Consider the following 56510-nt stretch of genomic DNA (forward strand, 5'->3'; position numbering starts at 1 on the left):
TCCGTTTAGGCGGAGAGGCGATGAGCTTGCTGCGCCTAAAGCCGCATACCGGGCGAACGCACCAACTGCGCGTTCACATGGCCGATATGAAATTTCCCTTGGTTGGCGATGCGGTTTACGGCGGCAAGGCTTTTCAAAACAAGAACAAAGAGGTCGCAGCCTGCCATGGCCTAGTGCGCCAGGCGCTCCATGCCGAGCGACTAGCTATCGCTCATCCGCGCTCGGCGCAGCGGATGGTTTTTAGCGCGCCCATGGCCGAGGACATGAGAGGTGCACTGGCAGCAGTTGGGGCTTGAGCCCTGGCTTGTTGGGCCGCAAACATGAATCTGGGGTTGACAACTAAAACGGGTTTCCCTAATATTAGGGCAACTAGGAAAAAGATCCATATCAAAAATCTCTTTTAGATTATCCCCACATAAATAACAAAACCGTTCATCGAAGTCCGGTCTAAAATTTGAATTCGTTTTGGTTAAAAGGACTCTGTTCCCTCTGTGCGGCCTTGTCGGATTGACATGTCTCGTTCGCATAACGCGCCCGTGCAAGTTTGTTCGGCGCTGCCGGCAGCAGCCCAAGGAATATTGAGGCCGCTGGTGTTCTCGGCACGTGGGTCGATGTTTTGACTACCTGCCAGTGTTTTCGGATATTTTTCGGGTTTGGCTTGAAAGGAGAGGTATAGTTTATGGTGCGTGGCAGAATGCGGGCCGCCGAGCTTGAAGCGGCGACGACCGACGACAACGGGTTGAATCTCAAAGCGCTAAAGGAAAAGAAAATTGGCGATTTAGCGCTGATCGGTAAGAACTTCAATATTGAAGGCGCTGCCAATATGCGCAAGCAGGAGCTGATCTTTGCGATCTTGCAAGCGCAGACCGAACAGAACGGCCACATCTATGGCGAAGGGGTTTTGGAAACTTTGCCCGACGGCTTCGGCTTCTTGCGAGCGCCGGACTATAACTACCTTCCAGGTCCCGACGATATCTATGTTTCACCGAGCCAGATTCGCCGCTTCAACCTGCGCACCGGCGATATTATCTCCGGCCACATTCGCCCGCCGAAGGAAGGGGAGCGTTACTTCGCACTGCTCAAAGTTGAATCGATCAATTTCGAGGACCCGGAGCGGGCGCGCGAAAAGATCCTGTTCGACAACCTAACGCCGCTTTATCCCAACGAACGGCTCAAGCTGGAAAGCCATCCGGAAGATTACACAACCCGCATTGTCGACCTGTTGACGCCCATCGGCAAAGGACAGCGCGGTTTGATTGTTGCTGCTCCGCGCACCGGCAAAACGATGATGCTGCAGCATGTCGCCAAAGCGATCGCGCAAAATCATAAAGAAGTGGTTTTGATTGTTTTGTTGATCGATGAGCGGCCCGAAGAAGTCACCGATATGCAGCGGTCGGTCGATGGCGAAGTGATCAGCTCGACTTTCGACGAGCCGGCAACCCGCCACGTCCAGGTCGCCGAGATGGTGATCGAGAAGGCCAAGCGGCTGGTCGAGCACGGCAAAGACGTGGTGATTTTGCTCGATAGCATCACGCGCTTGGCGCGCGCCTACAACACGGTGGTGCCGCCCAGTGGCAAGATTCTCTCCGGCGGCGTCGATTCCAACGCCCTGCACAAGCCGAAAAAGTTTTTTGGCGCAGCCCGCAATATTGAAGACGGCGGCAGCTTGACGATTATCGCCACCGCGCTCATCGACACGGGCAGCCGCATGGACGAGGTTATTTTCGAAGAGTTCAAAGGCACCGGCAACATGGAAGTGCATCTAGACCGCCGGCTGATGGACAAACGGGTCTTCCCGGCCATCGACATCAACAAGTCGGGCACCCGCAAAGAAGAACTCTTGATCGCCCGCGAAGATTTGAACCGCATCTGGATCTTGCGCAAAGTTTTGTCGCAATTGAGCGTGGTCGAAGCGATGGAATTTCTGCTCGACAAGATGCACGGCACGAAAACCAACAAGGAGTTCCTCGAATCGATGAATCAGTAAGTGCTGCGCGGTCTTATCGCCGTATCTTGCCTTGCGTGATCGGCCGATCTTTGTTAGAAAATATCGGCTAGTCTTAGTTTACACTACAATCGTTGGCTGCCGGTGGTTGCGAAGTCATAGAGCCGTCCGGCCGCTTTTTGTTGCGAAAATTCACACCCTATCCGATTCGCTCGAAGTGCCCGGGCCGGGTCCGAAGCGGAGTAGACGATGGGGGAGGGACAAAACTAAAGGAGAAAGATCGAATGGCTGAAGTGACGATGAAACAACTCTTGGAGGCCGGTGTCCATTTTGGCCATCAGACGAGCCGCTGGAATCCAAAAATGAAGCAATACATTTTTGGCGCACGCAACGGCATCCACATTATCGATCTCCAGCAAACCGTGTCCATGTTCAAGGATTTGGAAACCATCGTGCGCAATATCGCCGCTGGCGGCGGTCATATTCTTTTTGTCGGCACCAAAAAACAGGCGCAGGGCGCGATCCGCGAGGAGGCCGAACGCTGCGGCATGTATCACGTGCAGAACCGTTGGCTGGGCGGCACGCTGACGAATTTTACGACGATTCGCCAGAGTATCGACCGGCTGCGCAAGCTTGAAGAGATGGAAAACGATCCAAAGATCGTCGATGCGCTGACTAAAAAAGAGATGCTCGGTCTGCGCCGCGAAAAAGAAAAGCTCGAACAATCGCTCGGCGGTATCAAAGCGATGCGCAAGCTGCCGGATGCCATGTTTGTCATCGATCCTAAACAGGAAGAGATTGCCGTCAAAGAGGCGCGCAAGTTGGGCATCCCGGTCATTGCCGTGATTGACACCAACTGCGATCCCGATTTGATCGATTACAAGGTGCCGGGTAACGATGACGCGATTCGCGCGATCCGGCTGTTCTGCTCGGCCATTGCCGAGGCGGTGAACGAAGGCAAGCTGATCTACGAACAGGCCTTGGTCAAGGGCAAAGAAGCGGATGGCGCCGCTGGCGAACCGGTGGCAGAAGCGCCGGCTGAAGGCGCGCTGGCGAGAGGAGTTTAGCTTTCATGGAAGTAAGCGCTAGTGTCGTAAAAGAGCTCCGGGAGAAAACCGGCGCTGGCATGATGGACTGCAAGAAAGCCCTGGCTGAAACCGGCGGTGATCTTGAGAAAGCAGTCGATTTCCTGCGCCAAAAAGGGCTGGCGGCGGCGGCCAAAAAGGCCGACCGAGTGGCGGCCGACGGTGCCGTTGGTGCCTACGTCCATCCGGGCGGCAAGATCGGCGTGCTATTGGAAATCAATTGCGAGACCGATTTCGTCGCGCGCACTCCCGAGTTTCAAGCGCTCCTCAAAGACGTCGCCATGCAGGTGGCGGCGGCCAGTCCCCGCTACGTGCGCCGCGAAGAGGTGAGCGCTGAAGAGTTTGAAAAAGAAAAGGTGATCTATCGCCAGCAGGCGTTGGAGTCGGGCAAACCGGAAAAAGTCGTCGACAAGATCGTCGAAGGCAAGATGGAGAAATTCTATTCCGACGTCTGTTTGATGGAACAGTCCTTCATCAAAGATCCGGATAAGAAAGTCACCGACGTGATCAACGAGGCGATCGGGCGTTTGGGTGAAAAGATTCAAGTGCGGCGCTTCTCGCGCTACCATCTGGGTGAAGGAGTCTCGAAAGAGTAACGGCGATTCGGATTCATGAACAACGGCGGCCCCAAGTACAAAAGGATCATCCTTAAAGTCACCGGTGAAGTCTTTGCCGGTACCGGCAATTTCGGCATCGACGGCAAGACCATCAAGTCCTTTGCGCAGGAGATCAAGGAAGTCAAAGAGCTCGGTTGCGAGCTCGCGTTGGTGGTCGGCGGCGGTAATATTTTTCGCGGCGCCGTGGCCAGTGAAATCGGCATGGAGCGCGCCAGCGCCGACAACATGGGGATGCTGGCCACGGTGATCAATAGCTTGGCGCTACAGGACGCGCTGGAGAAGATCGGCGTGTCAACCCGAGTGTTGTCCGCCATTGAGATGCGCCAGGTGGCTGAGCCATACATCCGTCGCCGTGCGACGCGCCATTTGGAAAAGGGCCGGGTGGTAATTTTCGCCGGCGGCACCGGCAACCCCTATTTTACCACCGACACGACTGCCAGCCTGCGCGCCATGGAGATCGGCGCTGAAGTGGTGCTCAAGGCGACCAAGGTCGACGGTGTCTATGACGCCGACCCCTTCAAGCATGCCGGGGCTACTAAGTTCGCTGAGCTTACCTACAGCGAGGTTTTGGCGAGGCAGCTCCAGGTCATGGACTTGACTGCGATCTCGTTATGCATGGAAAAATCACTGCCGATCGTCGTCTTCAATATTATGGAGAAAGGAAATATTAAAAGGGTCATTTCAGGAGAGCCCATCGGCACTCTAGTCAGCGGAGGAAAGCCATGAACGATGCGATCTTCACTCAGCTGCAAAAAGAGATGGATCAATCGGTCGGATCGTTGCGCAAGGAGCTGGCGAAATTGCGCACCGGGCGCGCGACGACGACACTGCTCGATCATGTCGTCGTCGCATATTACGGTGCCCATACGCCGCTGAACCAACTGGCGACCTTAAGCGCGCCGGAGCCGCGCTTGCTGGTGATTCAGCCCTTCGATCGCAGCGCCATGGGCGAGATCGAAAAAGCGATACTGAAATCGGATCTCGGTATGACGCCCAACAACGACGGCAAGATCATCCGCGTGCCGGTGCCCCAGTTGACCGAAGAACGCCGCAAAGACTTGGTCAAACATGTCAAGAAAATCGGCGAGGAGTTCAGAGTCTCTCTGCGCAATCACCGGCGGGTGGCGATCGAGCACTTGAAAGAATCCGAAAAGAAGAAAGAGATCACCGCCGATGATTCTAAGCATGGCAACGAGCGCATCCAAAAAATCACCGACGAGTTCATCGGCAAAATCGACGACCTCTTAAAAGCTAAGGAGAAAGAGGTAATGGAGGTTTGAGTCCCTCCGTTTGGCCGCGCGCGGCAACTTTGCCGGTGCCGCGTCTAGATTTGGCGGTTCCCACCTGGGCATGAACAAGGCCATAGTTTAACCCTATGGATTTGAACGGTCTCGACACAACGCGTCTGCCGCGTCACGTGGCCATCATTATGGACGGCAACGGCCGTTGGGCAAAATCCCGCGGCAAGAGCCGCATCGAAGGCCACCGTCGCGGCAAGACTTCCGTGCGCGTCATCGTCGAATTGGCGCGCAAAATCGGCATCGAATACCTCACCCTTTATGCTTTCTCGACGGAGAATTGGCTGCGGCCGCGCGATGAAGTGCATGCCTTGATGGGATTGCTCGAGCATTATTTGATTGCCGAGCAGCCGAAGATGATGCGCTATGGCATTCGCTTGTTGTCCATCGGCGACCGTAGCCGATTGCCGGATAGCGTGCGCCGCACGTTGGAGCATGTCATTGAGATTACCCGCGACAACCAGCGCATGACCGTGGTTTTGGCCTTGAGCTACAGTGGACGCGATGAGCTGGTTCGGGCGCTGCGAAAGATCGCTGGAGAAGTTCGCGACGGCAAGTTTGGCGCTGAGCAGATTGACGAAGAGCTGGTTTCTGCGCGTATGGACACTCCGGAGGTGCCGGATCCAGATCTCCTGATTCGCACCAGCGGCGAGATGCGCGTTAGCAACTTTTATCTTTGGCAGCTGGCTTACAGTGAGCTCTACATTACGCAAATCCTCTGGCCCGACTTTCGCGAGCAGGCGTTTATCGAAGCGTTGATCGAGTACCAGCGCCGGCGCCGCCGTTTCGGACGCACCGACGAGCAGGTCGTCGAACCCGTGGCGTCTTCCCTGGAGGCGGGTGGAAGCAAATCTTAGAGCACGCCTTCTCACCGCGCTGGTCGGCGTGCCGTTGCTGATCCTTTTGGTCGCGCGCAGCTCAACGGCCGTTTTCTCCACGGTTATCTTTTTCGTAACAGTGCTTGCTTTGGGCGAGTATTTTCGCATGGTCTTCCCCAACGGGTTGCGCGACCAGTTGCTCGGTGTCGGCTTCGGCGCGGCGTTGAGCTTGTCGTTGTTGTATGGCGGCGCCGAGACGGTGCAGCTAAGCACGGCTTTGGTGCTGCTGCTCTACTTTTCTCTCTACATCTGGCTTAGCGGTTCTTTGGAAGACAAGCTGCGCCGTTTGGCTTGGCTGATGCTGGGGGGGTTCTACCTGGGCTACTTGCTGCCGCACTTGGCTTTGTTGTTTCGTCTGCCCGAGGGGCGCCACTGGGTGTTGTTTGTTTTGATCGTCATCATGAGCGGCGATAGCGTCGCTTACTTTGCCGGCAAACGGTTCGGCAAAAAGCGCTTGGCGCCGGAGATTAGCCCGGGGAAGACCGTCGAAGGAGCGCTCGGCTATTTCGCCGGCAGCGTTATCGCCGGGCTGATCGGGGCGAAATATCTGTTCGTGGGAATTAGCGCGCATACCATTTGCGCTCTGGCGCTGGTCTTGGCGACCCTGGGACAGGTCGGCGATTTGTTTGAATCTTGGATCAAGAGGGTCTTTTCGGTCAAAGACTCCGGTCAGCTGCTGCCGGGCCACGGTGGTTTGCTCGATCGCCTCGATAGTTTGATCTTTCCGGCTGTGTTTACCACGGCGTATCTGCGAGTATTCTATCCATGAAGACCATTGCTCTCTTAGGTTCCACCGGTTCCATCGGCGTCAGCACGCTTGCCCTGGTGCGCGAGTTTCCCGACCGATTTCGCGTGCATGGCATGGCCGCTGGGCAAAACATCGCTCTGCTCGCCAAGCAGATAAAAGAATTTTCCCCGCGCTGCGTCGCCATCAAGAACGAGCAGGACGTGCCGCGGCTGCGCAAGCTGCTTGGCAAGCAGCGCGTGGAAATACTCTGGGGCCAAGCGGGAGCCACCGCGGTGGCGACGGCGAGCGAGGTCGACGTCGTGTTAGCGGCCATTGTCGGCGGCGCCGGCTTGATGCCGACCCTGATGGGGGTGCACGCTGGCAAAGAGATCGCTCTGGCGAACAAAGAGGCGCTGGTGATGGCGGGCGAAGTGTTTGTCGGCGCTGCGCGCAAGAAGGGCGTGCGTTTGTTGCCGGTGGACAGCGAACACAGCGCGATTTTTCAGTGCCTGCAGGGGAACCGGCGCGACGAGGTCGACAAGCTCATTTTGACAGCTTCCGGCGGGCCGTTTTTGCGCACGCCGATCGCCAGCCTGGACAAAGTCACCGTGGCCCAAGCGCTCAAGCATCCTAACTGGAAAATGGGGCAGAAGATTACCATCGATTCCGCGACGATGATGAACAAGGGGTTGGAAGTGATCGAGGCGCGTTGGGAGTTTGACATGGAACCGCGCCACATCGAGGTCGTGATCCATCCGCAGAGCGTCGTGCATTCCATGGTGCGCTATCAGGATGGCGCGATCATGGCGCAGTTGGGGATTCCCGATATGCGCATTCCGATCGCCTACGCGCTCAGCTATCCAAATCGGCTAAAAGGTGGCTGGCGGCCTCTGGAAGTGACCCAGCAAAGCGAGTTAAACTTCTTGCCTGTGGAAAAACGACGCTACCCGGCATTGCAGTTGGCCTACGACGCCTTGAAAGTTGGGGGCACCCTGCCGGCGGTGCTCAATGCTGCCAATGAAGTCGCGGTGGCGGCGTTTCTGCGCGGCCAGATCGGGTTTCGCGAGATCCACAAAATTATTGCCCGGACGATGCACAAGCACACGGCGTCGCATCCCAAGCAAATCGAAGAGATATTGGAAGTCGATCGCTGGGCGCGCGCTTGCGCCGGTGCCATGATCTAAACCAAGGAGACGCTCCATGGAGAATGTGCTGTACTCAGTCGTCGCTGCCATCATCGGCTTGGGTGTGTTGATTGTCATTCACGAGTTTGGCCATTTTTTATTCGCCAAGTTGTCCGGCGTCGGCGTGCTAACTCTTTCCGTCGGCTTCGGCCCGAAGATCTGGGTGAAAAAGAAGGGTGAAACCGAATACGCGCTGAGCGCGTTCCCACTCGGCGGCTACGTCAAGATGGTCGGCGAAGATCCTGAACAACCGGTGGAAGCGGTGGACGTGGAACGTTCTTTTGCCCACAAGAGCTTGCTCAAGCGGGTGGCCATCGTGGCCGCGGGACCGGGCTTCAATCTCTTGTTGGCGGTTCTGCTACTGGCGATCGTTTTTGTCTTCTACGGCGTGCCGGTGGTGTCCAACCAGGTGGGCAGCGTCGAAGTCGGATCGCCGGCGGAGCGCGCCGGCATTCAGAAAGGTGACGTGATCACGTCGATCAACGGCCAGCCCGTGCAGGTTTGGGAGGAGTTGTCGAAAGGCATCAAGGAAAGCGAGGGCAAGCCGCTGGCGCTCAAGGTGCAACGGGAGTCTAAGGAACTGGCACTCAGCGTGCAGCCCAATCGCAAAGAAGGGCGTAATATTTTCGGTGAAAAACGCGACGAATGGATGATCGGTATTGGCAGCCATGTATCGATTCAAAAGGGAAAGCCTGGGCTGGCCATCGTCAAGGCATTTCAGCAGACTTATGAATACTCGAAGCTGACCCTGATGGCCCTCTATAAGATGCTGGTCGGAGAAGTTTCGCCGCGCAATCTCGGCGGGCCGATTTTGATTGCGCAAATGGCCGGCCAACAGGCTCAAGAAGGGCTCGGTAGCTTTCTCGCTTTCCTCGCCGTCTTGAGTATCAACTTGGGAGTCCTCAATCTATTGCCTGTGCCGATGCTGGATGGCGGGCACTTAATGTTCTTTGCGGTGGAATCGATCATTCGCCGCCCGGTGGGGGTGCGCCAGCGCGAAATCGCCCAACAGGTCGGAATCTTCCTGCTCATGCTTTTGATGGTCTACGCTTTCTACAATGATATCGCGCGGTTTTTTGAAAAGCAGGTGGGCGGATGAGAATACTTGGGATCGACACCGCCGCCACCTTTGCCAGCGTTGCGATAGTCGAAAATGATCTCCTGGTAGCCCAGCGCTGCTATCCTGAGAAGGGCTCGGGCCAAGCTAAGAGCAATCACGCGGAAGTCATCCTGCCGTTGCTCGGTCGCGTCCTGGACGAGGCAGGAGTGGCAGCTGCGGATATCGACCGAATCGCTGTTTCCATCGGCCCGGGCTCTTTCACCGGCGTGCGCATTGGTCTCAGTACCGCCAAAGGTTTTGCCTTTGGCTGTGGCATCCCGGTAGTCGGCATATCGACTCTTATGGCCTACGCCACCGCGGTCAGCGGCTTTGAGTGTGTCTGTCCGCTCCTGGACGCGCGCAAAAAAGAGGTCTACGCGGCGCTGTTTCGTTGCGAGGCCGGAAAAATTCAACGGTTAACCGAAGATTTGGTTGCGCCGGTAGCGGGCATTGTCCAACAAATCGCCCAACGTGGCGCCAGCACTTGTGCGCTAATCGGTTCTGGCGCGCAGCTTTACGGTCGAGCGATTCAGGACGAGCTTGGCGCGCACATTGCCTTGGTTGAAGAACCGGCGGATTTCACGGTGGCGGCCGCGGTGGCACGACTGGCCAGTGGCGCTGGTGACACGGATACTCTGAATATCGCCGAGCTCATCCCTGCCTATGTGCGTTCCTCGGAGGCCGAATCTAAACGCCCAAGCGCTGCTAACTTATCAAATTGAAAGTAAAAAGCTGCGTTGACAAAAAATCGACCGTAAGTTAAATTTAGCCCCGCTCGAAAACTTCATAAATTCTTAAGGAGGCCCCAATGGAGGTAAGAGAAGAGCAAGCGATAGTGGCCCTGTTGGACCGCGATCCGGAGTTGCGCAAACATTATGAAGAACATCAAGAGCTGGAGAAACAATTACAAACCTTTCAAAACAAACATCACTTATCGCCCGAAGAAGAAGTCGAAATGAAACGCATCCAAAAGCTCAAGCTTGCCGGTAGAGACAAGATGATGGAGATACTTGGCAAACATCGTTAAAATAGCACTGCAAATTGGGGAGCCATAATGAAAATCACCGGAGCTGAAATCTTCTGCGAATCGCTCAGGCGCGAGGGCGTTAAGACCGTTTTTGGTTTGCCCGGAGGCGTCGTATTGAAGATTTTCGACGTCCTGTGTCAACAGAAAGATATTGAGCTGGTGCTAACCCGCCACGAGCAAGGCGCCGCTCACATGGCTGAGGGCTATGCGAAAGCAACCGGCAAAGCGGGCGTCGTTTTGGTTACTTCCGGTCCCGGTATGACCAACATCGTCACCGGGCTTGCGGATGCGTATATGGACTCGGTGCCGCTGGTGGCTTTTACTGGCCAAGTCTCGACGGACTTGATCGGTAACGATGCCTTTCAGGAAGCCGACAACGTCGGCATCAGCCGTCCTTGCACCAAGCATAATGTGCTGGTGAAAGACGTCAAAGATCTTGCCCTTGCCATTAAAGAGGCGTTTTACATCGCCACGAGCGGCCGGCCCGGCCCGGTCTTGGTCGATATTCCCAAGGACGTCAGCACGGCGAAAGCCGAGTTTATCTATCCTGACAAGGTAACGTTACGCGGCTACAATCCTGCGGTCGATGGCAGTAAGAACCAGATAAAACTGGCCGCCGAAGAGATCATGAAAGCAAAGAAACCGATGATCTACGTCGGCGGCGGCGCGGTGTTCTCCGATGCCGCGGATGAAATCAAAGAACTCGCCGAAATCACCCAGATCCCGGTGACGATGACCTTGATGGGGCTGGGGAGTTTTCCTGGAACCCATCCACTTTCACTCGGCATGCTCGGCATGCACGGTGGTTACTGGACCAACATGGCGATGCACCACGCCGATCTCTTGATCGCGGTGGGCGCGCGTTTCGACGACCGGGTCACCGGCAAGCTCGATGCGTTTTGCCCCGAGGCGCGGGTGATTCACATCGACATCGATCCGACCTCGATCAAGAAAACCTTTCACGCGCATATCCCGATCGTCGGCGACGTTAAAACCGTGCTGCGCCAGATGAACGTGGCGCTGCGCTCGCTCGATGGCAATCCCAAAGAAATGCAGTCGCGGCGCGCCCCCTGGCTTAAACAAGTGGGCGATTGGAGAAAAACCCATCCGCTGACCTACAAGCAGGACGACAAAATCACCAAGCCTCAATACGTGATCGAGAAGCTGTTCGAGTTGACTAATCATGACGCGATCGTCGCCACCGACGTTGGCCAACATCAAATGTTCGCCGCGCAATACTTCAAGGGGAGCCGGCCGCGCACCTGGCTCACTTCGGGTGGCCTGGGCACCATGGGGTTCGGTTTCCCAGCCGCCATTGGCGCGCAGAAAGCGTTTCCCGATCGTTTGGTGCTATGCATCACCAGCGAGGGCAGTTTTCAGATGAATCTGCAGGAGCTGGTGGTGGCGGCGGAGCACAAGCTGCCGGTTAAGATTGTCTTGCTCAACAACGGTGTGCACGGCATGGTGCGCCAATGGCAAGATCTTTTTTATGAAAGCCGCTATTCGGCGAGTCTGCTCGGCAAGATGCCCGACTTTGTTAAACTTGCCGATGCCTATGGCATCGCCGGGCTGCGCGCGTTGAAGCCGGCAGAGGTGGAGCCGGTGCTCAAAGAGGGGCTCAAACACAAAGGTCCCGTGTTGATGGACATCCACACCGATCCGTTTGAGAACTGCTACCCGATGATTCCCGCCGGCGGGGCGCAGCATGAAATGATGCTCGAGGATCCGCCGGAGTTGGAAATAACGCGCAAAGGCGGCTCACACAAAAGAAAGGTGGACGAGGAGGAGAAGGGCGTTCTTCCTGCCTGATAACAGCGACGAATGGAACATATCATCTCGGTTTTGGTAGAGAACAAGTTCGGCGTGCTGGCGCGCGTGGCCGGACTGTTTAGCGCGCGCGGTTATAACATCGAAAGCTTGTCGGTGGCACCGACTCTCGACCCGACGACCTCGATGATTACGATCGTTACCATCGGCGACGACCGCATCATTGAGCAGATTATGAAGCAGCTCAACAAAGTCGTCGAGGTGCTCAAGGTCATCGATTTGACCGAGACCAAATTCCTCGACCGCGAAACCGCGCTGATCAAGGTTCACACCAAGCTGGAACATCGCGACGAGGCGATTCGTATTGCCGATATCTTTCGCGCCAAGATCGTCGATTCGTCGGCGACAACGTACACCATCGAAATTACCGGGGACGTTGGTAAGGTGGAGGCGCTGATTCGCTTGCTGCAGCCCTTGGGGATCAAAGAGCTGATTCGCACTGGGCGCATCGCCATTGCCCGCGAAAATGCCCATACCGAGGCGCCCAGTCGAGAGCCTGCCCTGCTCAAGGCGTAGCCCCAATCTTTTTAGACTCGCTCGAGAGCGACAAAACGAAAAAAGCCGGGTGTGATAGCAATCACACCCGGCTTTTTTATCAGATGAAAAACAGGTTTACTTTTTCATTTTGTCGACAGCTTCTTTGCCGACTTCTTTGGCTTTCTCAATCACTTTACCAGCAGCATCCTTGCCAACTCCCTTGGCCTTATCCATCGCGCCCGCGGCGCCTTCTTTGGCTTTGCCCATAGCACCGGCCGCTGCGTCCTTCGCTCCCGCGGCGGCGTCTTTTGCCCCTGCCGCTGCATCCTTTGCAGCATCTTTGGCAGCATCCATCGCGCCCGCGGCCCCTTCTTTAGCTTTCTCTACGGCGCTCGAAGCGGCGTCCTTGGCCGCGTCCATTGCGCCACCGGCTGCATCTTTGGCTTCGCCCGCCGCTCCCTTAGCAGCTTTGGTTGCTTCGGTTGCAGCCTCCTTGGCTTTGCCGCAGCCACCTGCGGAAAAAATAAATGCCGCGGCGACCGCCCCCAAAAATACGTTTCTAAATGTATTCATGTCCTAACAGTTCCTCCTTTTTTGACCCTAAAAATTTTCATTTAGTCATAACATACAATCCCTGCTCTTTTCAAGGTAAATCTTGACAGGTATTACACTATTAGGTGGTCTAAGCGACTTTATGGCGGAACCAGAGAAAGTGAGCGACTTATGAAGCAACGATGTCTTGGTTGTGCAGTTATTCTATGGGGGCTGCTCCTGGGCGGCTGCGCCGCGCAGCGGCCGCTACTCTAACCCAACGAACAGCTGCGCCGGGTTGGCAGCGCGGCCGCGGATCGCGACATTAACTATTGCATGGCCCAAGCCGAGGAATATACCTCGTCGTCGAGCCGCACTGGCCGAGTGCTCGAAGGTGCGGCCACGCAAGGGGGCACGAGCGCGGCGATCGGTGCGGCGACGGGGGCGGCGGGCGGCGCCATCGTTGGGCGGGCTGGGCCCTCGGCGGCGGTCGGCGCGGCCGGCGGCCTGGCTGCCGGAACCGTGAGTGGTCTGATTTCAGGACTTTCGCGCAAAGAAAATCCGAGCCCGCTCTATCGTAGTTTCGTCGATCGGTGCTTGCGCGAACGGGGCTACGATCCCATCGGTTGGGAGTAGCGGCCGGGCACCGAAGAGCGTTTCCAAGCTCCGGCGGTGGCACGCTTGGGCGATTGTCCGACGAGTTGTCATTGACTTAAAATAGGGCAGTCGGCATAGTGTAGCTTCCAAACGAAGAGGAGAGTGAGAATGCAGGTCTACTACGATCGTGATGCTGACTTGGGTGTGCTGCGGGGAAAGAAGGTTGCGGTGATGGGTTATGGCAGCCAAGGGCATGCGCACGCCAATAATTTGAGAGATTCGGGCGTCGAGGTCGTCGTTGGTTTGCGCAAAGGCAGCAGCTCATGGCCCAAGGCGGAAAATGCCGGTCTCAAGGTTCTGGAAACTGCTGACGCGGCTGTGGCAGCCGACATCGTCATGATCTTGTTGCCGGATGAGTTACAGGGTGAGGCCTACGAGAAAGAGATTCGGCCGGGTCTCAAAATGGGAAACTCGCTGGCTTTTGGACACGGCTTTAACATTCATTTCAAACGAGTGGTGGCCCCGCCGGATGTCAATGTGTTCATGGTGGCGCCTAAGGGGCCGGGCCATCTGGTGCGCAGCGAATACCAGAAAGGCCGCGGTGTCCCATGCCTCTTGGCCGTGCATCAAGACCCGTCGGGCGACACCAAGAAAGTCGGCTTGGCTTACGCCAGCGCCATTGGCGGTGCCCGCGCAGCGGTGATTGAGACCACGTTCAAGGACGAAACCGAAACCGATCTCTTTGGCGAACAGTCGGTGCTGTGCGGCGGCTTGTGCGCGTTGATCCAGGCCGGCTACGAAACCTTAGTAAACGCCGGCTATCCGCCCGAGATGGCCTATTTCGAATGCGTGCACGAGGTGAAACTGATCGTCGATTTGATCTACGAGGGCGGCATGGCCAACATGCGCTACTCGATCAGCAACACCGCCGAATACGGCGACTTGACCCGCGGCAAGCGCGTCATCGGACCGGAAGTGCGCCAGGCGATGCAGACGATTCTCAAAGACATTCAGTCGGGCAAGTTCGCCGAAGAATGGATCAACGAATACAAGGCTGGCATGCCGCACTTCACCGAGCTGCGCAAAGAAGCGGCGAATCATCCGCTGGAAAAAGTCGGCGCCGGCTTGCGCGAAATGATGCCCTGGTTGGGGCAAAACCGGCTGGTCGACAAGAGCAAGAACTAGTTCGGGTTGCGACGCGTGGAAGATTTCGATTTACATGTCTATTGCGCGCGAAGGATTTCCACTGATCGCGGCCGCGCTGGCGCTGGCGCTGGTGGCATTTCTCTTAGGCTGGTGGATTGCGGCTTGGGGTTTCGCGTTATTGGCGCTGGCGATCACCGGGTTTTTTCGCGACCCGGAGCGCGTCATTCCGTCGACCAAAGGGGTGATTGTCTCGCCGGCGGACGGTAAAGTCGTGAGTATTGCGGCGGTGGACAGCGATCCGTTGTTTACCGAAGCGGCAACCCGGGTCAGTATTTTTCTTTCGCCGGTGGATGTTCACATCAATCGCGTGCCAGCGGCGGGTCGAATCGAAGCTGTGAAATATCAAAGCGGCAAATTTCTCGCGGCGTACAAAGCCGAAGCATCCCGTCAAAATGAACAGAATGCCGTCATGCTTTCCACCGAGCAAGGCCAGCAACTGGGTGTCGTGCAGATTGCCGGTTGGTTGGCGCGGCGTATCGTCTGCCATGCCAAGCAGGGCGAGCGCTACGCGCAGGGTGATCGCTTCGGATTGATCATGTTCGGTTCGCGCACGGATACCTATCTGCCGAAGGGTTGCAAAGTCGAGGTCGTTGAGGGACAGCGGGTCAAAGGCGGCGAAACCGTGCTCGGGAGGTTTGTATGAGTGCGATGAATGCGCAAGATCCCGAATCCTTTGCTACCAGGAGCAAAGTCCGTCTATTGCAACGGCGCACCCGGCCGCGCACGCCGCTGCGTCAGCGCGTGCCGGCGGAAAAACTGCGCATGGGGGTTTACCTCATTCCGAGTTTGTTCACGGCGGGCAATCTCATCTGCGGCTTTTTCTCGCTGATCTCGACGTTCCATGGCGATTACCTGCATGCCACTTACTTTATCATCATTGCCAACATCCTCGACGGCCTCGATGGCTACGCCGCCCGCCTGACTCGCTCCACCAGCCAATTTGGCGTCGAGTTTGACTCGCTGGCGGACGTGGTTTCCTTTGGTGTGGCGCCGGCGGTGTTGGTGTATTTTTGGGCGTTGGTCCCCTGGGGCACGTGGGGTTGGCTGGCCGCCGGCACGTTCGTCGTTTGCGGCGCGCTGCGGCTGTCGCGCTTTAACGTCCAGAGCACTGGGCCGTCAAAAGGACATTTCGTTGGTTTGCCAATTCCCGCAGCGGCCGAGATGATTGCCGCCATCGTCATCATGTACTACTTTTTGGGGGGCGCAGGGGCGCCGCACAAAGGAATCACTCTGCTGCTGGCCATTTATGGGTTGGCGTTATTGATGGTTAGTAGCTTTCCCTATTTTAGCTTGAAGAATAAAGACCTGCGCAAGCGGCTGCCTTTTTGGATTTTGGTTTCCGGCATCGTTTTGATTACACTCTTCATTGCTGAGCCGCAGATCATGTTCTTTACGTTATTCTTATCATACACGTTATCCGGGCCTTTATTATGGTGCTTCACTACGTACAAGCACCGGCGGGAGAGGAGACGGGAGATGACCCCAGCGTCGTCTTGAGCCCCGGCTCTACAAAGAGACAGACAAACTCCCGTTGGCCATGCCGCGGGAGTTTTCGTTTCTAGGCAGGGCTGGCGGATCAACGGTGGAGGAGATTTTCCAATGAGCACAGAGAATACGGTACAAATTTTTGACACGACGCTGCGCGACGGCGAGCAGTCGCCGGGCGCGAGCATGACAGTGGAACAGAAGGTCGTCATCGCGCGCCAGCTCGAAAAGCTCGGCGTCGATGTCATCGAAGCGGGGTTTGCCGCATCGTCGGAAGGGGATTTTGAATCGGTGCGCCGGGTCTGCCGGGAGGTGCGCAAGCCGCGCGTCGTGAGCCTGGCGCGGGCCCAAGAGGGCGACATAACGAGAGCATTGAAAGCCGTCGAGCCGGCCAAAAACCCGGGCATTCACACGTTTATCGCAACCTCGGACATTCACCTGAAGCACAAGCTGCGCATGACCCGCGAGCAGGTGATCGAAGCGGCGGTGGCGGCGGTGACGTTTGCCAAGAAGCACACCGACTACGTCGAGTTTTCCGCTGAAGACGCTTCGCGCAGCGATCCGGAGTTTTTGATGCAAATCTTTCGTGAGGTGATTCGCGCCGGCGCGCGCACGATCAACGTGCCGGACACGACCGGTTACGCGATCCCCTCGGAGTTTGGCGCGTTGATCGCCAATTTGATCGAGCGCACCGCGGGCGGCGACCGCGTGATTTGGAGTGCGCACTGTCACAACGATTTGGGGTTGGCGGTGGCGAACTCGCTGGCGGCGGTGCACAATGGCGCGCGGCAGATCGAGTGCACGATTAACGGCATCGGCGAGCGCGCCGGCAACACCTCATTGGAAGAAGTCGTCATGGCGCTGCGCACGCGCAAGAATTATTTGAACCTGGACACCAACGTCATCAGCGAGCAGCTCTACCCGAGCTCGCGTTTGCTTTCGCAGGTGACCGGCATTGCGATTCCCATCAACAAGCCGATCGTTGGCGATAACGCCTTTGCCCACGAAGCCGGCATTCACCAAGACGGCGTGTTGAAGTACAAACAGACCTACGAGATCATGACGCCGGAGTCCATCGGCATTCCCGGCAATCGCTTGGTGTTGGGCAAGCACTCGGGGCGGCACGCATTCGACGAGCGGCTCAAGCACTTGGGCTTTAATCTCAACCGCGACGACATGAACCGCGCCTTCGTGCGCTTTAAAGAGCTGGCGGACAAAAAGAAAAACGTCTACGACGAAGATATCGAAGCGATCGTCGCCGAAGAAATCTTGCGCGTGCCCGGGCGGCCGGATAAGTACGCGTTGCTTTATCTAAACGTAAACTCAAGCTCCGACGGCATTCCCTCGGCGACGATTAAGATGCGCGTCGAGGATCAGGAAAAAATGGACTACGCCAACGGCGACGGCGCCGTCGACGCTTGCTACAAAGTGATTACCAAGATCACCGGCTCGCAGTCGCAGCTGGTGCGCTACTCGGTCAACGCGATTACCAGCGGCACCGACGCGCAGGGCGAAGTGGCTTGTTTGATCGAAGACGATGGCATTCGTGTGTCGGGCCAGGGCTCGCACACCGACGTCATCATGGCGAGCGCTTTGGCTTACGTGAACGCGCTCAACAAATTGGAAGGACGTAAACACTATCGGCAGGTGGTGGAGAAAGAGGGACCATGAACTACAAGATTGCAGTTTTGCCGGGCGACGGCATCGGCCCGGAGGTGATGGGTGAGGGCACTGCGGTGCTCAACCAAGTCGCCAAGATTTACGGCTTTGGGATTGCATTGGAAAATAGCATCGTCGGCGGCGCGTCAATCGACGCCCATGGCAAGCCGCTTACCGATCCGGTCTTGAATTTGGCCAAAAGCAGCGACGCTGTGTTGCTTGGCGCCATGGGCGGACCGAAGTGGGACGGGCTCGATTATTCGATCCGGCCCGAACGCGCGCTGTTGGCGTTGCGCCAAGAGTTGGGACTCTTCGCGAATTTACGACCGGTGAAATTATTTTCCGCGTTGGCGTCCGCGTCGACGTTGAAAAAAGAAGTTGTCGAAGGCACGGACTTGTTGGTCGTGCGTGAATTAACCGGCGGCATCTATTTCGGTCAACCTAAAGGCGTGACCAAACTGCCGGACGGCACCGAGCGCGGCGTCAATACCGAAGTCTACACCACGCCGGAGATCGAGCGCATCGCCCACGTCGCGTTCCAAGCGGCGCAGCAGCGGCGCAAGAAGGTGACGTCGGTCGACAAAGCCAACGTCCTCGAAGTGACTGAGCTGTGGCGCAAAGTGGTCACGCGCATTCACAAAGACGAGGGCTATGCCGGCATTCAGCTCGAACATATGCTGGTCGACAACTGCGCCATGCAATTGATCCGCAATCCGAAGCAGTTCGACGTCGTGGTCACGACCAATATGTTCGGCGATATTTTGAGCGATGAAGCGGCGATGTTGACCGGATCGATCGGCATGCTGCCGTCGGCGAGCCTGGGCGGCAAAGTCGGCATGTACGAGCCGGTGCACGGCAGTGCGCCAGACATCACCGGGCAGGACAAAGCCAACCCGTTGGCGACGATCTTGAGCGTTGCCATGATGCTGCGCCATTCGTTGGACCAGGGCACGGCGGCGGACCGCATCGAGAAGGCCGTCGAAGATGTCCTCAACGAGGGGTTTCGCACCGCCGATATTCAAGAGGCCGGTTGCAAGCTGGTCGGCTGCAAACAAATGGGCCAGCTGGTGCGCGACAAGATTGAAAAAGCCAAAGGATGATTTGTGAAGAAAGAAAAGTATAACGTCGCCGTCGTCGGCGCCACCGGCGCGGTCGGCGAGCAGATGCGCGAAGTCTTGGAAGAGCGCCAGTTCCCAGTCGGTGAGCTGCGCTTGTTGGCTTCTGAGCGTTCGGCGGGACAGTTTCTGCCGTTTCAAAGCAAGCAGATTCGCGTCGATGTTTTGAACGAAGATTCGTTTAAGGATATCGACATCGGTTTATTCTCGGCGGGCGGCAGCGTCAGCACCAAGTTTGCGCCGTTGGCTGTGACAGCCGGCGCGGTGGTAGTGGATAATACGTCAGTGTTTCGCATGGAACCGGATATCCCACTGGTCGTACCTGAGGTTAACGCGCAAGAAATTGCCAACTATAAAGCCCGCGGTATTGTCGCCAACCCCAACTGCTCGACCATCCAGATGGTGGTGGCGTTGAAGCCGATCCACGATGCGGCGTGCATCAAGCGCATTGTCGTGTCGACGTACCAATCGGTCTCCGGCGCAGGGCGCCAGGCCATGGAAGAGTTGAGCCAGCAAGTGGGTGCGTTGTTTAACGGTCGGGAGTTGAAGAAGGAAAAATTTCCGCACCAGATCGCTTTTAATTGTATTCCACACATCGATGTCTTCACGGAAGGCGGCTACACCAAAGAAGAGTGGAAGATGATCCACGAGACCCGCAAGATTTTAGGCGAGCCAAACTTGCCGGTGACGGCAACAACGGTGCGCGTGCCGGTGTTTTGCAGCCATTCGGAGTCGGTGAATGTCGAGACCGCGGTGAAGCTATCGGCGGCGGAAACTAAAAAGATCCTGCGCGACGCCCCGGGCGTGATTGTCGCTGATGAGCCGGAGCAAAACATTTACCCCATGGCCGTGGAAGCCACCGGCAAGGACGCGACTTACGTCGGACGCATTCGCGAAGACAACTCAGTCGCCAATGGCCTAAACTTGTGGGTTGTCGCCGACAACCTGCGCAAAGGCGCGGCGCTCAACGCGGTGCAGATCGCGGAAATCCTAGTGCGCGATTATCTGTAGATCGATGATTTAACCGCAAAGTAGGCAAAGAACGCAAAGATTGTAGGCGGCGACCGGCTGGTCGCCCGGATTCCAAAACGCCAAACGTTCTTGCTGTGAACATCAAGCTGATCGTCGAGTACGACGGCACGCGCTACCACGGTTGGCAGACCCAGCCCAACACGGCGACGATCCAAGAAACGCTCGAAAAAGCGATTTCGACGTTTCTCGGCACGCCGACAAAAGTCACCGGCTCCGGGCGCACCGACGCCGGTGTGCACGCCCTTGGCCAAGTCGTCAACTTTCACTGCGAACGGGAGTATACGCCGCACCGCATGCGCCGCGCATTGAATGCGCTCACACCCGAAGATATCACAATCAAAGAAGTTGAAGTGGTCCCAGAAGAGTTCGATGCGCGGCGCGATGGCCGCTGCCGAGTCTACGAGTATTGGATACTCAACCGCCCGACCGCTTCGCCGTTCTACTTAAATCGCGCTTTGCACGTACACGAGCCGCTGGATGTCGCAGCGATGCAACACGCCATCGAATGCCTGGTTGGCAAACACGATTTCTCATCGTTTCGCGCCGCCGGGTGCGACGCACTGAGCCCCGTCCGCGAGGTCTATCAAATTTCCTTAAAAAAGCGCGGCGAGCTCTGGGTCTTTCGCATCGAGGCGACCGCGTTTCTGCGCCACATGGTGCGCAACATCATCGGCACTCTGCTTGAAGTTGGCCGCGGCGCGCGTACCGTCGAAAATTTTTCTCGGCTTCTGGTCAACCGCGACCGAACTCAAGCTGGCCCGACAGCCACCCCGCAGGGGCTCTACTTGGTCGAAGTAAGATACTAAGGATATCCTACGCGCGAAGCCCCGCGCTTTTTCCAAAAAGCATTAGGCGCCGAACGTTTATCCGTGCCGCGTCTTATTTGAGCAGATCGTTGGCCAGCTTGATCGCCTTGGGCCAGAGCTGCGTCAGCACTTCTTCGCTGGAGTTTTCGCGCTTCTGGTTCTCTTCGACGGAGAGAAAGTCTTTCGACGCGCGGGTGCCGAATTCGGCAAGCCATTTGGTGTCGACGTCGAGACGGCGCGTCGCTTGGCCCATGGCCTTGCCATAGGTCTCTTGGCCTTCTTTGCTAAGCAGCCAGTTGACGAAAAGCCGGGTGCCGTGGGGCTGGTCGGAATTTCGCACCACCGAGAGCGCGCCGCTGCCGCTGCTGGTGTAGCTGCCTTCCTTCGGTTCGTGCAGCGGTTTGATTGGCAGATTGGCTTTGATGAAAGGCGCCAGCGTGTAGTAGGTGAGGCCGATGGTGATGGCGAAGCGCCCTTTGGCGAGGCTCTCGCCGAGCAGCCGTTGATCGCGGCTCAGAAACGGTTCTTGGCCGGCGAACTTGCGGAGAAACTCTTCGCCTTTGACCTTGTACCAAAATGACCAGGTCGATGTGCCGCCGCCCGCCGAGCGCGGGTCGAGCATGCCGAGTTTACCTTTCCATTTAGGATGCAAAAGATCGTCGAAGGAGCGAAACTCGTCGCCTCTCATGAGCTGCGTGTTGTACCAGAGATTCTCCGATTGGTAGGCCTGAAAGGAATAGAGAAAGCGCTTGCCCGTGTCGGCCCAGACATGGCCGCCATACCAGCGCTTGGGATCTTTGACTTCGGGGAGAGCGAACAGCGGCTCGATCGGTTCGAGGATGCCGGCGTTGAGCAGGCTTAGCGGCGTCAAGCTGCCGCTGATCAAGGCGTCGTAGTAGCGCACGCCGGCGGCATGTTCGGCAGCGATCTTGCTCGCATTGGTGGCCCCGCGCGCCGTGGAAATTTCCAGCTCGACGCCGGGAAAACGTCTGGCAAAAGCGCTTTCGAGGCTCTTCCGCAATTCCGCGCTGGCCGGCACGCCTACGACGACTTTGCCTTCTTTCCTGGCCGCTTCCACCGTCTTGTCCCAATCGGATTGGGCACCCGCGAGGGTTGCGCCGACAACGAGCAGGAACAACGACGAGAGTGAGACAATAACATCTTTCATTTGCGGCATCTGTGCTCCGATGGTTGATGGTGTGCCGTTGGACGAGTCGCGTTATCTAAAAACTTCTTCGGCTATCTTCGCCGACCGCGCCCAATACTTGCCGACGGTTTCTTCGCCGTAGTTCTCGCGCCGCTCGTTTTCTTCGACGGTCAAAAAGTCCTTCGACGCGCGCACGCCATGCTCGACCATCCACTTGGTGTCGACGTCCAAGCGGCGTGTGGCTTGGCCCATGGCTTTGCCGTAGATTTCTTGGCCCTCTTTGCTGAGTAGCCAATTGACGAAGACTTTGGTCGCGTTGGGGTGGGGCGAGTTCTTCATGATGGACGTCGCGCTGCTGCCGCAGCTTGTGTAGGTGCCTTCTTTCATCTCAGGCAGTGGCTTGACCGGCAGACCAGCCTTTAGAAAAGGCGAGAACGTGTAGTAGGTCAGGCCGATGGTGATCGCGGTTTTGCCCTTGGCAAGGCTGTCGGCCAGTTGCCGCTGATCGCGCGACAGAAACATTTCCTGCGCCGCGAGTTTCTTGAGCCACTCTTCGCCTTTGATCTTGAGAAAAAACGCCCAGGTCGCGGTGCCCGCGCCGACGCTGCGTGGATCGAGAATGCCGATCTTGCCCCTGAATTTTGGCAGCAGGAGATCGTCATAGGAGCGTATCTCTTCGATTTTTATCAGTGTCGGGTTATGCCAGATGTTTTCCGACTGGTAGACCTGAAAGGCGTAGATGAATTTTTTCGCGTTGTCAAGCCAGATGTGGCCGCCGAACCAGCGCTTGGGATCTCTGACTTCATGAAGGATCATAAAGGGCTCGGCGGGTTCGAGTATGCCGGCGTGGAGCAAACTGAACGGCGTCGATGTGCCGCTGATCAACAGGTCGAAATAACGGACGCCGGCCGCATGTTCGGATGCGATCTTGCTCGCGTTTGCAGGCCCGCGTGCGTTGGTCAGATCGAGCTCTATTCCCGGGTAGCGCTTGGGAAAAACTTCGGTGATTGCTTTGCGTAGCTCCGCGCTGGCGGGGATCGCGGCGACGAGCTTGCCTTCTTTCTTGGCGGCTTCCACGGTTTTTCCCCATTCGCTGGGCGACGTCGAGCGAACGTCAGCGGCGAAGGCAAGGTCGAACCCGAAATAAATTGCTGCCGACAGACAAAGCAAAAACAGTTTTTCCATCATACCCACTCCGCTGAGTCAGTTGGATTCACTGTTAGTAGGGTAAAATCAGTCTCGGCGAAAGCATTTTCAAAGCCGTGTGGCATTAGTTGATCTGCGCTGGCTTTCGCGTTTTCTGGCGAAACTATAAGCGGCGAGCTCAAGGCCGACGATTTCGAATTCTTCGACGCCTCGCGCAGTCTGCCTTCACCGGCGCTTCCGTAAAGAACAATGGACTTCAGCTCATCGACGAATGCTGCGTTGGCGGTGCCGATAAATTCCGTCAAAACGCGGGGAACTGGGGAGGGCAAGTCGGAGAGCGGGTCGGGATCGGTCATACAGCGCCTCCATCGAATATCGCTTTTCGTTGATAGCCGGCGGAAAAAAGCTTTCAACCCTGCGTAGCGTTGACGCTGCTGCCGGGCTTTTTGAAGCGGCGTGAGTGGCGGCTCCATTCGCAGCCGCAGCTTTGGCAATGCCACTCGTTCATGCCTTCCCATTCCTCACGGTCGGCAAGCATAGCCTTACCCGCCTTGATGGCTTTTGCTTGAGCTCCGGTGGGAATACCGTGGACGACGGCGAGCAACTCCGCGGACCCACATTCGGGGCAGGCTTTGGTTTTACGGTTTTGAGTTCGGTGGCTGCGCATGGGGTTAGTTTTACGAACGCAGAATGGCGAGCCGCTGTTTCCAATGTGCCTGCCAGTCGGCGCCAGGAGCGAGCACCTCGGATTCTACGGTGAGATCGGGAAAACGATTGTCGCTCGGCTTGCGGATGACATGGGGTGGCTCGCGCCCGGCCTGGAGATCGTTGATTCCGCGCAGCAGTTGGCGCCGGGCGGCGATAATGGCGCGATCGCTGGGACCGAGGAATTCCTTCGATCGATCGAGGATCGGGCCGGCGCCTTCGACAATAGCTGTGTCTTGCGTGTTGAAGATGCGCCCCATGCCGGAGAAGCTCCAGGTTTTCATGGACTCGCGGTCCTGCAGATAGCGATTGGCCTTGTTGCGTTTAGGGTGGTAGTTGGCGTCGAGCTCGTCCAAGATTTCCTGATTGCGCTCGATGTCGCGCGGCTCCATCGGCGCGCTGCGGCGAAAGACGAAATCATAACGCCAGTGGTGGCTGTCGTCGACGGGCACGTGCCAATAGAGATTGTAGCCGTCGCCCGACATGGGCCCGGGGATCGTCGCTTTGTTTGGGAAAACGTAGTTAGTCACGCGAAAAAAAGTCCGGCCATCGACGTTGCGCAGGGAGAAGATCCGCACACCGTAGTCGGTCTCTTCGGCGTCGATGCGCGGCGCCATGTCGGCGTCGTAGAGCGCCAAAGGCAGTTTGCCGTCGGTGCCCTTGACCGTGCGTTTTAAATTGGCTGGGACATTGGCTTGGCGATGTAAGTAGGAGACATGGCTCGGGTCGAGGTTGCCCTCGTTGGCTTGAAAGTAATTGCACTCGTGAAAAATCTTGGTAACGAGCACATGGCCTTTGGGTGCAACCAGCGGCTCATAGTTGGGCAGCTCCGGTGGTTCTCGGGGTCCCATGTAGGTGAAAATCACGCCGGATCGCTCCTGCACCGGATATGCAGGGTGGCGCACCTTTTCGCAGAAACGCCGGTTCGGCGGTTCACAAGGCTGCTCGATGCAGCGGCCGTGGCGATCGAAGAGCCAGCCGTGGTAGAGGCAGCGCAGGCCGCCATTTTCGACGCGGCCGTAGCTTAGATCAGCGCGTCGATGTGAACAGTGCAGACCGATCAAGCCGAGCTCGCCGTCCTCGCCGCGAAACAGGACCAAGTCTTCACTCAATATTCTGAGGGGCAAGGGTGCGCCATCGGCAGGCAGTTCTTCGACAAGCGCAACTGGGTGCCAGTACCGGCGCATGAGATTGCCGCCGGGAGTGCCGGGGCCGGTGCGAGTGATGAGGTCGTTGTCTTCTTGGCAGAGCATAGATCCTTCGCCTTCGCTCAGGACAAGTTTTGGATTTCCGATTTTGGATTCTCGCCCAGTTTCTACCACTGAATCACTGCTTGCGGCAACTCTAGCCGGTTCGGCTGATTGACCGATGGCAATCGCTTGTGTTTATCTGAGGAAGATTGCCACCAGAATGGAGAATCAGGTATGGCAGGAACTTGGGAAAAGGTTCGCGTCGATAAAAGTGACATGCCGCTTTACGTGAGTATGCCGGCAACCGACCGACAGGTGCCTGGCATCGTGGTTGTGCACGGACGCTCCGGGCTAGAGGATTTCATCAAAGACGCAACCCATATGCTTGCCTTACAGGGTTACGCTGCCGTGGCGCCGTTCCTCTATCACCGCGACGGTCCCGACTGTAAAGACGATAACGTTACACGCAAATCGCGTTTGCGCGATCCGTTGATTATCGATGATGTGAACGCTGCCATTGGTTTTCTAAAAAATCACAAGCAAGTGAATAGCGCCAAGCTCGGCATTGTCGGCTTCTGCATGGGCGGGCGGTTGGTTTATCTGATGTCGGCGGCGAACAAGGACTTGAAAGCCGGCGTGATGTTCTACGGCAGCAGCACGATGCTGCCGTACGGCGACAGCGGGCCGACGCCGTTCGACCGTACTAAAGAAATCAGCTGCCCGATTCAGGGACACTTCGGCGCTGAAGATACAGATCCTTCGCCGGAGGACATGCGCAAGCTAGATGCCGAGCTAACCAAATACGGCAGGCACCACGAGTTTCACGTCTACCAAGGCGCCGCGCACGCGTTCGTCAATTCCGGCTCGGACAACTACCGGCCGCACGCGGCGTCTTTGTCGTGGCCGAAGGCTATGGAGTTTTTTGCAAGACATCTTATCGCATGAGCTCGTTCGCGATGCTGCCGGGGAAATCACTTCTCGTTCCCGTGGCGCGGTGAAGAAATCATGGACCGCCTCAACCACGACCGGCAAATCTCCCCTAACCCCTCTTTTCCAAAGAGGGGAGCTCGGAGTCGAAAGAGTGCGATGACGCACGGCAATCTGTCCCCCTTTGAAAAAGGGGGATTGATGGGGATTTTCTTCCCCGGTCGCAGTGATAGATGTCATGATAACAAGCAAGACGATGAAGATCGAAAAAATTACCAGTCCTCATGTCCCCGAGCCGCCGCCGGGCCGTTGGTCCAACGCGCTGCGGGTCGGCGACATGTTGTTCGTATCAGGCACGGTCTCTCGCGGGCCGGATGGTGTGAGTGTTGAAGGCAAGAACGAATATGAGCAGACGAAAAATATTTTCACGCGCATTCGCCATCTCGTCGAGGCCGCCGGCGGCGCGATGTCGGACATCGTGAAGATGACGATCTATGTGGTCAACATCAAACAAAACACCGAGGTCTGGCGCGCGCGTCAGGAATTTTTCACCGGCGCTTTCCCCTGCTCGACATTAGTCGAGGTGCGAAGTCTGGCGACGCCCGAGATTGTAGTTGAAATAGAAGTGATCGCTTGCCTTGGGGCAGGGAAGCGGTGATGGAAGAATTCCTTTTACCGTGATTCTCTCGCGAAAAATTCCACCGGCCACTACAAAACAGTAAGATCTCTGCTATAATCCTCGTATACTTACATTCCTTTTGGCTGTTGCTGCGAAGAAAGCTTGGTTCCGCAGGCGATTGTTGAGTTGTGTGGAAGTGCTGCGACTATTCCCCGTGCCGTCCCCGTTCGATCAATCCCAATTAAGTTGATGGAGATTTAGTTCAAGCTATGTCCAAACCGATGTTAAAGCCGGCTGAACCGGCTGAGGCTGTCGAGGCGAAGCCCAGACCTGCGGTGACCGCCGCGGAGATGGGTGCGCGGCAGCGCGAGATTTCTGTTTCGGAGTTTTTTACCAAGAACCGCCACCTGCTGGGCTTCGATAACCCGCGCAAGGCGATGTTGACCTGCGTCAAAGAGGCGGTCGACAACGCGCTCGATGCCTGTGAAGAGGCGGCCATCTTGCCGGATGTCACGGTGAAACTCGAAGTCGTGCCCACCGGCAACACGACGCCGGCGCCGAGTCAAGCGACGCGCTTTCGTGTGACCGTCATCGACTATGGCCCTGGCATTGTGCGCCAGCAGATACCACCGATCTTTGCCAAACTGCTCTACGGTTCTAAATTTCACCGCCTGCGCATGAGCCGCGGCCAACAGGGCATCGGCATTTCCGCCGCCGGCATGTATGCGCAGCTTACCACCGGCAAGCCGGTGCAGATTACTTCGCGCACCAGCGCCAAGGCGCCGGCGCATTATTTTGAGGTGCAGATCGACACCAAGAAGAACGAGCCACGCATCTTCGAAAACAAGAAAATCGATTGGGAGAATCACCGCGGCACGCAAGTGACCATGGAAATTGAAGGGCGGTATCAAAAAGGCCGGGCTTCGGTGGACGAATACTTAGAGCAAACGGCGATCGCCAATCCGCACGTCAAGCTCACCTACCACACCCCGGAAGGCGAGGTGAAAGAGTATCCGCGCACCATCGAAGAGCTGCCGCCGCAGCCGCGCGAGATCAAGCCGCACCCCTACGGTATCGAGTTCGGCATGATGCTCAAGATGCTGCACGACACCAAAAGTCACTCGCTGTCGGGATTTTTGGCCAGCGAGTTCAGCCGGGTGTCGAGCCAGTTGGCTGTTGAAATCTCCAAAAAGGCGAAGCTGTCGCCGGATGCCAAGCCGCGCGATTTGCATGGTGCCGCGGCGGAAGCGTTCTACAAGGCGATCCAAGAAACCAAGATCATGGCGCCGCCGAGCAATTGCATCTCGCCCATCGGCGAGCGGGCGATTCTCCACGGGCTTTACAAACAGATCAAGGGCGAGTTCTACACCGCGGTGACCCGGCCGCCGGCGGTCTATCGCGGCAATCCGTTTGTTATCGAAGCGGGTTTAGCGTTTGGTAAAGCGCCGCACTTAATGGAAAGCAAAGAAGAAACACCGGCGATGCCGCTGGCCGAAGGCGAGGAGAAGGACGACGACAATGAGTTGGCGCGGGTGATTCGCTATGCCAACCGCGTGCCGCTCCTCTATCAGCAATCGGCCTGTTCCACGTTCAAGGCGGTGCTCGACACGAGCTGGAAAAATTACAACATCTCCCAGTCGCGCGGCGCCTTGCCGGCCGGGCCAATGGTGATCTTTGTCCACATGGCGTCGGTGTGGGTGCCTTTTACCAGTGAATCGAAGGAAGCGATCGCCGACTACGACGAGATTCGCAAGGAGATCAAGCTTGCTCTGCAGGAATGCGGTCGCCGTCTCGGCGTCTTCTTACGCCGGCGCGAGCGCGCCGCTGGTGAGTTTCGCCGGCGCAATATTTTTCAGCTCTACATCGAAGAAGTCGCCGAAGCCTGCGGTAGGTTGAAAGGTGGCAAGCTCGCGGTTGAGAAGCTGAAAGAACAATTGCAAAAAATCGCCGCCAAGCGCACTGGCGGGCAGAAGGTCGATGAGATTCTCGGCCGCGACGGTGGCGGGCCGGAAGGGTTGCCCCATTCGATTATCGTTACCACGGAGGGCACCGAAGGCGACGCGCCGGATCTGCCGGCGGTGGAAGCGAACCCTACAGCGGGTGTGGCGACGCCTGCCACTGAGGAAACGGAGCCGGAATTGCCAATCCTAGTGGATGAGGAGCCACGGCAGGCCAACAAGAAACGCGGCGGCACAAAGGCCAAGGAACAGACTCCGGCGAAAGCGACTAATGTTAACCAGATGAGCTTGGGCTTTGACAAGCCTGCCGACAAACGTGCTGCAAAGACAGGAAACAAAAATGGCGCAAAAAAAGGCAAAAAATAACGGCGTTGTCGAAAAGAAACTGATCGGCGTCGCCGATATGGTGATCACCGCGGCGCAGCGGAACCAGGACCCGGCGTTGCAAATCCCGGTGCGCAGTCTGGCCAACGTCAACTTCAATCCGAAGCGCGGTATCATCGAGATGGGCAAGCGCAAGCAGGAACGGACGTTCTTTAACGTCGGCATGGCGAAGAAATTCATGCAAACCGTGCTCGTCGCCGACGCGTTGGCCGAGCTGCAGCGCGCTAATTTGACCACCTCGTTGCGCGAGATTTACTACCGCACCAAGCACACGATCAAACATTCCCATGAAAACACATTCGACGGCCAGAACGAGTCCGATCCGCTCATCGAAGATCTCGAAGTCACGCTCGAAGCGTTGCGAGAAGAGCTGCACGTCAGCGCGGAAAACCGCGGCACCGTGGTGGGGCCGTTGACCCTCGTCGACGACGGCGACCGCGTCGACTGCACCAAGCTCGGCAAAGGCGGCTACTCGGTGCCCTCCATCGTCGAGCCGGAATATATTCAGATCAGCAAATGCACCGCGGATTTCATCCTGCTCGTGGAAAAAGGCACCCAATGGAACCGGTTATCGGAGGATAAATTCTGGCGCACGCATAACTGCGTCCTGATCACCGGCAACGGCCAGCCGCCCCGCGGTGTGCGCCGGCTAGTGCGCCGGCTGCACGAGGATTATAAGCTGCCGGTCTACGTTCTAGTCGACAACGACCCCTGGGGCTACTACATCTACTCCGTCATCAAGCAGGGTTCGATCAATCTAGCGTTCGAAAGCGAACGCATGGCGATCCCCAAAGCCAAATTCATCGGCTTCTCTAGCGCCGACCCAGACCGCTACGGCCTGCCGCGCAACGTCGGTATCAAACTAAACGACAAGGACGTCAACCGCGCCAAGGAAATCATGAAGTACACATGGTTTCAGAAAAAAGAATGGCAGAATGAGATTAAAGGCATGCTCGGCAGCGGTTTGAAATACGAGTTGGATGCGTTGGCTAACAAGGATTTTCAGTATTTGACGAAGACGTACCTGCCGCGCAAGTTGAAGGATCAGGATTGGTTGGATTGAACAGATTGTGACCTTGTGTGATTGACAAAACGGTCGCCGACGAAATAAGGCGCAGGCTGCTCGCTTTGCGCTGGATCACGATGGCTTTAGGCGCTGTGCCGATGGAATTCTCCAAGCTGGTGGAAAGACGATCAGAGATGAGGCTTTGCTTAGGGAGATCGACGCGCTGGTTGCGGCGAAAAAAGCCGGCGTTGAAATGGGTCGCGGACCGCGTAGCGAAATCATTAGCGAGTTTATTTCCGTGGAGATGGCTAAGTTTGAAAAGCTCACCGCTACGATGCCCAATCAAAGCACTCCTGTTGAACCGCCAAATGAACTCTTTCGTTCTACCTTGAGCGAGATTTGGCCGGACCGGAAATAGTCAATCGGAATTGACTCGATTTTGGGACTTCTAATTTCTTCTTTTCCTAGCCCCCTGAATCGATCTCAACGCATCCTCCGCGACAATCCGCCCGATGGGACCAGTGGCGTAGCACGCTTGCAAAACTTTGCGGTCTGGGCCGAGGGTGAAATTGGTTGCGTGGATGATGCCGCGGTGTTCTTCCCAGTAGGCGCCGACTCGGTCGGCGTCTACTGGGACTTTGAGGCCGTAGCCGATCGGAAAAGACGCGCCGGTGCGTCCGATCATTTCCTTGGCTTTATCGAGTGGGTCGACGGACAGGGCGATGACGTCGACGTCTTCTTTCTTGAATGCTTCAAGGTGCGCTTGATAGTCGGCAACCTGCCGAACGCAGTAGGGTCACCAGATGCCGCGGTAGTAGATGATGACGGCGTATTCGGCTTTGAGGTCGCCGGGAATGTTTAGCGGGCGGCCGTCGGTTAGGTTAGCCTTGAAACTTGGGAACGGATCGCCGGGTAGAAGTTGTTTTGCCATTGTTACTCTCCTCGGATCCGGAATTGCCTCGCGCAAAGGCGCAAAGGGCGCAAAGTTTTCGGAGGAATTGTTAATCGGTCGTCTGAGATGTTACGTCGTTTCTCGATTGCTTCTGAAGTTTGGTTGCCGACTAAGGGCGGGCTGAGACCCATCCCTACGGTGATTTGGACACGAATATCTTTTCTTTGCGTCCTTTGCGCCTTTGCGCGAGGTCATTCTCATCCTCCCAGTCCAAGCAGTTTCGCGGCGTTGTCGCCCAAGATTTTCTGCTTGTCTTCGTTGGAAATCTTCAACTGTTTCACGGTATCCACTGCGCGCACCAAGGTGATTGGCACCGGCGGGGTGTCGCTGCCGAAGACCACCTGATCGATGCCGACGGTGTCGATAGCGCATTGCACCGCGGGCGGGTGGTAGCAGACCGTGTCGAAGTAGAGCTGCTTCATGTAGCTCGCCGGCGGGCGGGTCATCACGTCTGGGGTCCAGGGGCCGAAGCTGTCGTCCTTTCTCAGCTCGTAGCCAAAGCCGTAGCGGCCCGGCAGCATCGGCAGGGCGCCGCCGACGTGGGCTAGAACCATTTTCAATTTGGGAAATTTCTCGAAACCGCCGGTGAATATGAAGCGCGTGAGCGAGAGCGTGGTATCGAAAGGCCGGCCGAGCATCTCCGGCAGGCGGAAGATTTCCATCTTTTCGTTGCCGATGGTGAACTTGGGGGGATGGACGAAGACGGGCACGTTCAAGTCGCTGACCATCTCGAAAAATGGCGCGGCGCGCGGCGAGTCGAGATATTCGCCGTTGGTGCTCGAGTTGATCATGATGCCTTTGAGTTTGTACTCACGGATCGCTCGTTCGGTTTCCTTCAGGATCGGGCCGTTGTCGTAGGGCACAGAGCAGGCAAGGCCCAATAACCGCTCAGGATGTTTGGCCGTGAGCTCGGCTGCATGCACGTTGAATTCTTGGACGACTTTGAGCGGGTCATAGCCGTCCGGCGAGCGAATCCAGTTGTTGCCGAAGACGGTCACGTCGACGCCGGATTTGTCCTGCTCGTCGAACAAGTGCGGCAGGTCGAACATCCATTTGGGCGACTTGGGGTGGTACCAGCTTTGTGGGACTAGATGAGCATGGCAGTCGATGATCATGAATTAGTTTCCTTTCAAAGCACTTTCTCTTTAAGGGTTCGCCGTCGCCAGCGCCGCAGCGGTATCGTAGAACTCGAAGAACTCGCAGATCTTGCCGTCGCGGAAACGATGGAAGTCGGCCTTCGGTGTTTCGAGCGTCTTGCCGGTCTTCTTATGCCGAAACGAAATTTGACCCAGCGCAACAACCCGGTCCCCCTGGGCGATATATTCGTCGACGCGATAATAGTTCATTTCTCAATCGCTGGTGAGGCCAGCAAAGTAACGCTTCACGTCGTTCTTTGACTGTGCGACCTTGGTGATGTCCAATGGCATTGTGCCTTCCGCCAGCGAGCGAAATTTCACGTCGTCGGTCATTAAGTTCAGCCAGTGATCGACGCTGCCAGCTTTGGACTCATGCCAGAGCCTGTAGGTTTCTTTGAGGATGGCGACGTTTTCAGTCTCTCTGCTCATCTTTTGACCTCGCGCTGTTTGAGTGGCCTAGTCATAGCAAATTCTTTAGCTCGATGGCAGCCATCTGGCAGCGCTTAGTTCGAAGTTAACTTTAGCCCGACAATGCCTGCGATGATCAAGGCGATGCAAAAGAGACGCGGTAATGTTCCTGATTCCGAGAATAGCACGATCCCGAGAATCGCTGTGCCGGCGGCGCCGATGCCGGTCCAGATTGCGTAGCCGGTGCCGACGGGGATCACTTTCAACGCTTGGGCGAGAAAGTAGAAGCTTGCGATCATGCCAAGCACGGTCATGATGCTCCAGCCCAGGTGGCTGAAGCCGTTACTGAGCTTCAAGCCGATCGCCCAAACGATCTCCAGCAATCCCGCGACCACTAAAAACAGCCAAGCCATGCAGGTCTCCGAAAATGTTTCACGATTATTGATTCAGCGAGTTGTCCGCGTCGCGGGGAATGACGTGTGCCAAAACGCCAAGCTTGCTATGCGGCGCTGCGGTGCAAGCGATGTCTTGCTGCTTTGCCGGATTGCCGAGCTGGCGCACGCGCACGCCGGCTTCTCGAATCGGTGGCGTCACATCGCCTTCGCTGTAAGCGAAGATCACATAACGATAGCCGTTATTGTCGAAGGTCACTTCGGTGCGATCGACCTGGGCGCGAAAGTAGTGGGCGTAGCGAAACGCGATTTGGGTGTTGGCGCGCTCGCGGGGGAATTGCAGTTCGACAGCGCCTGGCTTGCCGAAGCGGTATTGCAGGTAACCACGGCGGTTGTTTAGGCTTTGCGAGCCGCAAAGCGATACGAGTTTGGTCGCTTTGGCCACGGGACAGCTGAATAGGACTTGCTCCTCGGCGCGACATAGTGTCGCTGGAGCTGCGGGCGCCTCGCTGGCTAAGGCGATTGCAGGCGCGAGCAAAAAGAAGAAAAGAGCAAGCGTTCTAAGCATCGGTACGTTGATGGTCGTGTCTACGTGTTGAATCTAACATAGCGGCCTTCCTCTTTGGCGTCCTCTTGTGAATAAGTGACCGCATGAATCTGCACGCCCTGTTTGTTCTTGAGGCGAATCGTGCCGCCTTTGTTACCCAGCTGTGCCGACCGTCCGGAAAGCAGCACCAGCCGGGATTTGCCGGGCGGCAGCGACAACGCCGCGATGGTTTCAGCGTTGTCGTTCTTGTCGACGAGACTCCAGCCGCTAAGATCGACGGGCGCGGAAGTGGTGTTGCCGAGGACAATCGATTCTTTTTTGGTGTCGGTGCCGGGCGGATTGACCAGCGCGCGCTCGATGTAGACGGCGGGGTTGGCTATTGGTGGCGGCGCCTGCGGCGGTTCGGTCCCCGGCGCGCTGCCCGGCGGGATGGGTTGCGCGTTTGGCAGCGGGTGGCCGGTGCTATTGTCGGTCGGCAGCCACTGGGTTTGAAAGCGCAGCATCAGCGCGACAAAGCGCGTTGGGAATCTCAATATCAGACCGCCGTCTTGAAAAACACCGTTGTCTTTCGCGAATCGGCCCGGGTGCGGGTTGCCCTGGTTCATGTGAATATCGTGCACCCCTTGCGTTGTATTCATCTCTCCATCGATGGGTCTAGGGCTGAAGGCTTCGCCCGGCTCGGGGAATCTGGCACCGAAGGCGAAAATTTCTCCGTTCTGGGCTTTGAGCTGTTTGAGATAAGCGATCAGCATGTCCTGCAGATCGTCATTCTCTCCCGGACGCGTGGAAGGAACGGCGACACCCGTGGGCCAATCGAAGAGCGGCGCGCGCAGATAGTCGACAGCTGTCGACGCCGAACGGGATGGCGCGGGCAGCAGAGTAAAGCCGCTCGCCACCTGAGGCAAGTTGGCCAGCAACGGGTGGCTCTGGAGCGGGTCGACTCGATGAAAAATCAGAAACGATTGGTCGGCCGAGAGCACGTTGACCGGCACGCGCCAGGCTTTGTTCTGGCCGTCGATGACTTTGATTTGTAGATGCGGTGTGTCGAGATCGTCTTCGCGCTTGAAGATATCGATCTTGCCGCGCAGGACGCCGTACGCTAGTGCCATGTTCCGAGACTCCTGTCTCGTGCAATCAACATCACGGCGATCCTAACACATTGTTTAGTTATCGCTGCAAGAAGATTTGCGACAAAACGACAAAAACCATGCTTGGTAACGGCGGAATCTTCATGTTACAAAGCGTCGCATGATTTGCAGCAAGAAAAACCTCGCGCGATTGGTTCGCGGCGCGATGGGTGAGATTCCGGCCGATGTGATTCTGCGCGGCGGCAAACTCGTCAATGTTTATTCCGGAGAAATCCTCGACGGCATGGAAATCGCGGTCATCGACGAACGGATTTGCTATGTCGGCCCCAGCGCGGAGCATGCGCGTGGCGCGCAGACCGAAGTCGTCGAGGTGAACGGTCGCTACCTTGCGCCCGGTTTCATCGATGGCCACACGCACGTCGGCCATTACGCCCGGCCGTTCGAGAACCTGCAATCGTTCATCGCCTGCGGCACGACGGCACTAGTCGCCTCGTGCGACGAGGCGGCGAGTGTCTTCGGCTACCGCGGCTTGCAGTTTTTTCTCGACGAGGTCGCGGCGCATCCGCTGCGCGTTTACACGCTGGTGTCGATGACCGCGCCGCAGGACCCGTTGTTGTGCAGCACCGCGACGTTTAGCGATGAAGAGATAGCCGCGGCGCTGACCGATCCACGGGTGTTGGGAATGGGGGAGATCGTCTCTTGGCTGCGCTTGTTACAATGCGACGCAGAGATTCTCCGGCGCATCGAGCTGGCAAACGCCAATGGGCAGCTCATCCACGGCCACACCGCGGGGGCGCGCGATCGCAAGCTTTGCGCGGTGGCGGCGACGGGCATCTCGTCGTGCCACGAGCCGATTCAACTGGAGGATGCCATCGAGCGGCTGCGCTTGGGCTACTGGACGATGCTGCGGGAAGGCTCGCTGCGCCAAGACCTCGAAGCGACGCTCAGGCCTTTGCTCGACACCGGCGTGAATTTGAGCCGTTTGATTCTCGTCACCGATAGCATGACGCCCGACGACGTCGCTGAGCGCGGTCACATGGACAACGTCGTGCGCCGGGCGATCGAGTGCGGCTTGTCGCCGCTGCGAGCGATTCAATCGGTCACGCTTCGTCCGGCGACCTATTCCGGTATCGCGCAGGATGTCGGCGGCATCGCGCCCGGGCGCTTTGCCGATATCGTCTTGATCGACGATCTGGAGCGCTGTCATGTCGAGCGGGTCATGGTGGGCGGCAAGTGGGTGGCGGATAAAGGCGTGTCGCAGGTGAAGAATGAGCCCATCTCGGTGCCGCCGGAATTTCTAAATGGACTCAGCGTCGGCGCAAAGGTTTCGCCCGAGACTTTTAAGATCAAATGCCAGACTGCCAATCCGAAAATTCGCGTCATGGAGCTGGTCAACCAGACGATTACAGCGGAGCGGATTGTCGAAGTAGCAGCGCCCGCGGCGCACGTCGAAGCCAATCTCTATGACGATCTTCTCAAGGTGGCGATGTTCGACCGGCACCGCAGCGTCGGCGCGGCTTTCGGTTTTCTAAAAGGCTTGGGCATTAAAGTGGGCGCAGTCGCCACGACCGTAAACCTGGACGAAAACAGTCTGCTGGTCGTCGGCGCCAACGACCAAGACATGGCGCGTTGCGCCAACGTTCTGCTCGATTGCGGCGGCGGTGTGGCGATCGTCGAGGGCGGCCAAGTGTTGGAGCGACTCGACTTGCCGGCGGGCGGGATTTTTTCGCTCCATCGCTGGCAGCAGGTTGCTAAGCGGCTAGCACGGGCTCAACAGGTGCTGCGCGAACAGGGCTCGCCGTTTGACAAGCCGCTGTTCGCGCTTAGTTTTCTTCCCTTTGTGACCTTGCCGGCGTTGCGTATTACCGCGCGCGGTTTAGTCAACGCGAAGGAGCGTAAAATTGTCTCGCTAATCGTGGAATGAGACGAACTTAGGATACGCCTTCTTTCTTGGCGTCCTGGCGCAGCGGCAGCACGCGGCCCTCTTTTTTCATCGAGATGTGGCCTTCGAGAACGGCGCCGTCACCGATCACCAGACTTTGTGCCACGACATCGCCGACGACGGATCCCGGCGGTTGGACTTCCAGCCGTTTTTCGGCCTGCACATCGGCCATCACTTTACCTTGGACAAGAATAGAAGTGGCAGTGATTTTCCCTTTGATGGTAGCCTGCTGTCCCACCGTGATGTTGGCTTGAGCGACAATCTCGCCTTCGACTTCGCCCTCAATGACAGCGGGGCCGTCAAAATGCAGCTTGCCATTGATCTTCGTACCGGGGCCGAGATAAGCGCCTACGTCTGCTGGAATGCCTGCTGGTCTTGTTGCTTCTGCCATAAATCTCCCCTTTCTAAGCGGTGACAATAGCTATAGGCTGAAACTCGGATTTTGTCTACGATTTGCGCCAAGAAATTTACATTGCTTTGCGTCGTGCTGGCGCCCTCTGCTATAAATATTTTTCCACAATAAAATCAGCGCTTTTTGGCGTGGAGGAAACCACCAGATGTTGATTCAGGATTTGCGGGATTTTCTCGACTTGTTGGACGAGCACGAGGAGCTGCAGCGAGTTTCTGCGCAAGTCGATTGGAATCTCGAAATGGGCGCGATCACGCGTCGCTGCTACGACCTCGGCACCGGCGCGGCGCTGTTTGAGAACGTTAAGGGGTACCCCAAAGGCTTTCGTGCCCTCGGCGCGCCGCTGGGCACGAGTCTGCGGCGCGGCCATTCGCTATTCGCGCGCACGGCCCTGGCATTGGGCATGAAGCCGGTGGCTTCGCCCAAGGAGATCATGCAGACCTATCTCGAGCGCAAAGAAAAATTACTCAAGCCGATCGTCGTCAATACCGGGCCGTGCAAAGAAAATATCTTGCGCGGCGACGACGTCGACGTGCTCAAGTTTCCCATCCCGCTGATTCACGGCGGCGACGGCGGCCGCTACATCGGCACGTGGCACACCGTGATCACCAAAGATCCCGACAGCTCATGGGTCAACTGGGGCATGTATCGCTTGATGGTACATGACCGCAACACCTTAGGCTGTCTGTTCCCGGCGCAGCAGCATATCGGCCAGATGTACCAAAAATATGAGGCGATGAATAAGCCGATGCCGGTGGCTGTGGCGATCGGCGGGCAGCCGGTGATTCCGATCGTTAGCTGCGTGATGATTCCGCCCCACGTCAGCGAAGTCGAAGTGGCCGGGGCGCTGCAGGGTGCGCCGATTCCTTTGGTCAAATGCGAGACCGTCGATCTCGAAGTGCCGGCGTCGGCTGAAATTGTTTTGGAAGGCGAGGTGCTGCCGCACGAGCGCATGGTCGAAGGACCCTTCGGCGAATACATGGGCTATGAAGCCGGCAAATCGTCGCCGAAACCGGTCATGAAGATCAACGCCATCACTTATCGCAACGATCCAATCCTACCGTTTTCCAACATGGGCATGCCGGTGCATGAAGGCCAAACCGCCACCGCGCTCATCAAAGGGGCAGAAATCTACGGCGAGCTAAAGAAGTTGGGAATCCCCGTCAGGGGAGTCTACTGCCCGCCACACGCGGTGGGCCATATGGTGGTGGTTTCCACGGAAGTGCCGTTTATCAACTTTGCGCGCCGCGTGGCGCATGCGATTTGGGCAACCAAGCCGGGCTTGTTTGTTTACTACATCGTTGTCGTCGAGCCCGACGTCGATCCCACTGATATGGATCAGGTGCTGCACGCCATGACGACCAAGTGCCACCCGGTGAACGGCATTCACCCTGTGCCGCATATTCCAGGCTTTCCCGTTTTGCTGCCGTTCTTACCGCCGAAGGAGCGCTTAAGCGGCGACGCGGCGGGAGTGATTTTCGATTGTACCTGGCCAAAGGACTGGCCAGAGGAATCCATCCCCGTCAAAGCGAGTTTTGAAAACCTCTGGCCTAAAGAATTGCAAGAAAGAGTTTTGACGAACTGGGAGACCTACGGATTCAAAAAATCATAGCACTCTGACTAGTGGGCTTTCAGCGTGCCGTTTTCTTCTTCTTGTACCCATTCATTGAAGCGGCTTTCGAGAATGCGCCATTGACCGCCGACTTTGAAGGCGGGGATGTCGCGATGCTGGATCATGCGATGCAGCGTGCGCTTTGAGATCTTCAAAATCGTCGCCGCCTCGGCAAGGGTGAGCAATTTAATCGTTTCGATGTTTTCCATTTATAGACCTCCCGCAGCGCCGAGAGTGAGCAACGCCTATGCCAGTGGGCGCTCCCGACACGGCGTGAACAACCGTTGATAAGTTAACGCTCTTCAGTCAAGCCAAGGCATTTTCCAACCTGCAAGACTGCGCAAATTCCGGCAATACCCATGGCGGTGCTGACAAAGTTGGAAAGCCAGTGCGCGCTGCGGCGCACGGCAAAGCTGCCGTTGGAGCACGCGAATCCGCGTTGCGTCAGGCCCGCCGGGTAAATTGCTTGACATATTAAATATTGCACTATAAAGCTTTTTACACTGCCTCAATTTAATCGTTAAATCGAGAACTTGTGAAAATGTTTCGCTGCAAGTTTATTGCGTTGAAAACTGTCGCTTTGATTCTCTTTACGCTTGTGACCGGGGCCCTGCTGCCACAGGCGGCAGCGCAAAATCGGGCGACTCCGGTGCCAGACTGGGACAAGCTCGTCGAAGCGGCGCGCAAAGAAGGTGGAGTCACGATTGCAATTCCTGCCAGCGTCGAGTTGCGCAAGCAGCTCGAAGAAAATTTCAAAAAAAGATTCGGCATCGAAGTCGAAGTGTTCACTTCGCGCGCCAAAGGCCGCGCCGCGGTGATGATCGGCCTCACATACTATTCGTTTCTCCCTTTCATAAAAGCCGGGTTGCCGATCAAACCGCTGCCGACGTTCAGAGAAGGCACCTACGGTACCGGCGGCAGTGGTAGCCGGCGGCGAAGTTTGCGCAGGCACTCTTGCGCTAGTCAGTGATTTCACAGCCACGGAGGAGGCAATCTGCATGGCACGCGAATATTTCACTGATTTTCGCGACTATCTAAGCGCGCTGGAAAAGCTCGGCAAGCTGCATCGCTGGCAGCGCGCGGTCAACAAAGACACGGAATTGATGCCGCTCATGCGGCTGCAATATCGCGGCATCGGCGACGAGCAACGCCAGGCGTTTTTGTATGAAAACGTGACCGACAGCAGGGGCGTGCAGCATGAGCTTCGCGTCGCCACCGGAGTCTACGGGTCGTCGCGGCCGATTGCCGCGTTGGGTTTAGGGTGCGACGAGCCGCTGGAGATCTACGAGAAGTGGCGCAACGCCTTGGCCAAACCGATCGAGCCGCGCAAGGTGCAATCCGCACCGGTGCAGGAACTCGTTTACACCGGCGAGGCGCTGAAAAAATTCGGCGTCACCGGGTTGCCGGCGCCGGTGGAAGAGCCCGGCTTTAGCGGCGGCATCCGCGCCACCGCGCCATTTATCACGGTCGATCCGAAGGACGGCGTGCGCAACGTCGGCATGTACAGCGGCCATTTTCGCAGCGAGCATCATCTGATCGCCGGCATTGCGCCGGTGCACCATGCGATGCTCTATCATCACCGCAGCGCAGCAGCAAAAAAGGAATCGTTGCCGGTGGCGATCGTGCTGGGTTCGCTGCCGGACGTCACTTTCGTTTCGGCAGCCAACTTGCCCTACGGCGTCGATGAGCTGGCCGTCGCCGGCGGCCTTCGCGGCCGGCCAGTGGACGTCGTGCCGTGCAAGACGATCGCCCTCGATGTGCCCGCCGACGCCGAGATTATCATCGAAGGCGAAATCTCCATCGATCGCAAAGAGCGCGGCGAGCCGTTTAGCGACTATCCCGGTTACTTGATGGTTGAGCGCGAACCCCGTGCGGTGATTGACGTGACCGCAATCACCATGCGGCGCAACGCGATCTTTACGGCGATTCTGGTCGGCCTGCCGCCCAGCGAATCCAACGGCATCTCGCGCACCTGCCGGGAGATGATGCTGTACAATTTTCTGCGCTACAGCTGCGCCATGCCGGAAGTGCTCGAAGTCGCCTGTCCTGAAATGGGCGGTGGCTGGAACTGGTGGGTGATTCGGATGAAAAAAAGCCATCCGAGCAAACCCAAACAAGCGCTGCACGCGGCGTCAGGCATGGACCCGACGAGTAAAATGATCATCGTCGTCGACGAGGATATTGACCCCAAAGATCCCGAAATGGTCATGTGGGCGATGAGCTTCGCCATGCAGCCGCATCAAGACGTCGAGATCAGCACCGGCCGCTCGCCGCTGCTCGATCCGTCGGCTCATTCGCTGATGCGCGGGCGTGAGGAAAGAAGTTTTCCAGGAGCGGTCGGCTGTTCCGGTTTGTTGATCGATGCGACCCGCAAAGGGCCGTTTCCGCCGGTGGGCCTGCCGAAGAAATCCTACATGGAGAAGGCGCTGAAGATTTGGCAGGAAGCCGAGATGCCCAAGCTCAATCTGAAGACTCCTTGGTATGGTTATCCGTTGGGTCTCTGGGATGAGGAGGATGATCGACTCGCCGAGAAGGTAACACAGGGGGAGTATTTTCAGCACAAGCAGCCGAAAGGACACTAGCCATGGCGAAGCGCAAAACCAGCTACGAGTTCTGGTTGGCAGAAGAGGGTATCCCGGTCGTCGACGGCTACGGCGTCACCGACGTCAGAGAGTTGACGCTCGGTCCATGGAAACGCACCGGCGGCAAAGGCGCGTACATCGAGCTCAATGGCATGGAAGGCTTCACCGGCATGTACGTCGGCGAGATTCCGCCAGGCGGCGCGCTCCATCCCGAGCATCATCTTTATGAAGAGCTGATCTACATCATTGAAGGCGTCGGCGCGACCGAGATCTGGTCGCCAGGGGATGAGAAGCGCAGGATGCACTTTGAGTGGCAGCAGGGGAGTCTCTTCGCGATTCCGCTCAACACGCGCCATCGCCTGATCAATGGCAGTAAAGAACCGGTGTTTTTTCTCGCGGTCACCAGCGCGCCGCTGATGATCGACCTGCTGCACAATCTGCCGTTCGTCATGGGCAGCGATTACAAGTTTGGCGATCGCTTCGATGCCGAGAGCGATTACTTTGTGCCGAAAAACACTCGCAAAGAGTTGGGCGGCTTCATCAATTGGGAGACCAACTTCATCGCCGACGCCCGCGGCGCGTTGGTCGATCCGTCGGAAGCCAAGGGCTTCGGCGTGAAGATCACTTCCTTCGACATGGGCGGCAGCACTCTCGTGGGCCACATCGCCGAATGGCCGGTGGGGCGCTATCACAAAGCGCATTTTCACCAGGGCGGCGCGATTCTTTTGATCCTGCGCTCCGAGGGCTACACGCTGATGTGGCCGCAGGAAGCAGGCCTGCGGCCCTATCGCAACGGCTTCGCCGATAAAGTCGTGCGCGTCGATTGGCGCGAGGGCAGCGTGTTGAGCCCACCGAGCGGCTGGTTCCATCAACATTTCAACACCGGCAAAGAACAAGCGCGCCAGTTGGCGTTTCGCTATAGCGGCCAGTCGGGAAAATATCTGCTCGGCTGTTGGCGCGCCATCAACAAAGAAGGCGTGCGCACCAGCACCCGCGAGGGCGGTACGTTGATCGAGTACGAGGACGAAGATCCGCAGATTCGGATCGATTTCGAAAACGCCATCAAAAAACTTGGCGTGCCGTCGGAAATGCCGCCGTTTAGCTACGCGGGGTTGTGAGGTGGAGAAATTAACCGCAAAAAGCGCAAAAGGCGCAAAATCGGAATCGGATTTATCTCGCGCAATGGCGCAAAGGACGCAAAGTTCGGAATCTGGAATTGTCTCGCGCGGAGGCGCAGGGGGCGCAGAGATTAGGATCGACTGTAGGGGCGGGTCTGAGACCCGCCCGCTGGACGAACTGATGCACAAACACCACTTTTTTGAGAAGGTCGCGGCCGTTGTCCTTTGGGTTATCTTTGTCCTCCCATTTGTTGCCTCTGGGCAAACGGCCAAGCCCAATTGGCAAGCGGAATGGGACAGGACCATCGAGCTGGCCAAGAAAGAAGGCAGAGTCGTCGTCTCGATGCCGGCCAGCAATGAGCTGCGAGCGGCGATCGAGAAGTCTTTTGAGAAACGCTACGGCATCGACGTCGAGCCGTTGGTGGGCCGGGCTTCTACTCTAGTGCGCAAGATGATCGAGGAGTCGAAGGCCGGCGTCCGTTACACGGATCTGCACATGGGTGGGAGTGAGTCGATCGTTACCGGGATGCTGCCGGAAAACATCCTCGACCCGCTTGAGCCCCACATGGTGCTGCCCGAGGTGAGAGATCCCAAACAGTGGTGGGGCGGCCATATCTGGGTCGATGGCGCGAAGAAATTTATCTATGGCAGCTTGGCCTACCAGACCATCAGTCTGTGGCACAACACGCAGATGATCAAAGCCGAAGAGGCGCGTTCCTTTGATGATCTGCTCGACGAAAAGTTCAAGGGCAAAATCGGCTATCTCGATCCGCGCACGCCCGGCTCCGGCGCCTCCATGTGGTCGTGGCTGCGCGAGATTAAAGGTGAAGAGTGGCTGCGCAAGTTTGCCGGCCAGAAGCTCGCGCTCAGCCGTGACCAACGCGTCCTGGCCGAGATCCTCGCCAAGGGTAAGCTCAGTGTCGCCATCGGCTTGACCTATTACTCCTATGCGCCCTTCGTCAAAGCCGGGCTGCCGGTCGAACCATTGTCAGTGCCTAAAGAAGGCGTCTATGTCAGCGGCGGCAGCGGTCACGTGGTCGCGCTCAAAAACGCGCCCCATCCAAACGCCACCAAACTATTCCTCAACTGGTTTTTGAGCCGTGAAGGCCAGGAAGTCTACACCCGGGCCATGCAGCAAGGGACGCGCCGCCTCGACGTCGACACGAAATCTCTGCGCGACGTGGGTGTGCTGGCGGCCAAGGATTACTTGACGCTGGAACAGTATTACAAGCGCGAGAATCAATCGGAAGACAAGATCACTCGTTTGCGCGAGCCCGCCGCCGCGCTGGCGCGGAAACTCCTCGATAGATAGAGAGAATTCTTTGGGAGAAAAAGATATGGCGACTATCCGCTCGATGGCACAGATGTTTTTCTTGGCCATGGCTTTTGCCGTTGGTTTGCCTTCGCAGAGCGCGGCGCAGTCCAAGGCAGCTGAGTGGGACAAAATCGTCGAAGCGGCAAGAAAAGAAGGCAAAGTAGTCGCTTCGATACCGCCGACGCCGGAGCTGCGCAAGCTCATGGAAATCGCCTTTACGCGCCGCTACGGCATCGCCACGGAATTTGTTCCGGCGCGCGGCGGCGCGGTGGTCCAGCGCATTATCAGCGAAGCCAAGGCGGGCACGAAATATTTCGATCTTCACATCGGCGGTACGGAGTCGGTCGTAACCGGCATGTTGCCGGAAAACATTCTCGACGAGGTCGATCCCTATCTGATTTTGCCGGAAGTGCGCGAACCCAAGCATTGGTGGGGAGGCCATATCTACATCGATAATGCCAAGAAGTACGTCTACAACTTCGTCGCTTATCAGACCGTGAGCCTGTGGAGCGACCCCAATCAATACAAGCCGAGCGAGTTTAAGTCCTTCGACGATTTATTGAATCCTAAATTAGCCGGCAAGATCGGTATCAGCGACCCGCGCACGCCGGGGTCGGGCTCGTCCATGTGGTCGTACATGCACCACATCAAGGGTGAAGAGTGGCTAAAGAAATTTGTCGCGCAAAAGCTGTTCATCACCCGCGACCTGCGCTTGCTGGCGGAGAACTTGGCACGCGGAAAAATCGCCGTCACCTCCGGCATCGGCTATTCGGAGTTCCAGCCGTTCATCAAGGCCAATCTGCCGGTGACGCCGCTGCCGGTGCCGAAAGAGGGGCTTTATATCAGCGGCGGCTACGGTCATCTGACGATTTTAAAAAACAATCCGCATCCCAACGCGACGAAGGTATTTGTCAATTGGCTGCTCAGCCGCGACGGTCAAGAAACCTTTGCCCGCGGCATGGGCGTCGGCAGCCGGCGTCACGAGATCGATACCAAATGGTTGCGCGAGTACGGCGTCATCGCCGCGAAGGATTTTTTGCAGCCGGCGGAGTTTCACAAGTACGAAAATCAATCGGAGGAGAAGATTAACAAGATCCGAGAGCCGGCGGCGGCGTTTGCGCGGAAACTTCTTGGGTGAGCCCGCGCGTTGCGCGGCGCCCTCACCTGAATCCTCTCTCAGAGGGAGAGGAAGCGAGAATCGGCAGCGGTCGCAGTCTTATCGTACCTATCATGAGGTTCCACACATGGCATTTGCAGACCTGCGCGACTGGATTGACGATCTCGACGAGCGGCGCGATTTAAAGCGCATCAGCGCCGAGGTCGACTGGGACGAGGAGATCGGCGCGATCACACGCGAAGTCTCATCCCACGAAGGGCCGGCGCTGCTATTCGAAAACATCAAAGGTCACGAAAATACCTTCTGCCATCGTCTGTTCACCAACGGTACCGGCACGCGCGAGCGGGTTTGCCGCTTTATCGGTGTGCCGGAATCAACCTCCTACCGCGATATGGTGCCGATCTTCAAAGATCGTTTCTCCCGACCGGTGAAGCCGGTCAACGTCGCCAGCGGTCCGATCAAAGAAAATATCTTGCGCGGCAAGGACATCGATCTCGATCAGATGCCGGTGCCGAAATGGAATCCCCTCGACGGCGGCCGCTATATCATGACCTCGGCAACGGTGGTCACGCGCGATCCCGACACCGGGGTGCTCAACGGCGGCACGTATCGCGGCATGATCACCGGTAAGAATACCATCGGTGTGTTGCTGGCGATGACGCAGGGTTGGGGCAAACATTTCAGCAAGTACAAAGCGCGTAATCAGGAGATGCCGGTGGCGGTTGTCATCGGCTGGGATCAGACTCTGTTTCTCGCCGCGTCGACGCCGGTCAATTACCCCGAATACGAGATGGCTGGTTCGCTGCGCGGCGCCCCGGTGGAGTTGGTGCAGTGCGAGTTGAGCGATCTACTCGTGCCTGCCAGCGCTGAGCTGGTGCTCGAAGGTTATGTGTCGCCGGATCCGAAAACCCACACCCTCGAAGGCCCGTTCAGCGAGTATCCGGGTTACTACGGCGGCAGCAAATCGCCCAAACACACGATTCGCGTCGAATCGATCAGCTATCGCAACGATCCGATTTTTCACGGTTGCTTAACCGGGGCGAGCCCAGGTCGGACTAACGAAGGGACGACCTGGACGCCGGCGACATTTTCGGCGATGGCCTGGCACTATCTGGAACAGGCTGGCGTGCCCAATATTACGGGAGTCTGGCGCGGCAAGTGGCCCGAGACCATGCGCGTGCAGATTCGTAAATCTCACCGCGGCCATGCCCAGCAAGTCGCCAACGCGCTGTGGGGTTGCCACCTCGGCAATTATGCCGCTAAGCACGTCATCGTCGTCGATGAAGATATCGACATTCACGACTGGGAAGCCATCGAGTGGGCGCTTTGCTATCGGGTTAACGCGGGGCTTGGCGATGTGTCGTTTTTCGCCGGTACCGGCGGCTCCATGCTCGATCCGAGCGTGCCATTGGAAGATCGCAATTCGGTGAAATATGGCCATGGCTCGTGGACGCGCATGTTGATCGATGCGACGATCAACTGGCAGCTCCAGCCCCAGGAGCAATACGGCGGCAACCGTTATCCGGCCGTCGGCACAGCCATCTCCGACCCCATGACCGAACGTATCAAGCGACGCTGGAAGGAATATGGATTCTAAGTTGCCGTCGATTCAGCCGTCACTCAGAGCGAAGAGCCCCTATGAGCGCTTCGTCAGCGGTGAAGGCGTGCCGGTGGTTACGGACTTTGGTGTTTCTTCGATCCTCGCAGTCAAGATGGCACCCTGGCGCCGCCTGGGTTGTGACGGGGCTTACTTCCTATTCTACGGCTCCGACGGCGTGCTCGGCTTGTGCGCAGGGAAAATTCCGCCCGGTGGCACGACGCTTCCCGAACGCCACCTCTACGAAAAAATGATCTACATGTTTCAAGGGGAGGGCGTCGCCGAGTTTCAACAACGCGATCAGGTGCCGCGCAGTATTCTCTGGCGCGCCGGCAGTTTGTTTTCGCCGCCGCTGAACACGCTGCATCGGCTGATGAATCAGTCGGATCAGCCGGCGTTGTTTCTAGCGGTGACAACCGCGCCGGTGGCGCTCGATCACTATCGCAACGAGCAATTTGTTTTTCACAACGAGTTTTCGTTCAACGAGCGCTTCGATGGCGACCTGGGCTATTTCGAATCGCGCGATGGCCGCTTTCTCGGCTTGAGCCAGCGTGAATGGGTCCACCAGTCCAACTTTATTCCCGACGTGCCGGCGCTGGCGCATCCCGGCGGCAGAAAGCGGCGCGTCAAGATCGCCCGGTTCGAGATGGCGAAGAATAGTTTGATCGGCCAACTGGTCGAGTGGCCGGTGGGACGCTATCGCAAGGCGCACTGCCGCAGCGGCGGCGTGGTGTTGGTGATTCTGCGCTCATCGGGGTATTCGCTCATGTGGCCGAGCCATCTGGGCACCCAGCCCTACAAGAATGGTTTGTCCGACCAAGTGGTGCGATTGGATTGGGCACCCGGCAGTGTTTTTAGCCCGCCGCCCAACTGGTTCCACCAACACTTCAACATCGGCGCGGAGCCGGCGCAGACCCTGGCTTTTTTTTGCGGCAGCGAAGAGTTTCCTCTCAGCCGGCGCAATGACGGCGCCAACGCCGTGGCCAATCCCGGGAGCTTGCATGAGCTTCATGGCGACGATCCATCGATCCGCCGCATGTATGAAGATGAGTTGGCCAAGAACGGTATCTTGCCAAAGCGTCGGACCGCCAACGCGATCGCCGAATAGCGCCAGCAAGCAGTGATTGACGAGTCGCGCCTTCCTCCGTATAACTGCGTAACAACGCAGGTACTTCATGAGTGAAAAATCCCAAGTCTTAGAACCCGCCGGCGTGTTGGAGCGGCCGGCGGTGCTCCGTTCGCGGTTCATTCACATGCCGCCGCCGTTGGTGATCGTGCTGATCGTGGTGGTGGGCTTCTTGGTGCTGACGCCGTTGTTCTTGATGATCCTCAATAGTTTTCAAACCGCCCGCCCCGGGCAGCCGATTATCTGGGGCATCGACGGTTGGATCAAAGCGTTTACCACGCCGGGCATCGTCAAGGCGATGACCAACACCGTGACGCTGGCGGTGACCCGGCAAGCGATTGCGCTCTTGATCGGCGCTTTCTTTGCCTGGCTGGTGGCGCGCACCGATATCCCAATGAAGGGCACGCTGGAGTTTCTTTTCTGGCTCTCGTTTTTCCTCCCGGCGCTGCCGGAAACCATGGGTTGGATTCTCCTGCTCGATCCTAAGTACGGTCTGCTCAATCAGGGCTTGATCAGCACCGGCTTGATCAGCCAGCCGATCTTCAACATCTATTCCTTTTGGGGCATCGTCTGGGCCCACATGGGCGGCTCGGTCAGCGTCAAAGTCATGCTGCTAGCGCCGGCGTTTCGCAATCTCGACGCGGTGCTGGAGGAGGCTTCGAAGATTTCCGGCGCCAGCGGTGCCCACACGTTTTTTCGTATTGTCATTCCGGTCATGATGCCGGCGATTCTGGTGACGACCATCTTAGGACTGATTCGCTCGTTGGAAGCTTTCGAGATCGAGCTTCTGCTCGGCACGCCGATTGGCTTGCAAGTCTACTCGACCAAGATCCATGAGTTAGTGACCTGGGAGCCGCCCCAGTTTGCTCCGGCCATGGCGCTCAGCACGGTGTTTTTAGGCGTGCTGCTGTTGATGGTTGCGCTGCAGCGTAAATACATTGGCAAACGCAGCTACGAAACGATTACCGGCCGTGGTTTTAGCATTCGTCCGACGCCGCTCGGTAAGTGGCGCTGGCCGGCGTTTTTTCTGGTGTTGTTCTTTGCGGTGTTCATTACGCTGGTGCCGACGACGTTGTTGGTCTTGGGCACGTTCATGAAGCTCTTCGGTTTTTTCAATATCGCCGAGCCCTGGACGCTGGATAATTGGCGCGCCACGTTGAGTGATCCCGTGTTGATGCGCTCGCTATGGAATACCTTGGCGATCGGTATCGGCTCCGGTCTTATCGGCGTGTTGTTTTTCTCGGTGATCGCTTACGTGGTGGTGAAAACCCGCTATGCCGGCCGCGGCCTGTTGGATTTTCTTTCCTGGCTGCCTTGGTCGGTGCCGGGCATTCTGCTCGGGGTGGCCTTGCTCTGGACCTTTTTGCAAACCAAAATCTTTCTGCCGATCTATGGCACGATCTACATTCTGATGATCGCCATGGTGATCAAAAGCATGCCCTTTGGCACACAGATGATCAAAAGCGTCCTGATTCAATTGGGCACTGATTTGGAAGAGGCGTCGAAGGTCTGCGGCGCCACCTGGCTGCATACCTTTCGCCGCGTTGTCATGCCGTTAATCACGCCAGCGATGGTGACGGTCGCCTTGGTTGGGTTTATTTCCGCCGCACGGGACATCAGCACGGTGGTTTTGCTGGGCTCTGGTAAGTCGCGCACGTTGTCTTTGTTGATGCTAGACTTCGCCGCCGGCGCGGAATTCGAAAAGGCCACGGTGGTGGCGGTGATCATCGTCGCCCTGGTGGTGGGTGCCGCGCTCATTGCTCGCGCCCTGGGCGGACAAGTAGGCGTGCGCGAATAGCGGGCGTTGTCGCCCAGCCGCTTGCTTGACGCTTCGCAGCGCACTCTGCTAACTTGTTATCTAGCAAAACGCTGGTTCAGCGAGTGCTTCTTGGCAAGTCCGAAACAAGTTATCCGCCTCTCCGGCGCGAATTAAGGAGTATCGCGTCTCCCAGCTTTAGGTGTTTTTCGTTGCCCGTGACGAGGATGCGTCTAAGGATACTAGGACGGTCCTAAAATGGTGGCAAGGTCATGAAGACATTAGCACTCTACGCAGTGGCAGCGATGTTGTACGTTGTCGGTGGGGCGATGATGAAATATTCCCTTGGTTTGACTCGCTGGCAACCGACGCTGGCTTTGATCGGCGCCATCTCGATTGGCGCTTTGATCCAAGCCTGGGCCATGCGCCACGAGGACCTCGGGGCAAGTTACACCGTTGTGCTCGGCTTGGAAGCGGCTCTGGCTTTGGCAGCCGCGTTGTATTTTTTCGATGAACGGCTGACTTTCAAGGCCGCTACGGGAATCGTTTAGTCCTCTCGGGAATTGTTCTGCTGCGCGTGCCCTAGCAGGAATTGGCTTCTCCGCTATTTGATTCTCCAGCCATTGTCGCGATCGTCGTGGTGCGCCACATCGTGGTCGCCCCGGGTATCCGTCAGACGGTCGGTTAAGTCTTTGATCTTGGCCATCTGCAGGTCGGCCTCGGCGCGCAGCAAGGTCTATTTTGAAGACCAGCTGCCAATTTCGCTCTGCAGTCTGGTGTTCTCGGCAGTCAAGGCGGCTGACGAAGCCCCGTTAGTCGAGTGCGCAAGCTGCTCCTGCGCGGCTGCGCATTTGGCTTCAGCTTCGCGCCACTTGGCACGCCATTCGTCTTGCAGGAAACTTGCAGTGGATAGGTGGTCTTTAAGTTAGCAGCTTCTTGCTCAGCTCTGGCCACGCGCTCAACTAGCTCGTCTTGATTTTCAAGCCTGGCCGGTGCGCGCTGCGCCGCCGCCTGCAGCTGTTCAAGCAAGCTCTCTTTTTCACGGGTCAGAGAGCTGATGTGTGACTGAGTTTCATTGGCCTGCGCTTCAAACTGGGCCATGCGGTTTGCCAGGGTTGCCGCTTCGCTCTGCCATTTGCTTTTTTCGTGGTCGCTGTTCGAGGCGTTTTGCAGCCGCGCTTGCAGCGCCTCGATCTCGCTCTGCGCACGAGCCTGTTTAGCCTCGCTTTCGTGCCACTTGTCGCGCCACTCATTTTGCACGGCTTCGGCGCTCCCCATGTCAGCGCGCAGCGCCGCCAACTCCCGCTGGGTGGCGGCCAGGCGCTCTTGCAGGCGCTGGTTTTCTTGCTGAGCGGTGGTCTGCTCGCGGCTCGTCTCGCGCAATCGATCGTATTCACTGGTGACCGCACTTAGGCGAATCCGTGTCTCGTTGGCCTGCGCTTCAAGGTTGGCGCTGCGCGTCGACGACTCGGCGAGTTTTTCCTGCGCCTCGCGCAGGTCGTTCTCCAACGCGGTGCTGCGCCGCGCCGCTTCATCGAGTTTGCCCGTCAAGGCTTCGCGCTCATTGGCTAAGCTCGCAAACTCATTGCGCAGTTTGCTCAGCTGTCCTTCCAAGGCGGCGGTTGCTTCCCGCGATTGGCCTTCAATGGCGCTGATCTTGTTGGACCACGTCTCGTCAGCTTCACGATGTTGTACCGCCAGGGTCTCGTAGTCATGTTTGTAACGGTCGATGTCAGACTGCAGGCCGGTCAGCAGGGACGCCTTGGCCGCGGCAACCTGGTGTTGTGCCTTCAACTGACTGTTTTCATTTTTGAGCGCTTCTAAGCGCGCTTCCCAACCGATCACCATTTCGCTGGCCTTTTCCTCCTTGTTCCAGGCGCGCAAGAGGTACATAAGAAACGCTCCTAGAGCCGCTGCCAGCAACAAGCAAAACCAAATGTGTTGAACTAGATAGAACACGAGAACTCCTTTCTGTTCGCCCCCGTTGTGTTCACCGTGAGATCACGTTGAAATCGATGCGCCGGTTCTTCTTCATCCCTTCGGGAGTAGCGTTGTCGGCGATGGGCTTGTTCGGGCCATGTCCGACGACCACCAAGCGGTCCGCGGGTATGCCCTTTACGATCAAGTAATTTGCAACCTCCTGGGCGCGGTTTTTGCTCAACGCAATGTTGGCCTCCAAAACGCCGATTGGGTCGGTGTGTCCGCTGATCTCAATTTTCACGCTGGGACATTTTCGCGCAACTTCGACCAATCCGTCAAGTAGCGGCAAGCTTGCCGGCTGAATCGCGTACCAACTCGGTTCAAATTGAATCTGCTGGTTGCGCAACGCCGCGTTAAATTCTTCTTGACACTCGGTTGCGGCGGAGGTCGGTGGAGCGGCGGGCGGCGGCACTATAGCAGCGTTGGCGCGTGCCACCTCAAGCAGATTGGTCACGGTATGGACCCCGTAGGTATGGTTAGCAACCAGGTTCGCGTCGCGCTTCGCTCTCTCGCTGGTTACTTGACCGCGCAGGGTAATTTCGCGGCCGTCGGCGCTGATGACAAGATTTCTGATGGGGATTGAAGCGAGCGCGTTTTTAGTGCGCAGCCACAAATCCTCCTGGATGGAATCGCGTCTGGTTTGTGCCGCATAGAGGGCGAGTAAAAAACAGCCGAGCGCCGCAGCACTAAAGGCGAGAAGGTTCTTCATCGGTTTCCTTGGAAAATGTTCAAAAACTTGCGGATCATAACACTTCCGGCTGTCTATCATCTTGGGCGCATGAGTCAAGCCTCCCGTAAAGATTCGCTTATCTTTTGGGGAGTTATCGTGGTCCTGGGGATACGAAATCAGCGTCTCGGACCGAGGCGCCTACCGGGCGGCATCGATGGGCAGCAGGGGGTGTCAGCCAAACTAAAAATCTACTTTAATTCTTCTTGCCATTTATTTGAAATCTTTTCCTTTACCTGCAGGAATCGGCAGGCCGGTGAGCTCGCCACGAATCACGTCTGTCGGCTTGCCGCGCAGGCCGCCGTAGTAGTCTAATCCAGACATGCCGTAGGGCATCGACTGCCCGGCGACGAGAAACAACAGCGGGTCCTGGCCGAAGGTGACGACCACCGGGCAGTTCTTGCCCTTCTCCCAATACTTTTCCCGCATGATGCGCGCGTGGTGTCCGGGCGAAACGTAAAGGCCGAGAGTGTTTTTGTCGTGCACCTGGACGCTATAGATGCCGACGTCGACCCAGCCGCCTGCTTCGGGCTCGCCGGTGATCACGCAATCGGCGGTGCCAATGTAGCGGCCGCCGTCGAGCTCGTGCCAGTGCGGCGCCGGGAACATGAGCATGTCGACGTCGGCGCCGCTTTTGACGTTGTCCAAAATCAGCCCGCTCGACACCACCCGTGGCGGCATCGGCTTGACGCCTTTCAGCAACTCTTTCCAGCGCGCGATCAGCTCGATCGGTTTGGCGTCGGGCGGCATACCGTCGGTCAAACTCGAACGGCTCGGGGTGTTGACCAGATTGGACGCGACGCGAAAGTTCGCCGGGTAGTCAGGAATTTGGTCGAAGAGCACTAGCGGAGAGGGCTCTTTGAAAGCGAACAGCTCGGTCAGCCCACCGATCTCAAGGTTCCAGTGCGCGCCGTGGATATCTTTGACCTGGCCCAATTCACGGGCGGCGTGGATGAATTAGCGTAAATCTTGGAATGGCATTGTGTGTTTAAATCATTCACCACGAAGGTCACGAAGAGCACGAAGGAAAGAGAAGAAATCCTTCTTCCGACCTTCGTATACTTCGTGGCGAGTCATTCTAAAATCAAAAATGTCCCAGCTCTTTGGAGTGATTGTAAATACCATCGTGAAACATCGCGACGCAGTCGGCGTTGGTCAAGCAGCAATATTCCGGCCCCCAGCCTGGGCGGTACCAGGTGTTGCCGTCTCGCAACAGCCGCTCGAAGACTTGCTGCGCCACTTCGCCGTGGGCCATCAGGCCGTCCAAGTGCTCATGCAAGTCGGCTTCTTCATGCACGGCGAAATAATGCAGGTCGGGCTCCTTGACGCCATATTTATTCAATAACGCATTGCGCCAGCGCGCCGCCCAGTGGCCGAACATTTCTTCGTTCAACGAGCGCGCCCACCACTCTATCATGCTGCCTTCGTAAACCAGACCGCGGGCGAATTCCGTGAGCGCGCGGCACTCGGCAAAGACTTGGCAGTTGACCATCTCGTCGCGCGATACACCGAGAAATTCTCCCTGCTCGATCAGCACCTCGATGTGGCCGGGGATTCTCGGGTTGACGAGCTCATCGCTGATCTTGCCGACGTAGGGCGCCAGCAGATCGCGATGGCGCGCAAAGATGCCTTGATGGCGCTGGTAGATGATCAGGTGAAAATTGTTTACTTCCACCGGGTAGCTGTACCAATGGCGCCAAAAGAGCTTAAGCGTCTCCATTGGCAGCTTGCCGGCCTCGAGATCGCGCATGAACGCGCCGCCGAAAATTTTTCCATTCCAGCGCGCGTACATGCGCGACTTGAGCGCGTCGGTGTAAGCCTTTGCCTCGGCGGGCGAAAGCTGCTTGCCAATTTCTAATGGAATGGGTTCCTGATTCATTTGCTAGTCCCAGCGTAGGGTGGGTTGAGCGCTAGCGAGACCCATCGTTTTTCGGCGGTGGGTATCGGCTGGTTGCCTCAACCCACCCTACGATTTCTGAGGAACGTTTGGCCGCTTAGGCTTTGAACCCCGCGTTTGCGAGTCCTTGTTTCAGATCGGCGACGTCCTTTTCTGAGAACGGCGGCGTTGCCCAGCGCGGGAAGCGTTCCACCGGCAGGCCGCGCAGCTTCATCAACTCGCAGAACACGCCGCGGCCATGGCTGCGCAGATATTTGCCGACCACCTGCATGATGCGGGTGAGCAGATCGTGCTGCTGCTGTGCCGTTTTGAGATCGCCGGATTTCAGCGCCTCGTACATCTTAACGCAAATTTCCGGAAACGGAGTCGTCGGCGGGTGGATGGCGCCGCGCACGCCGACCGAGTAGCCGGAGTAGAGCGAGAAGATACCGCCGGGGAATACACCCACCGATTTCGGCAGCTGATAGACGTAGTTGAGCAATTTGTCGAAAGGAATGAATGAAACTTTGATGCCGGCCAGCGGATTGGGCGCGATCTCTTCGATGATTTTGTTGGCCTTCGCCGGCGTGATTTCCACCCAGGTGGTCTCGGTGTTGTCGTAGATGAACATCGGCGTGCCGGGCACTGACTTGGCGATGGCTTTGTAGTGGGCGTACACTTCCCAGTCGTCGTGCGGATAGTAGTAGGGCGGCACCACACCGATGGCGTCGACGCCGAGGCTGGCGGCGTGTTTGGCGAGATCGCAGGACGACAGCGTGTTCGCCGTGCCGATATGCATGACGATGGGGACCCGGCCTTTAACGCGGTTGACGATCTGCTCGGCAACTTTCTTGCGCTCGTCGATTTCCATCACCATGCCTTGGCCATGGGTGCCCAAGGGAAAAAAACCGTGCACGCCCGCATCCAAGTAAAAATCGATGATCGCATCGGTCGCTTTGTGGTCGATGGCACCATCATGTTTGAACGCCACCGGCATTGGCATCAGGATGCCTTCGATTTTTCGATCGCTCGCCATAACTGCTCCTTTCACTCCCACGAGACTTTGTTTGCCAACCCATATCGCATAGCCGCCTAAAAAAAAAGTTCCGGGTTCAAAGTTTCGGGTTGCGGATTTTCGCTCGGTTTTCGTCAGGAAAGATGTTAGACCGTACGGATCACACAGGAGGGGTTTATGGCAGAGACAAAAAATCCGATCGTCAATATGTCCACCAGCAAGGGCAATATCCGTATCGAGCTCGACGCCGCCAACGCGCCGATCACGACGAAAAACTTTGTCGACTACGTCAATGACGGCCACTACGACGGCTTAATTTTTCATCGTGTGATTCCTGGCTTTATGATCCAGGGGGGTGGCATGGACAGCGGTATGAATGAGAAGAAAAACAAAGCGCCGATTAAGAACGAAGCCGGCAATGGTTTGAAAAATGACCTCGGCACCATCGCCATGGCGCGCACCAACGTGGTCGACAGCGCGACGTCGCAGTTTTTCATCAACGTTAAGAACAACGATTTCCTCAATCACAAAAGCCAGTCACCGGCGGAGTTTGGCTATGCGGTCTTTGGCAAAGTGATCGGGGGCATGGAGGTGGTGCACTCCATAGAGAAAGTCCAGACCGGGCGAAAAGGTTATCACGACGACGTGCCGGTGGAAGCGGTGGTGATCAATTCAGCGAAACTTGAAGCGTAGTGTGCGCTGCGCGCGCCGTTCAAGTTTCAACGGGTTTGGAATTAGCCGCAAAAAACGCAAAAGACGCAAAATAGAAATCCGGATGTAGGGGCGCGATTGATCGCGCCCGCGTTATGGCAAGGGCCGCGCGGAAAAAATCCACGCGGCCCGTTTTTCTATTCGGGACGGATTGCAGAAACGGGTTTTCAACGAATCTGAAAGAGTTCCTGCCAAATTTTCTCGTAGCGCGGAAACTCTTTGAGGTCGTCGATGGACGGCATATGGGGCGTTGCTGGCCGGACTTTTTCCAAAGGTGCGACTTTGGGATGGGCCGGGGTCTCCCCGGCTTGAGCGTAGACGCGCTGGCCTTCCTCGCTGACGGCCCAACGGGCACACAGTAGCGCCGCGTTGGGGTTCATTTCGTCCTCCTTATCCACTTTAGACGCTGGGTGCTGCCAATGCCTTCGCAGTGCGAAGGGTCTTTCACTTGTTATTTGGTTCGCCGCCCGGAAAAATAATGCGCTGGAACTTGTTCACCGAGACTGCGCTGTTGAGCTAGCATGAAAGTTTTCCATGCCAGCGCGACAAACTCAATCGCCAGCCCATTGTTTTTGTAGACCGTGATCTGACGATCATCGGTTCGTCCCGGAGCCTTGCCCACGATCACGTCACCGATCTCGCAGACCCATTCCCAGAAAAGCGCGCCGGCATCGATGGCTCCAAAGATGTCGGCGGCGTGGTCCTGTTTGCTCTGTTCGATGGAGCCTAGGCCGACTAGACTCGCGCGCGCGAACGTTCGATTGTCCAATTCGCGCCGCGGAACTTTCCGGTCGCTGTTGACGATGGAGGTGAGGTGGCAGCCGGGCTTGAGCCAGTCGCCGTCGAGGACCGGTACCGAAGCATTGGTGCTGGCGAGCACAAGGTCGGCCTCTTCGACCGCCTGGCGCGCCGATTCGACGGGCGTCATCGATATTCCCAACTGCTTCGACATGCGCTGTGCAAAATCGCTGCGCCGAGATGACGTTGGACTGTAGACCCGCACCTTTTCGATTGGACGCACGGCGCAAACGGCTGCCAACTGGGTTTCGGCTTGATAGCCCGCACCGAGCAATCCGACGGTCTTGGCGTCGGCGCGCGCCAGATAGCGTGCTGCAACGCCGGTCTCGGCGCCGACGCGCATGCGCTGCAGCTCATGATCGTGGAAGATCGCTAGGAGTCCGGCAGTGTTCAAATCGAACAGCATGAAACTGCCAAACGATCGCAGCTCCGGCTTGTGCGCGCCAGTGCCGATCACGTCAGTCGTGACGCGCAGACCCATCACGCCGAGTTTGGGAATCGCGCCCTGAAAATGGCGCATCATGAACAGCGCATCGGGCGGCTGACTGTTGGCGTAGAATTGATGACGCGGGCGATTTTCGGCTTTGTCTTGATGCAGCTCGCGTAACGCCAGCTCAGCAACGTCGATG

General features: G+C 57.3%; 58 protein-coding genes and 2 pseudogenes (1 of these 60 running past the window's edge). 39 read left to right on the top strand and 21 right to left on the bottom strand.

Translation table 11 applies throughout. The features are described from left to right. Positions 1 to 20: 20 nt before the first annotated feature. From FJ145_13920 to ilvN, 14 genes are all read left to right on the top strand, one after another. Positions 21 to 296 (top strand): hypothetical protein, encoded by a 276-nt coding sequence (locus FJ145_13920; GenBank protein MBM4262513.1) that lies wholly within the window; start codon positions 21 to 23, stop codon positions 294 to 296. 443 nt (positions 297 to 739) lie between these two features. After that, on the top strand, positions 740 to 1987 hold the full coding sequence (locus tag FJ145_13925) for a transcription termination factor Rho (GenBank protein ID MBM4262514.1): 1248 nt from the start codon (positions 740 to 742) through the stop codon (positions 1985 to 1987). Positions 1988 to 2229: 242 nt separating this feature from the next. After that, entirely contained in the window at positions 2230 to 3012 is a 783-nt protein-coding gene (gene rpsB / locus FJ145_13930) for a 30S ribosomal protein S2 (GenBank protein MBM4262515.1), read from the top strand. Positions 3013 to 3017: 5 nt separating this feature from the next. Then, complete coding sequence (tsf, locus tag FJ145_13935; GenBank protein ID MBM4262516.1) at positions 3018 to 3626, top strand: translation elongation factor Ts; 609 nt, start codon at positions 3018 to 3020, stop codon at positions 3624 to 3626. 15 nt (positions 3627 to 3641) lie between these two features. Beyond that, positions 3642 to 4373 (top strand): UMP kinase, encoded by a 732-nt coding sequence (locus FJ145_13940; GenBank protein MBM4262517.1) that lies wholly within the window; start codon positions 3642 to 3644, stop codon positions 4371 to 4373. Further along, positions 4370 to 4927, top strand: coding sequence for a ribosome recycling factor (locus FJ145_13945; protein MBM4262518.1), 558 nt, complete (start codon positions 4370 to 4372; stop codon positions 4925 to 4927). Before FJ145_13940 ends, FJ145_13945 begins: the two co-directional genes overlap by 4 nt. Positions 4928 to 5022: 95 nt before the next feature. Beyond that, positions 5023 to 5802, top strand: a complete 780-nt coding sequence (locus tag FJ145_13950) for an isoprenyl transferase (GenBank protein MBM4262519.1) — start codon at positions 5023 to 5025, stop codon at positions 5800 to 5802. Next, positions 5786 to 6592: a phosphatidate cytidylyltransferase gene (locus FJ145_13955; protein ID MBM4262520.1), complete on the top strand. Its 807-nt coding sequence runs from the start codon at positions 5786 to 5788 to the stop codon at positions 6590 to 6592. The genes FJ145_13950 and FJ145_13955 overlap by 17 nt, the downstream gene beginning before the upstream one ends. Continuing rightward, positions 6589 to 7734 carry a 1-deoxy-D-xylulose-5-phosphate reductoisomerase gene (locus FJ145_13960; protein ID MBM4262521.1) on the top strand — a complete coding sequence of 382 codons (1146 nt, stop codon included), beginning with the start codon at positions 6589 to 6591 and terminating at the stop codon, positions 7732 to 7734. The genes FJ145_13955 and FJ145_13960 overlap by 4 nt, the downstream gene beginning before the upstream one ends. Before the next feature lie 28 nt (positions 7735 to 7762). Beyond that, the gene (gene rseP / locus FJ145_13965; GenBank protein MBM4262522.1) at positions 7763 to 8833 is read left to right on the top strand and encodes an RIP metalloprotease RseP; all 1071 of its coding nucleotides are present in this window, start codon (positions 7763 to 7765) and stop codon (positions 8831 to 8833) included. Continuing rightward, entirely contained in the window at positions 8830 to 9555 is a 726-nt protein-coding gene (tsaB, locus tag FJ145_13970) for a tRNA (adenosine(37)-N6)-threonylcarbamoyltransferase complex dimerization subunit type 1 TsaB (GenBank protein MBM4262523.1), read from the top strand. The genes rseP and tsaB overlap by 4 nt, the downstream gene beginning before the upstream one ends. 86 nt (positions 9556 to 9641) lie before the next feature. Further along, a complete protein-coding gene (locus FJ145_13975; GenBank protein MBM4262524.1) occupies positions 9642 to 9860 on the top strand; it encodes a DUF465 domain-containing protein in 219 nt (72 codons plus the stop codon). A 27-nt stretch (positions 9861 to 9887) separates the two neighbouring features. Beyond that, the gene (ilvB, locus tag FJ145_13980; protein ID MBM4262525.1) at positions 9888 to 11669 is read left to right on the top strand and encodes a biosynthetic-type acetolactate synthase large subunit; all 1782 of its coding nucleotides are present in this window, start codon (positions 9888 to 9890) and stop codon (positions 11667 to 11669) included. Positions 11670 to 11681: 12 nt separating this feature from the next. Beyond that, on the top strand, positions 11682 to 12203 hold the full coding sequence (gene ilvN, locus FJ145_13985; GenBank protein MBM4262526.1) for an acetolactate synthase small subunit: 522 nt from the start codon (positions 11682 to 11684) through the stop codon (positions 12201 to 12203). 222 nt (positions 12204 to 12425) lie between these two features. On the opposite strand, the pseudogene FJ145_13990 reads toward ilvN, so the two are convergent. After that, positions 12426 to 12620: pseudogene (locus FJ145_13990) on the bottom strand (hypothetical protein). A 267-nt stretch (positions 12621 to 12887) separates the two neighbouring features. On the opposite strand from FJ145_13990, the pseudogene FJ145_13995 reads away from it, so the two are divergent. From FJ145_13995 to truA, 8 genes and pseudogenes are all read left to right on the top strand, one after another. Beyond that, positions 12888 to 13331 (top strand): annotated as a pseudogene (locus FJ145_13995) (hypothetical protein). 129 nt (positions 13332 to 13460) lie between these two features. Further along, positions 13461 to 14477, top strand: coding sequence for a ketol-acid reductoisomerase (gene ilvC, locus FJ145_14000; protein ID MBM4262527.1), 1017 nt, complete (start codon positions 13461 to 13463; stop codon positions 14475 to 14477). A gap of 34 nt (positions 14478 to 14511) precedes the next feature. Next, positions 14512 to 15141: a phosphatidylserine decarboxylase family protein gene (locus FJ145_14005; protein ID MBM4262528.1), complete on the top strand. Its 630-nt coding sequence runs from the start codon at positions 14512 to 14514 to the stop codon at positions 15139 to 15141. 5 nt (positions 15142 to 15146) lie between these two features. Next, positions 15147 to 15995, top strand: a complete 849-nt coding sequence (gene pssA, locus FJ145_14010; protein MBM4262529.1) for a CDP-diacylglycerol--serine O-phosphatidyltransferase — start codon at positions 15147 to 15149, stop codon at positions 15993 to 15995. Between the two features lie 102 nt (positions 15996 to 16097). Continuing rightward, complete coding sequence (locus FJ145_14015) at positions 16098 to 17654, top strand: 2-isopropylmalate synthase (protein MBM4262530.1); 1557 nt, start codon at positions 16098 to 16100, stop codon at positions 17652 to 17654. Then, positions 17651 to 18742, top strand: a complete 1092-nt coding sequence (gene leuB / locus FJ145_14020) for a 3-isopropylmalate dehydrogenase (protein ID MBM4262531.1) — start codon at positions 17651 to 17653, stop codon at positions 18740 to 18742. Before FJ145_14015 ends, leuB begins: the two co-directional genes overlap by 4 nt. A 3-nt stretch (positions 18743 to 18745) precedes the next feature. Continuing rightward, complete coding sequence (locus FJ145_14025) at positions 18746 to 19768, top strand: aspartate-semialdehyde dehydrogenase (protein MBM4262532.1); 1023 nt, start codon at positions 18746 to 18748, stop codon at positions 19766 to 19768. A gap of 95 nt (positions 19769 to 19863) precedes the next feature. Further along, entirely contained in the window at positions 19864 to 20595 is a 732-nt protein-coding gene (gene truA / locus FJ145_14030; protein MBM4262533.1) for a tRNA pseudouridine(38-40) synthase TruA, read from the top strand. A 73-nt stretch (positions 20596 to 20668) separates the two neighbouring features. Here truA and FJ145_14035 read toward each other — a convergent pair whose 3' ends face one another. From FJ145_14035 to FJ145_14050, 4 genes are all read right to left on the bottom strand, one after another. Continuing rightward, positions 20669 to 21772: an extracellular solute-binding protein gene (locus FJ145_14035; protein MBM4262534.1), complete on the bottom strand. Its 1104-nt coding sequence runs from the start codon at positions 21770 to 21772 to the stop codon at positions 20669 to 20671. Positions 21773 to 21814: 42 nt separating this feature from the next. Continuing rightward, positions 21815 to 22930 (bottom strand): extracellular solute-binding protein, encoded by a 1116-nt coding sequence (locus tag FJ145_14040; GenBank protein MBM4262535.1) that lies wholly within the window; start codon positions 22928 to 22930, stop codon positions 21815 to 21817. Continuing rightward, entirely contained in the window at positions 22927 to 23244 is a 318-nt protein-coding gene (locus FJ145_14045) for a hypothetical protein (protein ID MBM4262536.1), read from the bottom strand. Before FJ145_14045 ends, FJ145_14040 begins: the two co-directional genes overlap by 4 nt. Before the next feature lie 321 nt (positions 23245 to 23565). Continuing rightward, the gene (locus FJ145_14050) at positions 23566 to 24846 is read right to left on the bottom strand and encodes a Rieske 2Fe-2S domain-containing protein (protein ID MBM4262537.1); all 1281 of its coding nucleotides are present in this window, start codon (positions 24844 to 24846) and stop codon (positions 23566 to 23568) included. A 171-nt stretch (positions 24847 to 25017) separates the two neighbouring features. Here FJ145_14050 and FJ145_14055 point away from each other — a divergent pair, with 171 nt between their 5' ends. The 5 genes from FJ145_14055 (at position 25018) to FJ145_14075 (ending at position 30095) form a co-directional block, all read left to right on the top strand. Beyond that, a complete protein-coding gene (locus tag FJ145_14055; protein MBM4262538.1) occupies positions 25018 to 25728 on the top strand; it encodes a dienelactone hydrolase family protein in 711 nt (236 codons plus the stop codon). Positions 25729 to 25966: 238 nt separating this feature from the next. Further along, the gene (locus tag FJ145_14060; protein MBM4262539.1) at positions 25967 to 26368 is read left to right on the top strand and encodes a RidA family protein; all 402 of its coding nucleotides are present in this window, start codon (positions 25967 to 25969) and stop codon (positions 26366 to 26368) included. 296 nt (positions 26369 to 26664) lie between these two features. Further along, positions 26665 to 28653, top strand: a complete 1989-nt coding sequence (locus FJ145_14065) for a DNA topoisomerase VI subunit B (protein ID MBM4262540.1) — start codon at positions 26665 to 26667, stop codon at positions 28651 to 28653. After that, complete coding sequence (locus tag FJ145_14070) at positions 28628 to 29734, top strand: DNA topoisomerase IV subunit A (GenBank protein ID MBM4262541.1); 1107 nt, start codon at positions 28628 to 28630, stop codon at positions 29732 to 29734. The genes FJ145_14065 and FJ145_14070 overlap by 26 nt, the downstream gene beginning before the upstream one ends. Before the next feature lie 145 nt (positions 29735 to 29879). Next, on the top strand, positions 29880 to 30095 hold the full coding sequence (locus FJ145_14075) for a hypothetical protein (GenBank protein ID MBM4262542.1): 216 nt from the start codon (positions 29880 to 29882) through the stop codon (positions 30093 to 30095). A gap of 30 nt (positions 30096 to 30125) precedes the next feature. Here the strand turns inward: FJ145_14075 and FJ145_14080 are convergent, their stop codons facing one another. The 7 genes from FJ145_14080 to FJ145_14110 all read right to left on the bottom strand — a co-directional run bounded on the left by FJ145_14080 (position 30126) and on the right by FJ145_14110 (position 34221). Beyond that, positions 30126 to 30362 carry a hypothetical protein gene (locus FJ145_14080; protein ID MBM4262543.1) on the bottom strand — a complete coding sequence of 79 codons (237 nt, stop codon included), beginning with the start codon at positions 30360 to 30362 and terminating at the stop codon, positions 30126 to 30128. 464 nt (positions 30363 to 30826) lie between these two features. Continuing rightward, positions 30827 to 31744, bottom strand: coding sequence for an amidohydrolase (locus tag FJ145_14085; protein ID MBM4262544.1), 918 nt, complete (start codon positions 31742 to 31744; stop codon positions 30827 to 30829). A 30-nt stretch (positions 31745 to 31774) separates the two neighbouring features. Beyond that, positions 31775 to 31975 (bottom strand): hypothetical protein, encoded by a 201-nt coding sequence (locus FJ145_14090; protein ID MBM4262545.1) that lies wholly within the window; start codon positions 31973 to 31975, stop codon positions 31775 to 31777. 3 nt (positions 31976 to 31978) lie between these two features. Beyond that, on the bottom strand, positions 31979 to 32194 hold the full coding sequence (locus FJ145_14095; GenBank protein ID MBM4262546.1) for a hypothetical protein: 216 nt from the start codon (positions 32192 to 32194) through the stop codon (positions 31979 to 31981). A 74-nt stretch (positions 32195 to 32268) separates the two neighbouring features. Next, complete coding sequence (gene sugE / locus FJ145_14100) at positions 32269 to 32586, bottom strand: quaternary ammonium compound efflux SMR transporter SugE (protein MBM4262547.1); 318 nt, start codon at positions 32584 to 32586, stop codon at positions 32269 to 32271. A 25-nt stretch (positions 32587 to 32611) separates the two neighbouring features. Then, a complete protein-coding gene (locus FJ145_14105) occupies positions 32612 to 33010 on the bottom strand; it encodes a hypothetical protein (GenBank protein MBM4262548.1) in 399 nt (132 codons plus the stop codon). A gap of 143 nt (positions 33011 to 33153) precedes the next feature. Next, complete coding sequence (locus tag FJ145_14110) at positions 33154 to 34221, bottom strand: DUF2278 family protein (protein ID MBM4262549.1); 1068 nt, start codon at positions 34219 to 34221, stop codon at positions 33154 to 33156. A 139-nt stretch (positions 34222 to 34360) separates the two neighbouring features. Between FJ145_14110 and FJ145_14115 the strand changes: the two genes are divergently transcribed. Next, on the top strand, positions 34361 to 36124 hold the full coding sequence (locus tag FJ145_14115) for an adenine deaminase (GenBank protein MBM4262550.1): 1764 nt from the start codon (positions 34361 to 34363) through the stop codon (positions 36122 to 36124). A gap of 7 nt (positions 36125 to 36131) precedes the next feature. On the opposite strand, the gene FJ145_14120 is transcribed toward FJ145_14115, so the two are convergent. Continuing rightward, entirely contained in the window at positions 36132 to 36533 is a 402-nt protein-coding gene (locus FJ145_14120) for a polymer-forming cytoskeletal protein (protein ID MBM4262551.1), read from the bottom strand. Positions 36534 to 36699: 166 nt separating this feature from the next. On the opposite strand from FJ145_14120, the gene FJ145_14125 reads away from it, so the two are divergent. Continuing rightward, complete coding sequence (locus FJ145_14125; protein MBM4262552.1) at positions 36700 to 38163, top strand: UbiD family decarboxylase; 1464 nt, start codon at positions 36700 to 36702, stop codon at positions 38161 to 38163. 8 nt (positions 38164 to 38171) lie between these two features. On the opposite strand, the gene FJ145_14130 is transcribed toward FJ145_14125, so the two are convergent. Beyond that, positions 38172 to 38372 (bottom strand): helix-turn-helix domain-containing protein, encoded by a 201-nt coding sequence (locus FJ145_14130; protein MBM4262553.1) that lies wholly within the window; start codon positions 38370 to 38372, stop codon positions 38172 to 38174. A 326-nt stretch (positions 38373 to 38698) separates the two neighbouring features. Here FJ145_14130 and FJ145_14135 point away from each other — a divergent pair, with 326 nt between their 5' ends. The 9 genes from FJ145_14135 (at position 38699) to FJ145_14175 (ending at position 49325) form a co-directional block, all read left to right on the top strand. Beyond that, positions 38699 to 39133, top strand: a complete 435-nt coding sequence (locus tag FJ145_14135) for a hypothetical protein (GenBank protein ID MBM4262554.1) — start codon at positions 38699 to 38701, stop codon at positions 39131 to 39133. A gap of 28 nt (positions 39134 to 39161) precedes the next feature. After that, positions 39162 to 40745, top strand: coding sequence for a UbiD family decarboxylase (locus FJ145_14140; protein ID MBM4262555.1), 1584 nt, complete (start codon positions 39162 to 39164; stop codon positions 40743 to 40745). A gap of 2 nt (positions 40746 to 40747) precedes the next feature. Beyond that, positions 40748 to 41863, top strand: coding sequence for a cupin domain-containing protein (locus FJ145_14145; GenBank protein MBM4262556.1), 1116 nt, complete (start codon positions 40748 to 40750; stop codon positions 41861 to 41863). A 64-nt stretch (positions 41864 to 41927) separates the two neighbouring features. Next, positions 41928 to 43175, top strand: a complete 1248-nt coding sequence (locus FJ145_14150) for an extracellular solute-binding protein (GenBank protein MBM4262557.1) — start codon at positions 41928 to 41930, stop codon at positions 43173 to 43175. Positions 43176 to 43200: 25 nt separating this feature from the next. Beyond that, a complete protein-coding gene (locus tag FJ145_14155) occupies positions 43201 to 44316 on the top strand; it encodes an extracellular solute-binding protein (protein MBM4262558.1) in 1116 nt (371 codons plus the stop codon). A 106-nt stretch (positions 44317 to 44422) separates the two neighbouring features. Next, positions 44423 to 45892, top strand: coding sequence for a UbiD family decarboxylase (locus FJ145_14160; GenBank protein MBM4262559.1), 1470 nt, complete (start codon positions 44423 to 44425; stop codon positions 45890 to 45892). Further along, positions 45882 to 47000: a hypothetical protein gene (locus tag FJ145_14165; protein ID MBM4262560.1), complete on the top strand. Its 1119-nt coding sequence runs from the start codon at positions 45882 to 45884 to the stop codon at positions 46998 to 47000. The genes FJ145_14160 and FJ145_14165 overlap by 11 nt, the downstream gene beginning before the upstream one ends. A 67-nt stretch (positions 47001 to 47067) precedes the next feature. After that, positions 47068 to 48816, top strand: a complete 1749-nt coding sequence (locus FJ145_14170) for an iron ABC transporter permease (GenBank protein ID MBM4262561.1) — start codon at positions 47068 to 47070, stop codon at positions 48814 to 48816. Positions 48817 to 49046: 230 nt separating this feature from the next. Further along, positions 49047 to 49325, top strand: a complete 279-nt coding sequence (locus tag FJ145_14175) for a hypothetical protein (GenBank protein ID MBM4262562.1) — start codon at positions 49047 to 49049, stop codon at positions 49323 to 49325. A gap of 238 nt (positions 49326 to 49563) precedes the next feature. On the opposite strand, the gene FJ145_14180 is transcribed toward FJ145_14175, so the two are convergent. The 5 genes from FJ145_14180 to FJ145_14200 form a co-directional block, all read right to left on the bottom strand. Continuing rightward, the gene (locus FJ145_14180) at positions 49564 to 50667 is read right to left on the bottom strand and encodes a hypothetical protein (protein MBM4262563.1); all 1104 of its coding nucleotides are present in this window, start codon (positions 50665 to 50667) and stop codon (positions 49564 to 49566) included. 97 nt (positions 50668 to 50764) lie between these two features. Continuing rightward, positions 50765 to 51523 carry a BON domain-containing protein gene (locus FJ145_14185; protein MBM4262564.1) on the bottom strand — a complete coding sequence of 253 codons (759 nt, stop codon included), beginning with the start codon at positions 51521 to 51523 and terminating at the stop codon, positions 50765 to 50767. 171 nt (positions 51524 to 51694) lie between these two features. Continuing rightward, positions 51695 to 52435, bottom strand: coding sequence for a UbiD family decarboxylase (locus FJ145_14190; protein MBM4262565.1), 741 nt, complete (start codon positions 52433 to 52435; stop codon positions 51695 to 51697). A gap of 130 nt (positions 52436 to 52565) precedes the next feature. Then, on the bottom strand, positions 52566 to 53360 hold the full coding sequence (locus tag FJ145_14195) for a hypothetical protein (protein MBM4262566.1): 795 nt from the start codon (positions 53358 to 53360) through the stop codon (positions 52566 to 52568). Positions 53361 to 53475: 115 nt separating this feature from the next. Next, on the bottom strand, positions 53476 to 54393 hold the full coding sequence (locus tag FJ145_14200; GenBank protein MBM4262567.1) for a dihydrodipicolinate synthase family protein: 918 nt from the start codon (positions 54391 to 54393) through the stop codon (positions 53476 to 53478). 156 nt (positions 54394 to 54549) lie between these two features. Here FJ145_14200 and FJ145_14205 point away from each other — a divergent pair, with 156 nt between their 5' ends. Then, positions 54550 to 55065 (top strand): peptidyl-prolyl cis-trans isomerase, encoded by a 516-nt coding sequence (locus FJ145_14205; GenBank protein MBM4262568.1) that lies wholly within the window; start codon positions 54550 to 54552, stop codon positions 55063 to 55065. Between the two features lie 185 nt (positions 55066 to 55250). Here the strand turns inward: FJ145_14205 and FJ145_14210 are convergent, their stop codons facing one another. Both FJ145_14210 and FJ145_14215 read right to left on the bottom strand, forming a co-directional pair. Beyond that, positions 55251 to 55463, bottom strand: coding sequence for a hypothetical protein (locus FJ145_14210; GenBank protein ID MBM4262569.1), 213 nt, complete (start codon positions 55461 to 55463; stop codon positions 55251 to 55253). Between the two features lie 71 nt (positions 55464 to 55534). Beyond that, positions 55535 to 56510, bottom strand: partial view of an ornithine cyclodeaminase family protein gene (locus FJ145_14215; GenBank protein MBM4262570.1) — the 3' portion only. 56 nt of this gene lie beyond the right edge of the window; only the last 976 of its 1032 coding nucleotides appear in the window; its start codon lies off the right edge, out of view; its stop codon occupies positions 55535 to 55537.

Source organism: Deltaproteobacteria bacterium, from assembly GCA_016874755.1.
GTDB lineage: Bacteria > Desulfobacterota > Binatia > UBA9968 > UBA9968 > DP-20.

Coding starts and splice junctions, on each gene's coding strand:
- FJ145_13920 (MBM4262513.1), top strand. CDS start 21: ATGAGCTTGCTGCGCCTAAAGCCGCATACCGGGCGAACGCACCAACTG.
- rpsB (MBM4262515.1), top strand. CDS start 2,230: ATGGCTGAAGTGACGATGAAACAACTCTTGGAGGCCGGTGTCCATTTT.
- tsf (MBM4262516.1), top strand. CDS start 3,018: ATGGAAGTAAGCGCTAGTGTCGTAAAAGAGCTCCGGGAGAAAACCGGC.
- FJ145_13940 (MBM4262517.1), top strand. CDS start 3,642: ATGAACAACGGCGGCCCCAAGTACAAAAGGATCATCCTTAAAGTCACC.
- FJ145_13945 (MBM4262518.1), top strand. CDS start 4,370: ATGAACGATGCGATCTTCACTCAGCTGCAAAAAGAGATGGATCAATCG.
- FJ145_13950 (MBM4262519.1), top strand. CDS start 5,023: ATGGATTTGAACGGTCTCGACACAACGCGTCTGCCGCGTCACGTGGCC.
- FJ145_13960 (MBM4262521.1), top strand. CDS start 6,589: ATGAAGACCATTGCTCTCTTAGGTTCCACCGGTTCCATCGGCGTCAGC.
- tsaB (MBM4262523.1), top strand. CDS start 8,830: ATGAGAATACTTGGGATCGACACCGCCGCCACCTTTGCCAGCGTTGCG.
- FJ145_13975 (MBM4262524.1), top strand. CDS start 9,642: ATGGAGGTAAGAGAAGAGCAAGCGATAGTGGCCCTGTTGGACCGCGAT.
- ilvB (MBM4262525.1), top strand. CDS start 9,888: ATGAAAATCACCGGAGCTGAAATCTTCTGCGAATCGCTCAGGCGCGAG.
- ilvN (MBM4262526.1), top strand. CDS start 11,682: ATGGAACATATCATCTCGGTTTTGGTAGAGAACAAGTTCGGCGTGCTG.
- ilvC (MBM4262527.1), top strand. CDS start 13,461: ATGCAGGTCTACTACGATCGTGATGCTGACTTGGGTGTGCTGCGGGGA.
- FJ145_14005 (MBM4262528.1), top strand. CDS start 14,512: ATGTCTATTGCGCGCGAAGGATTTCCACTGATCGCGGCCGCGCTGGCG.
- pssA (MBM4262529.1), top strand. CDS start 15,147: ATGAATGCGCAAGATCCCGAATCCTTTGCTACCAGGAGCAAAGTCCGT.
- FJ145_14015 (MBM4262530.1), top strand. CDS start 16,098: ATGAGCACAGAGAATACGGTACAAATTTTTGACACGACGCTGCGCGAC.
- leuB (MBM4262531.1), top strand. CDS start 17,651: ATGAACTACAAGATTGCAGTTTTGCCGGGCGACGGCATCGGCCCGGAG.
- FJ145_14035 (MBM4262534.1), bottom strand. CDS start 21,772: ATGCCGCAAATGAAAGATGTTATTGTCTCACTCTCGTCGTTGTTCCTG.
- FJ145_14040 (MBM4262535.1), bottom strand. CDS start 22,930: ATGATGGAAAAACTGTTTTTGCTTTGTCTGTCGGCAGCAATTTATTTC.
- FJ145_14045 (MBM4262536.1), bottom strand. CDS start 23,244: ATGACCGATCCCGACCCGCTCTCCGACTTGCCCTCCCCAGTTCCCCGC.
- FJ145_14050 (MBM4262537.1), bottom strand. CDS start 24,846: ATGCTCTGCCAAGAAGACAACGACCTCATCACTCGCACCGGCCCCGGC.
- FJ145_14055 (MBM4262538.1), top strand. CDS start 25,018: ATGGCAGGAACTTGGGAAAAGGTTCGCGTCGATAAAAGTGACATGCCG.
- FJ145_14060 (MBM4262539.1), top strand. CDS start 25,967: ATGAAGATCGAAAAAATTACCAGTCCTCATGTCCCCGAGCCGCCGCCG.
- FJ145_14070 (MBM4262541.1), top strand. CDS start 28,628: ATGGCGCAAAAAAAGGCAAAAAATAACGGCGTTGTCGAAAAGAAACTG.
- FJ145_14080 (MBM4262543.1), bottom strand. CDS start 30,362: ATGATCGGACGCACCGGCGCGTCTTTTCCGATCGGCTACGGCCTCAAA.
- FJ145_14085 (MBM4262544.1), bottom strand. CDS start 31,744: ATGATCATCGACTGCCATGCTCATCTAGTCCCACAAAGCTGGTACCAC.
- FJ145_14090 (MBM4262545.1), bottom strand. CDS start 31,975: ATGAACTATTATCGCGTCGACGAATATATCGCCCAGGGGGACCGGGTT.
- FJ145_14095 (MBM4262546.1), bottom strand. CDS start 32,194: ATGAGCAGAGAGACTGAAAACGTCGCCATCCTCAAAGAAACCTACAGG.
- sugE (MBM4262547.1), bottom strand. CDS start 32,586: ATGGCTTGGCTGTTTTTAGTGGTCGCGGGATTGCTGGAGATCGTTTGG.
- FJ145_14110 (MBM4262549.1), bottom strand. CDS start 34,221: ATGGCACTAGCGTACGGCGTCCTGCGCGGCAAGATCGATATCTTCAAG.
- FJ145_14115 (MBM4262550.1), top strand. CDS start 34,361: ATGATTTGCAGCAAGAAAAACCTCGCGCGATTGGTTCGCGGCGCGATG.
- FJ145_14120 (MBM4262551.1), bottom strand. CDS start 36,533: ATGGCAGAAGCAACAAGACCAGCAGGCATTCCAGCAGACGTAGGCGCT.
- FJ145_14125 (MBM4262552.1), top strand. CDS start 36,700: ATGTTGATTCAGGATTTGCGGGATTTTCTCGACTTGTTGGACGAGCAC.
- FJ145_14130 (MBM4262553.1), bottom strand. CDS start 38,372: ATGGAAAACATCGAAACGATTAAATTGCTCACCCTTGCCGAGGCGGCG.
- FJ145_14140 (MBM4262555.1), top strand. CDS start 39,162: ATGGCACGCGAATATTTCACTGATTTTCGCGACTATCTAAGCGCGCTG.
- FJ145_14145 (MBM4262556.1), top strand. CDS start 40,748: ATGGCGAAGCGCAAAACCAGCTACGAGTTCTGGTTGGCAGAAGAGGGT.
- FJ145_14150 (MBM4262557.1), top strand. CDS start 41,928: ATGGCGCAAAGGACGCAAAGTTCGGAATCTGGAATTGTCTCGCGCGGA.
- FJ145_14155 (MBM4262558.1), top strand. CDS start 43,201: ATGGCGACTATCCGCTCGATGGCACAGATGTTTTTCTTGGCCATGGCT.
- FJ145_14160 (MBM4262559.1), top strand. CDS start 44,423: ATGGCATTTGCAGACCTGCGCGACTGGATTGACGATCTCGACGAGCGG.
- FJ145_14165 (MBM4262560.1), top strand. CDS start 45,882: ATGGATTCTAAGTTGCCGTCGATTCAGCCGTCACTCAGAGCGAAGAGC.
- FJ145_14170 (MBM4262561.1), top strand. CDS start 47,068: ATGAGTGAAAAATCCCAAGTCTTAGAACCCGCCGGCGTGTTGGAGCGG.
- FJ145_14175 (MBM4262562.1), top strand. CDS start 49,047: ATGAAGACATTAGCACTCTACGCAGTGGCAGCGATGTTGTACGTTGTC.
- FJ145_14180 (MBM4262563.1), bottom strand. CDS start 50,667: ATGTACCTCTTGCGCGCCTGGAACAAGGAGGAAAAGGCCAGCGAAATG.
- FJ145_14185 (MBM4262564.1), bottom strand. CDS start 51,523: ATGATAGACAGCCGGAAGTGTTATGATCCGCAAGTTTTTGAACATTTT.
- FJ145_14195 (MBM4262566.1), bottom strand. CDS start 53,360: ATGAATCAGGAACCCATTCCATTAGAAATTGGCAAGCAGCTTTCGCCC.
- FJ145_14200 (MBM4262567.1), bottom strand. CDS start 54,393: ATGGCGAGCGATCGAAAAATCGAAGGCATCCTGATGCCAATGCCGGTG.
- FJ145_14205 (MBM4262568.1), top strand. CDS start 54,550: ATGGCAGAGACAAAAAATCCGATCGTCAATATGTCCACCAGCAAGGGC.
- FJ145_14210 (MBM4262569.1), bottom strand. CDS start 55,463: ATGAACCCCAACGCGGCGCTACTGTGTGCCCGTTGGGCCGTCAGCGAG.